Origin of the sequence: Pseudomonas sp. 22515 (assembly GCF_052044625.1) — a bacterium.
Lineage (GTDB): Bacteria > Pseudomonadota > Gammaproteobacteria > Pseudomonadales > Pseudomonadaceae > Aquipseudomonas > Aquipseudomonas alloputida.
The window spans coordinates 139,526-186,047 of sequence record NZ_JBQENN010000008.1 but is presented as its reverse complement, the minus strand read 5'-3'; the positions used below and the strand labels follow the sequence as shown (position 1 = coordinate 186,047).

General features: G+C 55.5%; 44 protein-coding genes and 1 pseudogene (1 of these 45 only partly in view). 28 read left to right on the top strand and 17 right to left on the bottom strand.

Annotation, left to right across the window (positions count from 1 at the left end):
• On the bottom strand, positions 1-257 hold a 257-nt coding region (locus tag ACTJJN_RS10365; protein WP_440781224.1), incomplete at its 3' end, for a hypothetical protein.
• Here ACTJJN_RS10365 and ACTJJN_RS10360 point away from each other — a divergent pair.
• The 7 genes from ACTJJN_RS10360 to ACTJJN_RS10330 all read left to right on the top strand — a co-directional run bounded on the left by ACTJJN_RS10360 (position 153) and on the right by ACTJJN_RS10330 (position 8,694).
• On the top strand, positions 153-1,310 hold the full coding sequence (locus ACTJJN_RS10360) for an ISL3 family transposase (RefSeq protein ID WP_425312121.1): 1,158 nt from the start codon (positions 153-155) through the stop codon (positions 1,308-1,310). The two genes, ACTJJN_RS10365 and ACTJJN_RS10360, sit on opposite strands and share 105 nt — an antisense overlap.
• A 738-nt stretch (positions 1,311-2,048) precedes the next feature.
• A complete protein-coding gene (locus tag ACTJJN_RS10355; protein WP_011953077.1) occupies positions 2,049-2,687 on the top strand; it encodes a TnsA endonuclease N-terminal domain-containing protein in 639 nt (212 codons plus the stop codon).
• Complete coding sequence (locus ACTJJN_RS10350; RefSeq protein ID WP_011953078.1) at positions 2,668-4,626, top strand: DDE-type integrase/transposase/recombinase; 1,959 nt, start codon at positions 2,668-2,670, stop codon at positions 4,624-4,626. The genes ACTJJN_RS10355 and ACTJJN_RS10350 overlap by 20 nt, the downstream gene beginning before the upstream one ends.
• Positions 4,623-5,582: a TniB family NTP-binding protein gene (locus ACTJJN_RS10345; RefSeq protein ID WP_010951429.1), complete on the top strand. Its 960-nt coding sequence runs from the start codon at positions 4,623-4,625 to the stop codon at positions 5,580-5,582. Before ACTJJN_RS10350 ends, ACTJJN_RS10345 begins: the two co-directional genes overlap by 4 nt.
• A gap of 75 nt (positions 5,583-5,657) precedes the next feature.
• Positions 5,658-7,574, top strand: coding sequence for a TniQ family protein (locus ACTJJN_RS10340; RefSeq protein WP_440781223.1), 1,917 nt, complete (start codon positions 5,658-5,660; stop codon positions 7,572-7,574).
• A gap of 56 nt (positions 7,575-7,630) precedes the next feature.
• Complete coding sequence (locus ACTJJN_RS10335; protein ID WP_010951431.1) at positions 7,631-7,990, top strand: histone-like nucleoid-structuring protein, MvaT/MvaU family; 360 nt, start codon at positions 7,631-7,633, stop codon at positions 7,988-7,990.
• A 371-nt stretch (positions 7,991-8,361) separates the two neighbouring features.
• Positions 8,362-8,694, top strand: a complete 333-nt coding sequence (locus ACTJJN_RS10330) for a DUF2790 domain-containing protein (protein ID WP_011953079.1) — start codon at positions 8,362-8,364, stop codon at positions 8,692-8,694.
• A gap of 97 nt (positions 8,695-8,791) precedes the next feature.
• Here the strand turns inward: ACTJJN_RS10330 and ACTJJN_RS10325 are convergent, their stop codons facing one another.
• The 6 genes from ACTJJN_RS10325 to ACTJJN_RS10300 all read right to left on the bottom strand — a co-directional run bounded on the left by ACTJJN_RS10325 (position 8,792) and on the right by ACTJJN_RS10300 (position 13,720).
• Positions 8,792-9,247 (bottom strand): DUF411 domain-containing protein, encoded by a 456-nt coding sequence (locus ACTJJN_RS10325; protein ID WP_011953080.1) that lies wholly within the window; start codon positions 9,245-9,247, stop codon positions 8,792-8,794.
• Positions 9,237-10,016: a c-type cytochrome gene (locus ACTJJN_RS10320; RefSeq protein ID WP_011953081.1), complete on the bottom strand. Its 780-nt coding sequence runs from the start codon at positions 10,014-10,016 to the stop codon at positions 9,237-9,239. Before ACTJJN_RS10320 ends, ACTJJN_RS10325 begins: the two co-directional genes overlap by 11 nt.
• Before the next feature lie 9 nt (positions 10,017-10,025).
• Positions 10,026-11,141 (bottom strand): copper resistance protein B, encoded by a 1,116-nt coding sequence (locus ACTJJN_RS10315; RefSeq protein WP_011953082.1) that lies wholly within the window; start codon positions 11,139-11,141, stop codon positions 10,026-10,028.
• Positions 11,131-11,454 (bottom strand): hypothetical protein, encoded by a 324-nt coding sequence (locus tag ACTJJN_RS10310; protein ID WP_012269845.1) that lies wholly within the window; start codon positions 11,452-11,454, stop codon positions 11,131-11,133. Before ACTJJN_RS10310 ends, ACTJJN_RS10315 begins: the two co-directional genes overlap by 11 nt.
• 14 nt (positions 11,455-11,468) lie before the next feature.
• The gene (locus tag ACTJJN_RS10305; RefSeq protein WP_031314465.1) at positions 11,469-13,331 is read right to left on the bottom strand and encodes a copper resistance system multicopper oxidase; all 1,863 of its coding nucleotides are present in this window, start codon (positions 13,329-13,331) and stop codon (positions 11,469-11,471) included.
• Between the two features lie 182 nt (positions 13,332-13,513).
• Positions 13,514-13,720, bottom strand: a complete 207-nt coding sequence (locus ACTJJN_RS10300) for a co-regulatory protein PtrA N-terminal domain-containing protein (protein ID WP_011953085.1) — start codon at positions 13,718-13,720, stop codon at positions 13,514-13,516.
• Positions 13,721-13,886: 166 nt separating this feature from the next.
• Between ACTJJN_RS10300 and ACTJJN_RS10295 the strand changes: the two genes are divergently transcribed.
• The 6 genes from ACTJJN_RS10295 (at position 13,887) to ACTJJN_RS10270 (ending at position 22,656) form a co-directional block, all read left to right on the top strand.
• Entirely contained in the window at positions 13,887-14,564 is a 678-nt protein-coding gene (locus tag ACTJJN_RS10295; protein WP_011953086.1) for a heavy metal response regulator transcription factor, read from the top strand.
• Positions 14,564-15,970: a heavy metal sensor histidine kinase gene (locus ACTJJN_RS10290; RefSeq protein WP_011953087.1), complete on the top strand. Its 1,407-nt coding sequence runs from the start codon at positions 14,564-14,566 to the stop codon at positions 15,968-15,970. Before ACTJJN_RS10295 ends, ACTJJN_RS10290 begins: the two co-directional genes overlap by 1 nt.
• 470 nt (positions 15,971-16,440) lie before the next feature.
• Entirely contained in the window at positions 16,441-17,694 is a 1,254-nt protein-coding gene (locus tag ACTJJN_RS10285) for a TolC family protein (protein WP_011953089.1), read from the top strand.
• A complete protein-coding gene (locus ACTJJN_RS10280) occupies positions 17,691-19,157 on the top strand; it encodes an efflux RND transporter periplasmic adaptor subunit (protein WP_011953090.1) in 1,467 nt (488 codons plus the stop codon). Before ACTJJN_RS10285 ends, ACTJJN_RS10280 begins: the two co-directional genes overlap by 4 nt.
• Positions 19,154-22,312 (top strand): efflux RND transporter permease subunit, encoded by a 3,159-nt coding sequence (locus ACTJJN_RS10275; protein WP_011953091.1) that lies wholly within the window; start codon positions 19,154-19,156, stop codon positions 22,310-22,312. Before ACTJJN_RS10280 ends, ACTJJN_RS10275 begins: the two co-directional genes overlap by 4 nt.
• Positions 22,309-22,656, top strand: coding sequence for a copper-binding protein (locus ACTJJN_RS10270; protein ID WP_011953092.1), 348 nt, complete (start codon positions 22,309-22,311; stop codon positions 22,654-22,656). Before ACTJJN_RS10275 ends, ACTJJN_RS10270 begins: the two co-directional genes overlap by 4 nt.
• Positions 22,657-23,070: 414 nt before the next feature.
• Here the strand turns inward: ACTJJN_RS10270 and ACTJJN_RS10265 are convergent, their stop codons facing one another.
• From ACTJJN_RS10265 to ACTJJN_RS10240, 6 genes are all read right to left on the bottom strand, one after another.
• Positions 23,071-23,730 carry a methyltransferase family protein gene (locus ACTJJN_RS10265; RefSeq protein ID WP_440781222.1) on the bottom strand — a complete coding sequence of 220 codons (660 nt, stop codon included), beginning with the start codon at positions 23,728-23,730 and terminating at the stop codon, positions 23,071-23,073.
• The gene (locus ACTJJN_RS10260) at positions 23,727-24,002 is read right to left on the bottom strand and encodes a DUF2933 domain-containing protein (RefSeq protein WP_011953094.1); all 276 of its coding nucleotides are present in this window, start codon (positions 24,000-24,002) and stop codon (positions 23,727-23,729) included. Before ACTJJN_RS10260 ends, ACTJJN_RS10265 begins: the two co-directional genes overlap by 4 nt.
• Before the next feature lie 25 nt (positions 24,003-24,027).
• Positions 24,028-24,483, bottom strand: coding sequence for a hypothetical protein (locus ACTJJN_RS10255; protein ID WP_011953095.1), 456 nt, complete (start codon positions 24,481-24,483; stop codon positions 24,028-24,030).
• A 138-nt stretch (positions 24,484-24,621) separates the two neighbouring features.
• Positions 24,622-25,644 carry a YVTN family beta-propeller repeat protein gene (locus ACTJJN_RS10250; RefSeq protein ID WP_011953096.1) on the bottom strand — a complete coding sequence of 341 codons (1,023 nt, stop codon included), beginning with the start codon at positions 25,642-25,644 and terminating at the stop codon, positions 24,622-24,624.
• Between the two features lie 265 nt (positions 25,645-25,909).
• The gene (locus ACTJJN_RS10245; RefSeq protein WP_004575963.1) at positions 25,910-26,110 is read right to left on the bottom strand and encodes a heavy-metal-associated domain-containing protein; all 201 of its coding nucleotides are present in this window, start codon (positions 26,108-26,110) and stop codon (positions 25,910-25,912) included.
• A 337-nt stretch (positions 26,111-26,447) separates the two neighbouring features.
• Complete coding sequence (locus ACTJJN_RS10240; RefSeq protein WP_440781221.1) at positions 26,448-28,964, bottom strand: heavy metal translocating P-type ATPase; 2,517 nt, start codon at positions 28,962-28,964, stop codon at positions 26,448-26,450.
• A gap of 249 nt (positions 28,965-29,213) precedes the next feature.
• On the opposite strand from ACTJJN_RS10240, the pseudogene ACTJJN_RS10235 reads away from it, so the two are divergent.
• The 3 genes and pseudogenes from ACTJJN_RS10235 to ACTJJN_RS10225 form a co-directional block, all read left to right on the top strand.
• Positions 29,214-29,549, top strand: a pseudogene (locus tag ACTJJN_RS10235) (helix-turn-helix transcriptional regulator); the annotation flags it as partial.
• Between the two features lie 423 nt (positions 29,550-29,972).
• Positions 29,973-30,992 carry an ATP-binding protein gene (locus tag ACTJJN_RS10230; RefSeq protein ID WP_015268415.1) on the top strand — a complete coding sequence of 340 codons (1,020 nt, stop codon included), beginning with the start codon at positions 29,973-29,975 and terminating at the stop codon, positions 30,990-30,992.
• A gap of 123 nt (positions 30,993-31,115) precedes the next feature.
• On the top strand, positions 31,116-31,421 hold the full coding sequence (locus ACTJJN_RS10225) for an STAS-like domain-containing protein (protein ID WP_080516231.1): 306 nt from the start codon (positions 31,116-31,118) through the stop codon (positions 31,419-31,421).
• A gap of 317 nt (positions 31,422-31,738) precedes the next feature.
• On the opposite strand, the gene ACTJJN_RS10220 is transcribed toward ACTJJN_RS10225, so the two are convergent.
• Positions 31,739-32,527, bottom strand: a complete 789-nt coding sequence (locus tag ACTJJN_RS10220; RefSeq protein WP_012312013.1) for an SIR2 family NAD-dependent protein deacylase — start codon at positions 32,525-32,527, stop codon at positions 31,739-31,741.
• A gap of 206 nt (positions 32,528-32,733) precedes the next feature.
• Between ACTJJN_RS10220 and ACTJJN_RS10215 the strand changes: the two genes are divergently transcribed.
• Both ACTJJN_RS10215 and ACTJJN_RS10210 read left to right on the top strand, forming a co-directional pair.
• On the top strand, positions 32,734-33,390 hold the full coding sequence (locus ACTJJN_RS10215; RefSeq protein WP_012312014.1) for a hypothetical protein: 657 nt from the start codon (positions 32,734-32,736) through the stop codon (positions 33,388-33,390).
• Positions 33,391-33,801: 411 nt separating this feature from the next.
• On the top strand, positions 33,802-34,110 hold the full coding sequence (locus ACTJJN_RS10210; RefSeq protein ID WP_012312015.1) for a hypothetical protein: 309 nt from the start codon (positions 33,802-33,804) through the stop codon (positions 34,108-34,110).
• A 22-nt stretch (positions 34,111-34,132) separates the two neighbouring features.
• Here the strand turns inward: ACTJJN_RS10210 and ACTJJN_RS10205 are convergent, their stop codons facing one another.
• The gene (locus tag ACTJJN_RS10205; protein WP_135198621.1) at positions 34,133-35,476 is read right to left on the bottom strand and encodes an AAA family ATPase; all 1,344 of its coding nucleotides are present in this window, start codon (positions 35,474-35,476) and stop codon (positions 34,133-34,135) included.
• Between the two features lie 692 nt (positions 35,477-36,168).
• Between ACTJJN_RS10205 and ACTJJN_RS10200 the strand changes: the two genes are divergently transcribed.
• The 6 genes from ACTJJN_RS10200 (at position 36,169) to ACTJJN_RS10175 (ending at position 40,448) form a co-directional block, all read left to right on the top strand.
• Positions 36,169-37,011, top strand: coding sequence for a TIGR04255 family protein (locus ACTJJN_RS10200; RefSeq protein ID WP_010951432.1), 843 nt, complete (start codon positions 36,169-36,171; stop codon positions 37,009-37,011).
• Complete coding sequence (locus ACTJJN_RS10195; RefSeq protein WP_440781220.1) at positions 37,008-37,691, top strand: transcriptional regulator; 684 nt, start codon at positions 37,008-37,010, stop codon at positions 37,689-37,691. Before ACTJJN_RS10200 ends, ACTJJN_RS10195 begins: the two co-directional genes overlap by 4 nt.
• 2 nt (positions 37,692-37,693) lie before the next feature.
• Complete coding sequence (locus tag ACTJJN_RS10190; RefSeq protein WP_023049366.1) at positions 37,694-38,563, top strand: hypothetical protein; 870 nt, start codon at positions 37,694-37,696, stop codon at positions 38,561-38,563.
• Positions 38,564-38,873: 310 nt separating this feature from the next.
• Complete coding sequence (locus ACTJJN_RS10185) at positions 38,874-39,797, top strand: hypothetical protein (protein ID WP_011953102.1); 924 nt, start codon at positions 38,874-38,876, stop codon at positions 39,795-39,797.
• A 205-nt stretch (positions 39,798-40,002) separates the two neighbouring features.
• A complete protein-coding gene (locus ACTJJN_RS10180) occupies positions 40,003-40,227 on the top strand; it encodes a hypothetical protein (protein ID WP_011953103.1) in 225 nt (74 codons plus the stop codon).
• 14 nt (positions 40,228-40,241) lie between these two features.
• Complete coding sequence (locus ACTJJN_RS10175; RefSeq protein WP_011953104.1) at positions 40,242-40,448, top strand: hypothetical protein; 207 nt, start codon at positions 40,242-40,244, stop codon at positions 40,446-40,448.
• Between the two features lie 394 nt (positions 40,449-40,842).
• Here the strand turns inward: ACTJJN_RS10175 and ACTJJN_RS10170 are convergent, their stop codons facing one another.
• The gene (locus ACTJJN_RS10170; protein WP_003298414.1) at positions 40,843-42,540 is read right to left on the bottom strand and encodes a phosphoethanolamine transferase; all 1,698 of its coding nucleotides are present in this window, start codon (positions 42,538-42,540) and stop codon (positions 40,843-40,845) included.
• 490 nt (positions 42,541-43,030) lie between these two features.
• On the opposite strand from ACTJJN_RS10170, the gene ACTJJN_RS10165 reads away from it, so the two are divergent.
• The 3 genes from ACTJJN_RS10165 (at position 43,031) to ACTJJN_RS10155 (ending at position 44,837) form a co-directional block, all read left to right on the top strand.
• Positions 43,031-43,369 carry a zinc ribbon domain-containing protein gene (locus ACTJJN_RS10165; protein ID WP_071890582.1) on the top strand — a complete coding sequence of 113 codons (339 nt, stop codon included), beginning with the start codon at positions 43,031-43,033 and terminating at the stop codon, positions 43,367-43,369.
• A 54-nt stretch (positions 43,370-43,423) separates the two neighbouring features.
• Positions 43,424-44,329: a cation diffusion facilitator family transporter gene (locus ACTJJN_RS10160; protein WP_010951438.1), complete on the top strand. Its 906-nt coding sequence runs from the start codon at positions 43,424-43,426 to the stop codon at positions 44,327-44,329.
• Positions 44,330-44,486: 157 nt separating this feature from the next.
• A complete protein-coding gene (locus ACTJJN_RS10155) occupies positions 44,487-44,837 on the top strand; it encodes a DUF3147 family protein (protein ID WP_011953105.1) in 351 nt (116 codons plus the stop codon).
• Positions 44,838-44,869: 32 nt separating this feature from the next.
• Here ACTJJN_RS10155 and ACTJJN_RS10150 read toward each other — a convergent pair whose 3' ends face one another.
• Positions 44,870-45,196 (bottom strand): DUF2790 domain-containing protein, encoded by a 327-nt coding sequence (locus ACTJJN_RS10150; RefSeq protein WP_011953106.1) that lies wholly within the window; start codon positions 45,194-45,196, stop codon positions 44,870-44,872.
• Between the two features lie 689 nt (positions 45,197-45,885).
• On the opposite strand from ACTJJN_RS10150, the gene ACTJJN_RS10145 reads away from it, so the two are divergent.
• On the top strand, positions 45,886-46,522 hold the 5' portion of the coding sequence (locus tag ACTJJN_RS10145) for a heavy metal response regulator transcription factor (RefSeq protein WP_003253457.1). Its footprint extends 38 nt past the window's final position; only the first 637 of its 675 coding nucleotides appear in the window; the start codon lies at positions 45,886-45,888; the stop codon falls past the right edge of the window.

The window sequence follows — 46,522 nt, the reverse complement described above, 5'->3', positions numbered from 1 at the left end:
CTTTTTTTTGGTTCTTCACGGAATCCCGGGAAAGACAGAAACAAGAACGCCGGTTTGATGGATGATGTTCGTGCGAGCAAACACATCAACAAACCGGCGTTCTTGTGCACGATATTAATACGTTTCTGCCCTTTTGGGAGGGCTTTTCTGTCATTGCCATCAGGCCTGACGGCGACGATCTGCTGATCGACCTGATTCCGCAGCCCACTAGGTTCCCCACCTGCAGCGGCTGCCATCAGCCCAGCACCGCCATCCACGAATACTGCCAGCGCTCGATCCGTGATCTCCCCATTCTTGGCCATGCGGTACGGTTGAATGTGGAACTGCGGCGCGTTGGGTGTCGCGCATGCGGCAAGCGGATGGAGTCAGTCAGCTGGCTTGATCGCTATTCGCGTATGACCCAGCGCTTGGCCGAGGCCGTGATCCAGGCTTGCCAGCGGCTGCCTACCCTGCACGTCGCCGAGCTGTTTGACTTGCATTGGGACAGTGTGCGCTTGCTGGAACGACGAGCTCTACAAGCCGCTCTAGAGAAGCTACCAAAGGCCCAGCCCAGGCGCCTGGTGATGGACGAGTTCGCCCTGTTCAAAGGCCATCGCTACGCCAGCGTGGTGCTGGACGCCGATACCCGCCGGGTGCTGTGGATTGGTGAAGGACGTAGCAGAACGGCTATCAGGCCCTTCTTTGAAGAGCTGGGGCCAGAAGGCTGTGCGCGGATCGAAGCAGTGGCGATGGACATGAACACCGCATTTGACCTAGAGGTACGCCAACACTGCCCTCAGGCACGCGTGGTCTACGACCTGTTTCATGTAGTCGCCAAGTATGGGCGCGAGGTGATTGACCGGGTACGGGTCGACGAAGCCAACCGTCTGCGCCATGACAAACCCGCGCGCAGGGTGATCAAGCAAGCACGCTGGCTACTGCTGCGTAATCCGGAAAATCTCAAGCGAGAAGATCAACAGGTGCACCTGAGGGATCTGCTGTCGGCTAACCAATCGCTGATGACGGTTTATCTGATGAAAGCAGAGTTAAAAGCGCTGTGGTCGCCCACCACCGCCTGGGGTTGGCGATCAGCCTGGAAGCAGTGGCTGCGTCTGGCTGATGAAAGCGCGATACCGGCACTGAAGCAGTTTGCTAAACGCCTGAAGGGATACTGGCGCGGCATCTTGAGCAGGGTGCGATGGCCAATGCATACGGGCCAGCTGGAAGGCATCAACAACCGGATCAAGGTGATCAAGCGGATGGCTTACGGCTACCGGGACAGCGAATTCTTTTTCATGAAGATCAAGAATGACTTTCCCGGCAATCCGTGAAGAACCTTTTTTTTGCCTGGAATTCCTGCCGGGGCGCCCTACTCCGCTCATTGGAAAATGATGCAGATGGGGGGATTTGAGGAAGTGATTTGATGGGGCGCTGGAAGTGCTGAGAGGGTCGGCGGGCGGATCTGAGCAGCAGAGAGATTGAGAGGACTTTAAAACTAATATTTGAACACCTTAATAGTTAATTAAGCGTACGTGTTAAGTATTAATTTGAACAATTTAGTATGGAAATGGAATTTGGTGGAAGTTGCCATTTTGGATTTTTTGTAGATTTCGAAGGGATGTTGGAATAAGATCTATGACCAACTTTTCCGCTTTGCACTGAAGATTTTCAGCCAAATCAGCTGTTTGAAGCGAGAGCTTCAGACCTGATCCAAATTGCTCCAGCGATCACGAAGTGGCCGTTTAGAAATAAAGAGAGCAAGCCGATTGCTTTAGATTCTGATCAGTCATGAGAGTCATGACCAATGAGAGAAAAGGAGACCTGAAAATGTAGAAAAACGCGATCAATCCCGAGAGGACTGACCGCGCTTAGCGAAGCAGACTTGCGTCCTCAGAACCCGCAATGTCTGCTTTTTCGAAGCGACTGTCAATCCTCTCCCATTTTTTCGACCTTAGCGAGGTTACTCGACGGCACAGTGTTGCCTGTCGAAAGGCCTCACTTCGCCCGCCCTGCGCCTTGATTTTTTGGCGCAGCGTCGGCGCTCGTTTCGAGATTTTCGGAGGTGTTTCATGACAGTACGAAAGGTGGTCACGCGGCGGTCCAACCATTACCGCGGCTACTTCCCATCGCTCAAAAATAAAAAGCCTGTGCCCTGGGAGTCCCAGCTCGAAGGCGCTCTTTTTCGGCTTCTTGAGCTGTCTCCTGCGGTCATCGGCTACGTCCCGCAGCCCAGTGAGGAACGTGTTCCATCGCTCCAGGGCTACTTCAAATATTACCCAGACGTACAGGTTTTCCTCGCGGATGGGCGCGAGTGGTGGTTTGAAGTGAAGCCTCACGACCGACTGAAGATTGCCAGCGTCAGGCAGCGACTGGATGCCGCTGAGCGCTACTTCAACGCCACTGCCCGTAACTTTTCGGTGATCACTGAAAAGTTAATTGAAGCTGAACCCCTGGCTACCAATCTTAGAAGGCTGATGTATCACCGGCGCGGTCCAGAGCTTTCGCATCAGGCGTTGGAGGAGGTAATGGCGACCTTCAACGAATGGCCGCCTATGACCGTTGCAGATCTGCTCTACGTGGTTGGTGAGGGGAAAGCCTGGCGCTTGTTAGGCCTTGGGGTGGTGGGCATTGACCTTGATAGGTCAATTGACACTGACTCCCCGGTCTTCCTGCAAGGGGGGCACCGTCATGCAAACCTTTTCCCTTAGGGTGAAATTGGTCGTCATCGTTCGTGGCGTACTGATGGTGCTTGAGAAGAGGCTTATTGACCGGAAGCTGCTCTTTTTCGATGAGCTTGGTGAGCCCACGAAGCTATCCGAGAAGGAGTTCTATGAGGCCTACGAGAAGCGCGAGATCGAGATCTCCGCTGATCAGCCATACCTTGGGAGGGTTCCGTATGTGCGGAACGTCCCTCCAGATATTTCATGCTTCCCCAAAAAACATGGAGATGAGGCATTGCGTCGACGCAAGTATCTGGACGACCTAACTAAGCGCGGTAAATACAAGCTACCGGGTGACGAAGACATGATCAAGAAGCTTAGAGATATCGCCAAAAAGATTGGGGATGCGTGCGCACCCTCGGTTTCCACTATTCGACGTTGGGCAGCCAAATACATTGGCCAGAACGTAGTAAAGCTTATCCCTCAGCATGCCAAAAAGGGTCGGGCTGCCGCGATACAGGGAGAGCTCGAAGTTATTCTTGAAGGGGTGATTAATAAAACCTACCTGCAGGATACGATTCCAGCGGTCAGCGTGGTCGTTTCAGAATTCGAGGATCAGATAAAAGAGAGGAACAAAAGTCGTTTGCCTTCGGATCAGCTCAAGATCCCAAGCGGAATGACTGTCCGAAGGTACATCGCCAAGCTGGATCCGTACCTTGTGGATAAGGAGAGGCTCGGAAAACACGCAGCAGACAAGAAGCACCGTGTTGCGGCGGGTGTCCTACGTGTCCATGAGATTTTGGAACGTTGGGAAATTGATCACACCTTGTTGGACGTCCAGCTTGTGGATGAAACCTCGGGGCTGTGCATTGGGCGCCCCTATCTGACGATCGTCCTCGACCGCTTCTCTCGAATGGTGATGGGATATTTGCTCCACCTGTCGGCGCCAAATACGGAAACCGTGCTTCGTGTGATCGAACGCTCAATCCGTCCAAAAGCCGAATTGCTGAAGCGCTTTCCGAAAGTGAGAAATGAATGGTGGGCACGTGGGCTGCCGGCTCGAATAGTCCCAGACAACGCAGCGGAATTTCACGCGGGCGATCTCATCATGGGATTCAACGAGTTGGGTATCGAGATCATGTATCCCGCTTCAAGGGCCCCTCAAAGGAAAGGTGCCGTCGAACGCTTTTTCAGCACACAGAACCTGGGGCTTATCCACAACCTCCCGGGTACCACCTTCTCGAATATCCAGCAGCGTGGCGATTACGACTCGGAGAAGAATGCATGTTTCACGCTCCCTCAATTGGAGGCGGTGGTAGTGAAATGGATCGTCGATGGTTACCACCAGACTCCTCATCGGGGGCTGGACAACAGAACACCGGCTCAAGTCTGGGGGACTAGCGAGGCGAACCATGTCATCAGCCTTCCCGTCGACCTGGACTCGTTGGAGTGCATTCTGGCCAAGCGGGCCTCGGTGAAGGTTCACCATTACGGCATCGAGGTTGCCAAAGTGGGCTACCACTCTACGGAACTTGCTGAGCTCCGTATGCGTTTGGCAGACGGAGAAAAGGTAAACGTCCGCTATCGAGACGAAGCCGGGCACGTTTGGGTTCACGACCGCTTCAGAAACTTGTTCTTCAAAGTGCCCGCCAAAGATGAGCGAATGGCCGGTAAGAGCAGGGAGGTGTGGAAGGCTGCCGAGAAAGCGCTGCGAGAAAAATATAATGAGCAGCCTAGCTTCGAGGCTACGCACAGGTGCTACCAGGAAATTATGGAAGATGCAGACGAGGCCCGCCGTTCGCAGACGCTCAGAAAACGACGCGCAGCTGCCATAGCGAAAATCGACAAGGAGGGTCGAGTGACCGAAAGCACGCCTCCACCCAAGGTACTCGCTGAAGTGGAATGGACCGGTGACTCTATTCCTAACATTCCGCCAGCAGCCTTCAAGGTCTCGGTTCGTCGCCCTGCTGGGAGTTCTAAGCCATGAACGCCATCAATCTGTACGAATGCTACGAGCATGGTGAATACAGCTTTACGCTCCGCGATCGTTTTATTCACAGCCCTCAAGTCGAGCGAGCGTTGACGCGACTAGGCGATATCCACGGCGATAGTCGGCGTACCAGAGCAAGTAAAGGGTTGCTGATCCAAGGTCCAAGCGGAGTGGGCAAGAGCACATTGGTCAAGGAGTACATTCGGTCATTGGAGGAATTGGAGAGCCATGACCCACAGAAGCGGACAGTTCTGTTCGTCGAGATGCCTTCGTCTCCAACCAAAAAGAACCTGGCAGCAGCCATTTTGGCAGAGCTGAAGGATCCCTTCGCAGAGGCACGAGGACATTCGGCAGAGGTTAAATTTGCGCGAGTAGTCCTGCTGCTGAAGAACCTTGGCGTGGAGATGTTGGTCCTCGATGAGGCGCAGCACCTGGTCGATTATCGTCGTAATGGTGCGTATGAGGCAGCAGACTGGATCAAGAGTCTGATGAATGAAACCAGTATCGCGTTTGTTCTGATTGGGCTGAAGCGCACCGAAAATCTCCTGCTAGCAAACGAGCAACTGCGACGCAGGTTTTCGGCCACGGTGGCATACGATCGCTTCACCTTCTCCGCTAATACGTCTCTTCATTTCGTGATGTTGTTGCAGGCAATCGAGGGCGAACTGCCTGTTCAAACCATCAGTTTTGTAGAGCCAGCGATGATTAAACGCTTCTACCTGGCTTCCTATGGATTGATCGACTACCTCATCAAGATTGTGGACAGGGCTGTTTGGCTGGTTCAAGTCCAGGACCTTGTCGGGATTGAACTTCCTGTGCTGGCCCAGGCTTTTGAAGACGAGGTTTGGAGCTACGCCACCGAGGATCGAAACCCCTTCAGTGCGAGCTTCAATTTCCAGCCTCTGTTCGGGAAGCGGGAGCCGTTTGAGACGTTCGAAGAGAGCAGTACCTGACGGCCAAGGGCCGGGCTTATCGGCCCGGCTCTACTCCCCTGATTTTTATGTCTTCGATTTCATGGATGTGTAGGAATGTTTGGTCTTTTAATCAACCCACGACCACACCAAGACGAAAGTCTTTTGGGGTACCTGCAGCGCCTGGCGAAAGCCAACGGATTACCCAGAAAGGAACTGCTCACCGCCTTTGCACGAGCCGACGAGACCGATGTTGCGGACTGGCTGCAGATGATGGAAGGACCACTGAGCTGGCCTGCGGTATCTGCTGAGTTTCGTGATCCAAGGCCCAAGGGGGTCAAGTTATGGACGACTCATCACGCTCGTTACTGTCCGATCTGTTTGGGCGAAGCCGGTTATTGGAGAGAAAGCTGGGGCTTGACCCTGGTTACGACGTGTTCTGTCCACGGCACTGAACTCCACGGGCGGTGCCCCAACTGTCTGAAGGAAACCGATCCAAGCGCAATGAGTGCGAATAGTTGCCAAGCGTGTGGCACCTCATTGAGTGGGACCAATTTTGAGATCGCGCCGGCGAGTGATACGGCCGCCTGGCTCACCTCTGGCTTTGAAGATAGGTTTTACGCCGACTCGTTGCCAGCTGACGCGGGATTGGCGGCCCTCACCTACGAACAGTTTCACGAGTTGTCATCGCGTCTCGCTGTCAGAAGTTTGCCTACGGAAAGAACCCAGCCGCTGAAGGTTGCTGATTCGCGTTCGCTAGAGATATCGCGGCTTATGGCAAACGCGGCGGGCGTGGTTCTCATGAACTGGCCTCTCGCATTCAGAGAACTGCTGAGTGGCCTCAAGGCAGTCCATTCCGATAACGAACATTGGACGCTCAGCAGATCGTTCGGCCCGATATACCACGACATCCACCGTGATCTGGATGACTCTTGTTTTGACTTTCTTCGTCGAGAGTTCGAATCATTTCTGCAGCATGCGTGGGAAGCACCGTTAGCGAAGCGAAATCGCAATTTGAGTGAGGAGACGATTGAGAGACATCGTTGGGTGTCGTTCGATTCTGCTGCTGAAGCTTGTGGTCTCGGGGTATCAGTCATAAAACGCCTTCATCAGGAGGGACAAATCGCCTATCGGGAGAAGGTCCATGAAGATCGAGTCTTTACGGTCGTGGACCTGGATCATTTGAAGGCAATCTCGCAGCATCTCCAGGGCGTGGCTGATATGAAAGAAACCTCGACTTTGCTAAGCCTCTGTCGCAATCGGGTTAGGCAGCTGCTAGCTGGTGGTACCCTCCAGTTCTTTGGTGGAGAACCGCGCCCAGGCGAAAGGTGGCTGATTGACTGCCGCTCGATCAACGAATTGATTGATGAGAAGCTGCCTACCAGCTCTGACCAGAGCCTGGTGTCGATCAACTACTTGGCCAAGCATTCTCTGCCCAAGGGGGGTGGGTTGGTCGAGTTGGTTCAGGCAATACGTGCAGGTGAACTTCGCGCTTACGGCCCAGCTGAGAATGGCTCGGTTGCGGTAGGGGCGTGGTTACTCAAGCCGCAAGATTTTGCAGCGTGGCAACAAGCCCGAGCTGAGAACAAGAGTCCGGTCTTTCCCGGCCTGTCGGTAGTCAAGGCTGCTGCGCTGTTAGGCGTCAAAGAACAATGCGCATACGCGTTCGTTCGACTGGGTCTGCTATGGAGCACTGCTGTCGAACGAGGCCGGCGTACGCAATTGATGGTTAAGCCTCAAGCCATCGACAGATTCAGGCGTGGCTATATCTTGGGACCGGAGATTGCGGTGTATTTGGGGAAGTCGACCAGGGAGGCGTTCAAGCACCTTTGGGAGGCCAGGTTTCGCCCCGTTGCGGGGCCATCCATTCCAAACGCGGCTTGCCGGCAGTACGTTTGGGTAAGAAGCAAAAAGCTGATCGATTACCTCGCAAGTGAAGCCGCCCAGATCGACGATCCTGAAGCCATCACGTTTTTATCCACACCGATCGCTCAGCCTCGTGATTGCCGATTCAGGCATGTGGGATCAAGATAGTTAGCACGCTTTCTTTCTTGATTGCTAAAATCATCGAACCCATTTTGGAGAATCTTATGTCCCGTCTCGCTGAATTCCGCCTGCTCGAACAACAGCTCGCAGCCCAACTGGCGGAGCTGGAAGCGCTGAAAAATGACTCTGCCCTGAAGCAGGAAATGGAATTTGAAACGAAGCTGCGCAGTTTGCTCAACGAGTATGGCTACGGCCTGCGCCAAGTGGTGCTGATCCTCGATCCGCAAGCGGTGGCTTCCACTGATATGGCCCCAAAAACCTCTCGGAAACCACGCGAAGTGAAGGTCTACAAGAATCCACACAGCGGAGAGGTTGTTGAGACCAAGGGTGGTAATCAGCGTACGCTTAAGGCCTGGAAAAACGAGTATGGCGCTGAGGTAGTCGAGTCTTGGCTCGCCAATTGATTGCACTGCAGGCGGCTTCTGGCACGAGATGAATCGTGGTGCGCCCCGAATGCAAATTCCCATTCTGGGGCGTGACGAAATTTTCTGCGGGTGGTGGATTTAGAGAATTAAAACTGTCGCTAGAGGGTCCCGTCTTTCGCGGCCTGCAGCCATTTGGAGAGGAAACGCAAAACTGTCGCAATCACCCAAAACGCCGGTTCAGACTGATTCGCTAGAGAATTAAAACTGTCGCAGCCTGAAACGACGCGGCTTTCACGTGTATTCAGAGCCATCATTATCGATAGCCTGCTTACAAACATGTAATTCCTGGATCACGTGGATGACAGCTCCCAGTCGGTAAGCTTCACTCATGTCTTCATGGAGTAACAGAAATGAACACCGCTAAAAGCATTGCCGCCCTCATGCTCGTAATCGCCTCCTCATCCGCTTTAGCTGAAGGAGGATCTGATCGCTTACACGGAAAGATGATTCAGGCAAATGAGCAAGCAATGCGTGCCTACGCCGCTGCCAATGGAAAAAAACCACCTGAAGTGATCCATTATCGCTACGGAATGAAACTGGATGTGGCGAGAGTTATCAGTATGACTTCGCTCAAAGGTAGCTGCGACGTGATGCCGACACAGATGAATTACGAGGACTCAACAGGTGAGTTGAAAATCCTCGAATATCGCTCTGCTGGAATTAACTGTAGAGGTCAAAACTGACCGAAGGGACAGGGTAAGTCTTGGAGTAAGCTGACCACGACCAGCGCTGCAGCTGGTCGGCTGGCCGGCAGAAGCCCTTCCCCCGGGGCATCTTGCATTACGTGTCAGGATAACTGGCAACTACTTGATCGTCCCCACTCTTGGTGAGGCCGATGACTTGATAGGCGTGTTTCATGCCATCAACCTCCATACCTGGTGAGCCAGCGGGCATGCCAGGTACCGCGACGCCTGCCAGGTCGTTGCGCTTTATGAGCTCCTGCACCTGGGCTGCGGGGACGTGACCTTCCACAAACTTGCCATCGATAACCGCGGTGTGACACGAAGCCAGCCTCGGAGCTACTCCTAGCTCTTGCTTCACCGCCCTCATGTCCGTTTCAACGTGGTCGACGACCTTGAAGCCGTTTGCCTCCAAGTGCGCTATCCATTTCTTACAGCAACCGCAATTAGCGTCCCGGTGCACATCGATAGTCAGGGGCTCCGCAGCAAAGGCGGCTGAGGCGATTAGAAGTGACGCTGCGGTACTTAAACCGAGGAAGCGGCGCTTACTTGTCATGAGTGTGCTCCTTCCCGTCTTTGTGCACATGGGTTTTGGGAGTAGAACCTGTGTGGTGGTCCGAGTGCGCCTCGCCGGACTCGTGTTCACCGTGGTGCTCCGCTACTGATGAAGACTCCGAATGCGAACTGCCATGATCATGACTTTCCTCAGCCACGCCGTTTGCTGCGGAATCATCATGATTTCCATGACCTGATTTCGCACCACCGTGTTGGCCTTCATGGTTATGCATATCGCTTTCGCCACCGCCATGTTGGTGACCACCACTGGAAGCGACCATCATCTGGTACTGCTCAGCATTGAGTTGCGGTAGCTGGTCCAGGAACGCGACGATTCCCCAGATGTACTGGTCGTCCATGCTCTTACCCCAGGCTGGCATGCCTGTCGCTTTGATACCGTGCTTGATGGTCCAAAACGCAGCAGCAGGGTCACCGCTTACACCTATCTCGGTGAGGTTTGGTGGGGATGGGTATAGGGCTTGGCTGAGTTCAGTTTTCTCCACCCCTGGCGCGAGGTGGCAACCGATACACATGGCGTTGTAGTTGCCTGCCCCTGCTTGGATGAGAGCAGGATCTTTAAGGTTTGGCACCTCAATGTCGCTTGCTCGGACTTCAATCGAGCGATCCCGCGCCATGGCCAAAAACGCATGCACAGCGGGGAAGTGTGGGTCGTCCGCACCAACGTTCACGAGACCGAAGTAAGCAGCACCTAGCACTGCTGCGCTAGTAACAGCACCTGCCGCCACCAGCGTTGTAATTGTTTTTTTCATGTTGAGTTCTCAAAACCACATCCGAATACCGGCCACAAAACGAGCTTCGTCCACGTCCCCGCCTTCATCCCGAATGAAATCGGCGGTTTTGCCGTAGGAACGGCTCCAGGTGACACCTATGTATGGCGCGAACTGGCGAACAATCTCGTACCGTAACCGCAGCCCGACTTCGGTGTTTGCCAGGCCAGAGCCGACGCCGCGTTCCGGGTCGTTCTTGCCATAAAAGTTGGCCTCAGCGGTTGGCTGAAGAATTAAACGATTGGTTAGCAAGATGTCGTACTCGCCCTCCAGACGGGCAGCGGTTTGACCGTTCTCGCCGATAAAGGCGGTGGCTTCAGCTTCGAAGTCATACAGGGCCAGGCCCTGAATACCGAACGCAGCCCAGGTCTGCGGATCCTCCGGTTTGAAATCCTGCCGGACGCCGGCGACAACATCCCACCACGGGCTTACCGAGCGGCCATAGAGGAGCTGCAGCTCAGCATCTTCAGTCACACCATTGGTTCGTTCACCTTCCGAGCGAATCCAGAGCCTATTGATATCGCCGCCCACCCAGCCGGATGCATCCCAAGCAAGCGTGCTACCTTCATCGGCATCTTGGTATTCCAGTTGGTCTAGCAAGAAAAAGCTGTTGAACCCGCTGTCATCCATTTTGTGCCCGTCAAGCGGGGGGAAGGCAGCCTGCCGGTCGGCATCAGTCAGCACCGGGATTGGCGTACGGCTGGTCGGGGTCGGCGAATCAGCGTTCCCGTTTCCCATCGTGGAATGACCCATCGCGCCATGATCCATGCCTTCCATGGACCCGTGATCCATGCCTTTCATGCTTCCATGGTCCATCTTGCTGTGGTCCATCGAGGCGGGTTTCGCTTTGGGCTGGCCATGGCCCATTTTGCTGTGATCAACGGGTGCAGGTTGCGTGGGTTGCTTGCTCGCGCCCATCTGGCTGTGGTCCATGCCCGGCATCGCAGCCTGTGATGAGGCGTGGTCCATCTGCATGGCACCGTGGCCCATTGCCGAGTGGTCCATTCCGGAATGATCCATTTCAGCGGCGAAGCTGGGCGAAACGCCCAGCACACCTAAAGAAACGGCGAATGCCAGCAGCGATGGTCGTGCAACGCTATTGGCCATTTTTCCCTGCCTTAGCTTTGTCGCTGCCATGCGATTCCATCATTTTGCTGTGATCCATTCCTTCCATGGAACCATGATCCATGCCCTCCATAGAGCCATGATCCATGCCTTTCATGGAGCCGTGATCCATGCCTTCATGGTTCATGCCCTGGGCTTGCTTGCTCTTCGAGCCGTTCGATTGCGCCGCGTTGGACGACTTTTGAGAGTGCTGATCATGGTTGTCACTGGACCAGGAAGACGGGGCGTACACCGCGAGCAGGCCAACCATCGCGGCAGAGAGGAAAAAGGCGCTTCGTTTCATTGGTTTGCTCATCTCGTATCTCCAGTTCATTCGTCCACGCGGACTTCTCGGAACATGCCCATCTCCATGTGGTACATGAGGTGACAGTGATAGGCCCAGCGCCCGAGTGCATCTGCGGTTACGCGATAGCTTCGTTTCGAGCCAGGCGGCATATCGATCGTGTGTTTTCGCACCATGAAATTGCCGTCCTCATCCTCCAGGTCACTCCACATGCCGTGCAGATGGATGGGGTGAGTCATCATGGTGTCGTTGACCAAGGTAATACGCAGGCGCTCGCCGTACTTGAGCCGCAGCGGCTCTGCGTCAGAAAACTTGATCCCATCGAAGGACCAAGCGAACTTTTCCATATGCCCGGTAAGGTGCAGTTCGATTGTCCGGCCAGGTTCCCGGCCGTCAGGGTCGATGAAGGTGCTACGCAAATCCGAATACGTGAGAACCCGACGCCCGTTATCGCGAAGCCCGATCCCCGGATCGCTCAGCTTTGGCGTAGGGGTCATGGTCTGCATATCGACCAGAGGGTTGTTTGTTTCGGAGGCGGGATGGTTCTGCATGGCACCGCTGGCGGCCATATTGCTTTGGTCCATACCGGTCATGTTGCCGTGGTCCATGCCAGCCATCTTGCTATGGTCCATACCGGCCATGCTGCCGTGGTCCATGCCAGCCATCTTGCTATGGTCCATACCGGCCATGCTGCCGTGGTCCATGCCAGCCATCTTGCTGTGGTCCATACCGGCCATGCTGCCGTGATCCATGCCACCCATGCTGCCGTGGTCCATCCCCATATCACTCATGGAGATGAGAGGCCTTGGATCTACAGCCGGCACCGGTGCCTGCAGGCCCTCACGGACAGCCAAGGTACCCCTTGAATAGCCGGTGCGATCCATGGATTGAGCAAAGATGGTGTAAGCCTGCTCGTTTTCAGGCTCGACAATGACATCGTAGGTTTCAGCAACGGCAATCCGGAATTCATCGATCGACACTGGCTTAACGTACTGACCGTCGGCTGCGACAACCGTCATTTTCAAGCCGGGGATCCGCACGTCGAAATAGGTCATCGCCGAGCCATTGATAAAGCGAAGCCGGATTTTCTCCCCTGGCTTGAAGATTCCCGTCCAGTTCCCATTTGGCGCCTGGCCGTTCATGAGGTAGGTGTAGGTGTGCCCGCTCACGTCAGCGAGATCGGTTGGGCTCATCTTCATCTCGGCCCACATCTTTCGATCGGCCACAGCAGCAGACCAACCTTTCTCGCTCACGTCGTCGACGAAGTCGCCAACGGTGCGCTTGTGGAAGTTGTAATAGTCCGACTGTTTTTTGAGCTTGGACATAACCCGCGCCGGGTCTTCGTCGGTCCAATCACTCAGCATGACGACATAGTCACGATCGTAGGTGAAAGGCTCTGGATCCTTGGCATCAATCACCAGCGCACCGTAAACACCGACCTGCTCCTGGAAGCCCGAATGGCTGTGGTACCAGTAGGTGCCGTTCTGGTGGACCTTGAACTTGTACTCGTACATGCCGTCGGGAGCGATGCCATGGAAGCTTAGACCCGGCACGCCGTCCATATTCGCCGGCAGGATGATGCCGTGCCAGTGGATGGACGTGTCCTGCTTCAAGCGGTTGCGAACCCGTAGCGTGACCGTGTCGCCTTCGCGCCAACGGAGTATTGGTCCTGGCAGCGAACCGTTGATGGCCATCGCCGTTCGAGCTGCCCCGGTAATGTTCACCGGGAGCTCCCCGATGTACAGGTCAAAATCGGTGCCGGTCAGTACGTTAGGCTGGCCAGGGCTGGTTACGGCCCAGACCGGCGCGCGCCACATGCCCAGCCCACCCAGTAGTCCGGTAGCAGCCAGGCCTTTGACGAATGAACGTCTCGTGGTTTTGCTTTGCATGCCGTTGCGTCCAATCAGGTAGATCGCTGATATCCAGACTGCGGGATCCGCAGCCATCTGGTTTCAATTGAGCTCCCCCAAGCCTCGTAGACTTTCGCCAAAGCACAAGGATTGCGGGAGGCAATACCCCGAAAGCTGACATAGTTCAGATTCCGGGGTGATTACATTTCTGTAAGCTAAGCTCAGCAGCTCTCGTGGCCGGGGTGCTTTTGGCTTTGGGCGGTAACAGGAGCCTCTGCTTTTTTCTCCTGAGCAACCTGGTAAGCCTGCATGGAAGATGCACGTGCAGCTTCCATCCTGGCGAAGGTGCGATCCGCGCCGCCTTCAGCCAGGGCGAGGCTCGCCATGCCGAAGGTGACTACCATCACAATCGCTTTGATCATGTTCATTTGCGTTTCCTCTAAGGGTCAGTTTCGCCTGATTGGCGCCGTTCACAGTGCTCAAGCTAGCTACCCGGCACTGTCAGCAAGCTGAGCCCGACATTACTTTTCCGTCAGCTTCTGGTTGGGTGCCTTTTTTGCTGCACACTGAAGGGCATCCAAGGGGGCGCAGCAGATGAAATTACTCGTAGCCGAAGATGAGCCAAAAATCGGGGCCTACCTGCAGCAAGGGCTGACGGAGGCAGGCTTTACCGTCGATCGTGTGGTCACAGGGACCGACGCGCTGCAATACGCTTTGAGCGAGGCGTATGACCTGCTGATTCTTGATGTAATGATGCCGGGGCTAGACGGCTGGGAGGTGCTGCGGATGGTACGTGCGGCAGGGAAAGAGGTCCCAGTCTTGTTTTTGACGGCCCGTGATGGCGTGGACGATCGCGTGAAAGGGTTAGAACTCGGGGCTGACGATTACCTGGTCAAACCCTTTGCATTCTCGGAACTGCTAGCGCGTGTGCGCACTTTGCTGCGAAGAGGCAGCAGTGGCTATGCTCAGACCACTATGAAGATGGCTGACCTGGAGGTAGACCTGCTTAAGCGCCGGGCCACCCGAAATGGCAAGCGGATCGACCTCACAGCCAAGGAGTTCTCCTTACTGGAACTACTCATGCGCCGACGCGGCGAGGTACTGCCGAAGTCCCTGATCGCATCGCAGGTGTGGGATATGAACTTCGACAGCGACACTAACGTGATCGAGGTTGCTGTTCGTAGGTTGCGGGCCAAGATTGATGACGATTTCGCCCCCAAGCTCATACATACAGTTCGTGGCATGGGCTATCTGATGGATGTTCCCGAGTAATGCGCGCCCAATCGTCGCTCGTTAAACGCCTTACCCTCATGTTCATGTTCGCGGTCATCGCCGTATTGGTCGTTGCCGGCGTGAGCTTCTACATGCTCAGTCAGCACCATTTCCAGATGCTGGATGAGCAAGCCCTGGCCGAGAAACTCGAATCCACCCGGCACATCCTTTCACTTTCAGCAGCACGTGATGAACTTGAGGATCAGGAGCCTCAACTGCGTGCTTTGTTGGGGGCTCATCAGGACCTTTCTGCGGAGATTCTTGATGCTGACGGTACTGTCCTGTTCTCGGACTCCAAGGCATCCCGCATCCCTGAGCGCTTTAAGCAGGCCTCTTCTGGCGCCGTTTGGGACTGGCAAATCGACTCGCGGAACTTCCGGGGGATTACCTCTCAACTGGCTATAGCGCAGGCGCAGGCGCCGGTAACAGTCATGTTGATGCTGGATGTCACCAGCCATGCCCACTTTTTCAAGACGCTGCAATGGTGGTTCGGCATTGGCTTGGTCATCAGCGCTCTGGTTAGTGCAGGATTGGGGTGGATCGTGGCCAAGAGCGGTCTTCGGCCGGTTGGGCAGATCACCAAGGTGGCGACATCCATGTCTGCCCGGTCCCTTCGCGAGCGAATTCCATTGGAGCCCGTGCCGCTTGAATTGCAGGAGCTGATCCTCTCCTTCAACGGAATGCTTGCACGCCTGGAAGACGCGTTCGTCCGGCTATCAAACTTCTCAGCCGACATCGCACATGAGCTGCGGACTCCGGTAAGTAATCTTCTGACGCATACCGAAGTCGTTCTGACCAAAAAACGCGACCTCGATGCCTACGAAGACAACCTCTACTCCAATCTTGAAGACCTCAAGCGCATGTCGCGCATGATCGATGACATGCTGTTCCTGGCAAAAGCTGATAACGGCTTGATCATCCCCGAGCAGGTTGATATCGATCTGGTCGGGCTAGTGTCCAGACTGATTGAGTACTACCAGCTTGCAGCCGAAGACCGAAGCATTCGGCTTGCCCTTCAAGGCGAAGGTACGATCCGTGGTGACCGGCTAATGATTGACCGGGCGGTTTCCAACATTCTATCCAACGCTTTGCGCTATACCCCCGAAGGCCACGATATCGCCGTCCGGATTGTCGAGGCGGCTGATCAAGTGAACCTGTCCGTCCAGAACAATGGGGCCACGATTGATCCGGAACATATCAACAAAATCTTCGACCGGTTCTATCGCGCTGACCCTGCAAGGCGGGAAGGAAGCCCAAGCAACGCCGGCTTGGGTCTGGCCATAACGCGTTCGATCATCGAGGCTCATGGTGGGCGAATTTGGTGTACCTCCGCTGACGGCGTGACGAGTTTTCACATCGCTCTGCCGCACGCCAAACAATCCACTTCCAAGCCTCAAACGGCTTAATGCTCATTTCATGCGTGTAACCTATACTCGGCCATCATGAACCGGCTCCTACGACTGTTCACCATCCTGCTTCTAATCGCATCGCTTCCTCTCAACGGCATGGCGGGAGTCGACTCAGCCATTGAACCATGCCCCATGCAAACCATGGGGATGGAGATGATGGCGGGGATGGATCACGATTGTTGCCAGGATACTGATCCAGGATCAGCTGCCGACCACTCCAAAGCCTGCAAAGTGGGCCAGGAGTGTAGAACCGCGAGCACAGTTCAGGTCGAAATAATTAACCCCACGCTCACCTATTCTGCGCCTAGGCCAGTAGATACCTATGCGGTGAGCCTCGTAAACAGGGCGCCTCCTGACCCTTGGCGGCCACCCCGCGCCTGATTACCTCTTAAATTCACCCCATCGTCCTGTTTTGCAGCCGGATGATGGCATGCGCTTGCGCGCTGATTTTTTGAGGAATCATTTCCATGACTCCCCCACGTTACCGATTAGGGATGGCATGTCTGGCCGCTCTGATCAGCCTGTTGTCGACGTTACCGGCTCAGGCTACACCGTTGTCTCTGGAGGAAGCGCTTCAACTTGCCGAACGCAATGCCCCCATCCTCCAGGCCAGGCAAGAGCAAATGACGGCCGCTCGACACGCTGTGATCCCAGCAGGCGAGCTGCCTGATCCACGTCTCAACCTAGGAGTGCAGAACCTTCCTGTTGACGGCAGTGATCGTTGGAGCATGAACCGCGATTTCATGACGATGCAGGTTGTCGGCCTCTCCCAGGAAGTACCAAACCGGGACAAGCGGGAGGCACGAGTTGAGACGGCACGAGCGAGCGTTGAGCGAGCCGATGCAGAGGCGGTGTTCGAGCGCTTAAAAGTGCGTGCTGCCACAGCCCAAGCTTGGGTCGCGGCGTACACCGTTCAACGGAAACTGCAGCAGTTTGAGGACTTCTACAAAGAAAACCGTCTGTTGGCCGCAGCAATCCGCGCACGCCTGGCCGGCGGTACCGGCGCGACGGCCGACGCACTTGCTCCTGACCAGGAAGCTGCGCAACTCGATGAGCAAAAAGATGTTCTGCTCACACAGGCCGCTCAGGCACGGGCTGCACTCAAGCGATGGATTGGAGAGGATGCTGATCCGCAAGCTCAAGCATTTCCGCGCTGGCCAGTGAGCGCGCCGGACTATCTACACGCTATACATGCACATCCAGAATTGGCGACCTACAACGCCCTTACGCGGGAAGCACAAGCTCAAGTGCACCAAGCCTTGGCAGAAAAGAAGTCGGACTGGGGGTGGCAGGTGGATTACCAGCGGCGCGGGCCTGAATTCAGCAATATGGTGAGCCTGCAGGTAAGTTTCCAACTGCCCTTGTTCGCTGGCTCACGGCAGGACCCGATGATCGCGGCACGTCGCGCACAAGTCCGGCAACTGGAGGACGAACAGGAAGCGGCATTGCGTGAGCATAAAGCGCAGCTGGAGACAGATCTTGCGGATTACCAGCGATTGCAGCGAGCAGTGCAGCGCAGCCGTGAAACATTGTTACCGCTAGCGGAGGATCGAGTCCGCCTCGCCCTTGCTGACTATCGAGCCGGTAAATCACCCTTAAGTGAGGTTCTCACCGCTCGACGTCAGCGGGTTGAAACACGACTGCAAGACATCGATCTGCAAGGACAGTTGGCCGCGACAGCTGCACGGCTGCACTTCGCGTATGGAGAGGTGCGCGCATGAGAAATTCAACTATCAGCCTTGTGGTATTGGCCGCGTTGGCTATCGGCGGTGGCGTTGGCTATCAGCTAGCAAAGCGTGGGCAGGTGTCCACTGCCTCCCCTGAAACGCTACAGAAGGTGCTGTATTGGTATGACCCGATGTACCCCCAGCAGCACTTTCCAGCACCGGGCAAGTCGCCCTTCATGGACATGCCACTGGTGCCGAAGTACCAGGAAAGCACCGCTGCTGAGGTGAGCCCCGCAGTTCAAGTTTCACAGGGGCTCCAACAAAACCTGGGGGTCCGTCTGGCTACCGTAGCGAAAGGGCAGCTTGCTCGAACCCTCCAGGTGAGCGGCGTGCTTACCTTCGATGAGCGGGATTTTAGCGTTCTGCAGGCTCGTACCGGTGGCTACGTCGAACGCACCTATGGCCGCGCTACAGGCGACGTGGTTGCCAAGGGCGCCCCATTGGCAGATGTGTTGACGCCTGAATGGGCGGGCTTGCAGGAAGAGTACCTGGCGCTTCAGCGATCTGGGGACAATGAATTGCGCGCTGCAGCTCGGCAACGACTACTGCTGGCGGGTATGCCTGCCGATCTTATCAACCGGATTGACCGTACGGGAAGGGTCCAGAATTCGGTAACGCTCTTGGCCCCAACAGCAGGCGTCCTTCAGGCTCTGGAATTGCGGCCAGGCATGACAATGACACCGGGTGCAACGTTGGCGAAGATCAATGGTATCGCGAACGTCTGGCTTGAGGCCGCAGTACCTGAAGCGCAAGCCCAAGGCCTACAGGAAGGACAGGCAGTGCAGGCGAATCTGGCAGCGTTCCCAGGCGAACCTGTTCCCGGCAAGCTGACCGCATTGCTGGCTGATGCGGATCTGCAAAGCCGCACCTTGCGGCTTCGTATAGAACTGCCCAACCCCGGCGGCCGGTTGCGCCCAGGCATGACCGCGCAGGTTTCCCTCCATCCGTCCGGGCAACAGGATGACAGCCTACTGGTGCCAGCCGAGGCGATCATTCGGACGGGGAAACGCGATCTCGTAATGGTGTCAGAAGACGGAGGTCGATTCCGGCCGGTGGAAGTAGTGCTCGGCCAGGAAAGTGCTGGCCAGGTGGTCGTGCTGCGAGGCCTTCAGGCGGGCCAGCGCGTTGTGGCGTCCGGGCAGTTTCTGCTGGACTCCGAAGCGAGCTTGAAAGGTATCGAGGCCGTTACTGCTGGCGATGCTCCACTTGCGCAACCTGTACAGCCGGCTCTACATCAGGCCAATGGGCGCATCGTTCAAATAGAAGGTAATCAGCTGACCATCGCTCATGGACCGTTCGTGACGCTGGGCATGCCTGGTATGACGATGACTTTCCCTGTGGCAGATCCCCGCTTGATTGCCGGACTCAAGGTTGGCGAACGCATCCGGTTTGGAGTGCGCGAGCGCGATGAAGGCATGGTCATCGAGCAAATAACCCAGCAGGAGAACCAGCCATGATCGCGAACCTGATTCGTTGGTCGGTTGGCAACCGCGTCCTGGTCCTGCTGGCAACACTGTTTGCCGTAGCTTGGGGCGTTTTCTCTCTGCGCAGTTTGCCGATCGACGCGTTGCCTGACCTGTCAGATGTGCAGGTGATTATCCGCACCTCCTACCCAGGGCAGGCACCGCAGATCGTGGAAAATCAGGTGACATATCCCCTGACCACCACAATGCTTTCCGTACCCGGAGCCAAGACAGTGCGGGGCTTTTCAGCATTTGGAGACAGCTTCGTATATGTGTTGTTTGAGGACGGCACAGATCTCTATTGGGCGCGGTCCAGGGTGCTCGAATACCTAAGCCAGGTTCAGTCTCGATTACCGGCGTCCGCTAAGCCAGTGCTCGGACCCGATGCCACTGGTGTAGGCTGGATCTACCAGTATGCGCTGGTGGACCGCAGTGGTACCCATGACCTGGCACAGCTGCGCAGCCTTCAGGACTGGTTCCTGCGCTTCGAGTTGAAAACTCTTCCGGACGTTGCCGAAGTGGCGACGATAGGCGGGATGGTCAAGCAGTACCAGGTAGTGCTCGATCCGCTGCGCATGGCCAGCTTGGGAATCACTCAAGTTGAGGTTTCGGACGCCATCGCCAAGGCCAATCAGGAAACCGGTGGCGGCGTGCTCGAACAAGGCGAAGCTGAGTTCATGGTAAGGGCTTCCGGCTATCTGAAGTCACTCGATGATTTCCGAGCCATTCCCCTGCGCCTGGCTGCGAAGGGTATACCCGTAACACTGGGCGATGTAGCCACTGTACAGCTGGGCCCTGAGGCACGTCGCGGCATCGGCGAGCTTGATGGACAGGGCGAAGCGGTGGGCGGCGTAGTAATTCTGCGCAGTGGCAAGAATGCGAAAGATGCCATCGCTCACGTCAAATCCAAGCTTGAATCGCTGGAAAAAAGCCTGCCTGCCGGGGTCGAGCTGGTCACTACCTACGACCGTAGCCAGTTGATCGATCGTGCTGTGGAAAATCTGAGCCAGAAGCTGATTGAAGAGTTCATCGTGGTCGCACTGGTGTGCGCTGCATTTCTTTGGCATCTGCGCTCATCGTTGGTCGCCATCGTCTCGCTTCCGGTTGGTGTCCTCATTGCCCTGATCGTCATGCGCCACCAGGGCATCAACGCCAACATCATGTCGCTTGGGGGCATAGCCATTGCAATCGGTGCGATGGTGGACGCCGCTGTGGTGATGATTGAGAACGCGCACAAACGGGTTGAGGCTTGGCATACGTGGCACCCTGGAAAGTCGTTGCGTGGCGAAGATCATTGGAAAGTGATGACTGAGGCAGCAGTCGAGGTCGGGCCTGCGCTGTTCTTCAGCCTCATGATCATTACGCTGTCCTTCATACCGGTATTCACCTTGCAGGCTCAGGAGGGAAGGCTGTTTGCGCCCCTCGCATTCACCAAGACTTATGCAATGGCAGCAGCAGCGGGCCTTTCGGTTACCCTGGTACCCGTGCTGATGGGGTACTGGATTCGGGGTCGTTTACCGGCAGAAGAGCGCAACCCACTCAATCGAACCCTGATACGGCTCTATCGCCCAGCATTGGAGATCGTTCTACGCCGGCCAAAGCTCACGTTGGCGGGTGCACTGTTGATTTTGCTCAGCAGTGTCTGGCCCCTGAGCCAGCTCGGCGGCGAATTCTTGCCGCCACTGGATGAAGGCGATTTGCTGTACATGCCGACTGCCCTGCCAGGTCTTTCGGCGCAGAAAGCCTCTGAGCTTTTGCAACGTACGGACCGGCTGATCCGAACGGTACCGGAGGTCGCCAGTGTCTTCGGTAAAGCGGGCCGGGCTGAATCAGCGACCGACCCGGCCCCGCTGGAGATGTTCGAGACGACTGTCCGACTTAAACCGAAGGATCAGTGGCGAGCAGGGATGACCACTGAGAAGCTGATCGAAGAGCTGGACCGTACCGTGCAGGTACCTGGGCTAACCAATATCTGGATCCCACCGATTCGAAACCGTATCGACATGCTCGCAACCGGTATCAAAAGCCCGATCGGCGTAAAGGTTGCCGGCAGCAATTTGAATGAGATCGACCGGGTGACTCTGGCTATCGAGAAGGTGGCCAAAACGGTTCCAGGGGTGACTTCCGCCCTCGCCGAGCGATTAACCGGTGGACGCTACATCGATCTGGATATCGACCGCCAATTCGCAGCGCGTTACGGCCTGAACATTGCTGATGTCCAAGCGATTGTTGCCGGCGCCGTTGGGGGCGAAAACATCGGCGAAACCGTAGAAGGCCTGGCGCGATATCCCATCAGTGTTCGGTACCCACGGGAGTGGCGTGACTCTGTTGATGCCCTGCGGCAGCTACCGATTTACACCAGCCAAGGGGGGCGAATCACACTGGGAACCGTGGCACGGGTGCGTATTGCGGACGGTCCACCCATGCTCAAGAGTGAAAACGCGCGCCCCTCGGGCTGGGTGTATATCGACGTGCGGAGACGGGACCTGTCCTCCGTCGTTGCCGACCTGCGCCGGCTAGTCGATCAGCAGGTGAAGCTCGATCCTGGCATAAGCTTGAGCTATTCCGGGCAGTTCGAATACCTGGAGCGCGCCAATGCGCGCTTAGCATGGGTAGTACCGGCGACGCTGGCCATTATTTTCGTCCTTCTCTACCTCACGTTTGGCCGCCTCGGTGAAGCGCTGCTGATCATGGCTACCTTGCCATTTGCGCTAACCGGCGGCGTATGGCTGCTGTACATGATGGGCTACAACCTGTCGGTGGCCACGGGTGTCGGTTTTATCGCCTTGGCTGGGGTCGCAGCAGAGTTTGGAGTCATCATGCTGATCTACCTCAACAATGCCTGGACTGAACGAAACGGCAACGGTACGCAGGGGCAACCTGCGCTTCTGGATGCTATCCGCGAAGGGGCCGTGCAGCGCATCCGCCCCAAAGCCATGACCGTAGCAGTGATCGTCGCAGGCTTGATGCCAATCCTCTGGAGTAGCGGTACCGGCAGCGAAGTCATGAGCCGGATCGCTGTACCCATGGTCGGCGGCATGCTCACCGCGCCTTTGCTCTCACTATTTGTAATCCCTGCGGCTTACTGGCTCGTCAGGCGCCGCGGACTCGCTGTACACGATAACCCCCAAACAGGAGTAACCCGATGAAGAAGCTACTGATCAGCGCTGGCCTGGTGTTCGCCGTTGCGGCGGCGGTGCAGGCCCAAGACATGTATGGCACGGATATGAAGAATATGCCCATGGAAGGCAACGAGACCCAAGGCAGCCAGGCGGCTCCGACTGCATCGGCTGAGGGAACCATCAAAGCTTTGGAACCAGGTAAAGTTACCTTGGCGCATGGACCAGTATCAGCCCTGAAATGGCCGGCAATGACCATGGGCTTCAGCGCTACCGAGCAGCAACTCAAGGGACTCAAGGTAGGCGACAAGGTCAGCTTCGATTTCCGAATGAATGGGGGCACAGCGACGATCGTAGGCATTCGCAAGCAGTGACGGATTGACTTCTAACCCTGCCTATTAGAGCTGATAGGCAGGGTCATTTAGCCAAACTTTGGAAAAAGTGCTGCCGCAATTCCTGACCGCGCCGCCTTCAGCTCTGTGCCTCGGGACGCTAGTTGGTCTTTGCGCTCTGTAGCCGGGATGCATTCAGATCAGAGTAGTAGCTGACGTTTGAGCAGAGATCTTCGTGCATCACGATCTATATGGGTCGAAAGCGGACAGGGCATCGCAAAGTCATCCAACTGCCTGAGTTATCCGAACGCCAACAAGGATTCCACCGAGCTTGTCGACAAGAAAACCCGCGACAACTCAGAGTGTTATCCGAGCAAACAGACTTTGGATACCCTATTCCCGCTAGAAACACTGCCGCTGAAACCCTCCTGGCATGTAGCTCCTTCGTCCTACGCTTCAGCCTCTATGACCCCCACCCAACCTTTCGCGCAGGTGCGGAGCGAACCTAGGCGTAACGCGGGTATAAGCTTCGTAGGCAGCGCCAAACTGCTTGTGCATTTCCCGCTCTTCGGAAACCGCCAAACGCCCGTACATCACCAGCAACACCGGGAACATTGCCAGCGTCAGCAGCGTCGGCCACTGAAGGAGAAAGCCCAGAAGAATCAGCACAAATGCCACGTACTGCGGATGTCTGATCCAGCCATAGGGCCCGACCGTTGCAAGTGAACGGCGGCGTTGCGCGTGATATAGCACGTTCCAGGCGGCAGAAAGCAAATAGAAGCCGAAACCCAGGAATAGGTAACTGGCAATGTGCAAAACACTGAAGTGTGGGTTGCCCTGGTCACCGAGCAACGTCGACCACAGATGGCCGGATTCGTGGGAAAGCAGATCGAGGTTGGGGAACCTGGCCTGCAACCAGCCTGACAACAGATAGATCGTCAGGGGGAAGCCATACATTTCCACAAACAGGGCAACGATGAAGGCCGAGAATGCACCGAAGCTCCTCCAGTCTCTCGCCGTTGCCGGCTTGAAGAAACTGAAGGCAAACATGATGAAGATCGCGGAGTTGATGAAAACCAGCGACCAGAGGCCATACGCGCTTTCACCATGATTCATGATGGATCTCCCGGCTTATGGATATCAGCCTTATCGGAGGGGGCCGGTTTGCTCTGGCCCTGGTGATGGTGTCCCCCATGTCCTCGATGCATGAAGACATGCATCAGCGGACAGGCGAGCAACAACAGATAAGGCAGGGCTCCAACGACATGGGCAAGGTGCTCGGTGAGCAGGAAGTAGACGGCGATCCCACCGATTACCACCAGGCCGATTGCATAGCGTGAACGCCAGAAACTGTGTGGTGAGCCGTTTTCATCGAAGTGAGGGTTCATAGCGACTCCTGGGAAAGGAGATGGGTTACTTCGATGCAGCAGATGGCATGCGGTCCATCATCATCTGCATCATCGACTCCATCATGTCCATGCGCTTTTCCATCATCTGGTGGCGGGCGGCCATATCCCCGCCCATGCCGCCATGCATGCCCCCCATTTCAGGCATGCCACCCTCCATGGACTTCATCATGGCCATGCCATTTTTCATCAGCGCCATATGCTCGGCCATCAACGCCTGACGGGCTTCCGGCGTTTTGGCTGCAGCCATCTTTTCGTGCATGGCTTGCATGGCCTTCATTTGCTGGTCCATCGCCGCCATTTGCCCTTTGTCCATTGGCTGAGAAGGCGTCTTCTCGGTAGCCGCCGCGCTTGGCGCATCGGCCGGGTGATGTGTCGAGTGTTCATCGGTGTTTTGCGCCATGGCGCCCACGGACGCTGCGGCCAAACAAAGTCCGATCAGTAAATTTCGAACGTTGTTCATCATCATCTCCTTAGCACTGTTTTAAAGCCGGATGCCTTGGTCTGGGCGCTAGGCCTCACCTGGCACGACAAGCAAATTACTGCGCCGGCGTGAATGCTCATTTTTCGCGTCGTGCTCGGGTTGTACACCGACGGGCTATTATTGGGCACTCGGCGGCTCGAAGCTGATCCCGTTTGGCCCGGCGCCAACCTTATGGGTAGCAACGACCTTTCGGCTGCTCGTATCGATGACAGATACGGTGCCCGCTTCAATATTGCTGACAAACACATAAGCGCCGTCGCTGCTGATGGCCACACCATGGGCACCCTTGCCGGTGGTCACGGTGCCCAGGCTGCTACGCGTCTGGAGATCTACGATGGAGACTCGGTCGTCCGGATTCTGGCCACTGCCCTGATTCGCGACATAGACCTGGCGACCGTCAACGGTGGCCATCATCTGGATTGGCGTGCGGCCGACATCAACCTTGCTGATCACCTTGCGTCTGGCCGTGTCGATGATGCCAAGCTGATTTGTCGCACTGAGCGAGACGAATGCCAGGCGACCGTCAGGGGCAAAGCCGACCTGGACAGGGCCTTTGCCCACGGGAATCTGCGCGGTTTCTTTGAGTGTGACGACATCGATAAGCGATACGCTGTCGCTCTTCATGTTCGCGATATAGAGTGTCCGGCCATCAGGGCTCAAGCGCAGCCCATGGGGATAACGCCCAGTTGGAATACCGGGCAACTCGATTCGCTGCTCAAGGTCAAATACTCGCACCTGGTTGGCAGCGGAATCGGTCACAAAAGCTCGCAGCCCGGTGACGTCGGTGACCACATGAGCCGGGTGATCGCCTGCCGGGAAGCTGAACGGTGGCCTGTCCAGCGCGCTGGTACTGAACACCAGCAACTGCCCACCGGGCTTTTCACCGCTCGAATGCCCCGCATGTCCAGCCACTCCAACAACCAGAAGCAAGCTGCCGTCGGGCGAAACCTGTAGGTTGTGGGGTGCGATCGGCAAGGCGACCGTGCTCACATCACCTGTCGCAAGATTTACCTGGCTAATGGAAGCGGACCGTTCATTGGCCGTGTAGACGTTACCCGTAGGGTTTGCCATGACCAGCCCCAGAGGGATGAGCAGGGATATCCCCAAGGCCATAGAACTAAACCGCTTGGCAGTCATCATTGTGAATGAGCTCCAACGAGGGGCCGGGGTATGTGAGCCAGGCTGGCCTATACATTTACTCAAGATAAACACCAATCGCGAAGCATTTTCTTGATCAGCGTCAACGTCCACAGCTTGACTCGGCACTGGGTGATCGAAGGCCGTCCATTTCTTGGGGAGTATTGCTGGCTATCCCGACCCGGAGTCAGTCGACATCAGGCTGTATATGAAGAAACCGCGCCATGAAACATGGCACGGCGGCTTGCCATCTGAGCGGTAACGAGACTTAGCGACTGACTTTGGTTGGGTAACCAAGCGCCTGGACCAGTGCACCGACGCGTTCCGCCTCGATGTTGCTCTGGACACTCACTGTACCGGCAGCACGATCAACGATCACCTTCGCGTCGCCATCGGCAGCCTGGATGGCCTTGGTGATCTTGTTGACACAACTGCCACATCCCATACCGGAAACTTCCAAAACGAACATAGCGGGCCTCTCATGCTGGTACGGCTTTTCTCGCCGCATTTACAGCTTCAACCTTGACACGATGACAAGGTCAAGGCCCGGTCAAAGGATTTATCTTCGCCCTGAAATCTTGTCCAACTCCTCTGGCGGCGGCCCCTGCTGCATCACAATTGTCCCTTACGATCTTGGCAGAAGATGGCGGACGTCGCAGTTGCCCGATGTCCTCCATCAGGACCAGATTGGCGCCGAACTCGCGGACATACCCGCTAAGGCCAAAGCCCTAGACAGTCAGTCATATGGATCAGGCGTTGAAACGCTGATGGCGGAACTTCCTCTCATAGGTTGCGGTGTGCCCATTTCAGTCTGTGACTACGCGCTTCAGCCGCAGTGCGTTGAATACCACGGAAGCCGAACTTACGCTCATGGCCAATGCCGCAATCATCGGTGACAATAGATGGCCGGTAAGCGGGTAGAACAAACCTGCCGCCAGCGGTATGCCCATAGCGTTGTAGAAGAATGCGAAGCCCAAGTTTTGACGCATGTTCTTCACCGTGGCCACGGATAGTGTTCTGGCCCGCAGGATGCCCATCAGGTCGCCCTTGACCAGCGTCAACTGGGAGCTGTTCATGGCAACATCGGTGCCAGTTCCCATGGCGATCCCGACATCAGCCCGGGCCAGCGCAGGGGCATCGTTGATCCCATCTCCTGCCATGGCAACCCGGCGCTTATCGCCCTGCAGGAGCGCCACCAGTTGCTCCTTGTCCTCGGGTTTCACTTCTCCGTGGACTTCCTCGATGCCGAGTTGTTTCGCGACCGCACGTGCCGTAGTCAGGCCGTCGCCGGTGGCCATGATGACCTTCACATCTTCTGCCTGTAGCCGGGTTACCGCCTCCTTGGAGGTGGGTTTGACCGGATCGGACACCGCTAGCAGGCCAGCGAGCACGCCATCGACGGCCAAGTACATGATACTCATGCCTTCCAGACGCAGCTGCTCGGCGCGGTCTCGCAACGGACTGGTGTCGAGGCCAGCCTCTTCCATCAAGGTCGTGTTGCCAAGCTGCAGCCGTTTGCCGTTCACCTGGCCACGTACACCGATCCCAGAGCCCGACTCAAACGCCTCTGGCTTGGACAAGCTGTGTCCATGCGCTCGCGCATGATCGACAATCGCATGTGCCAGCGGATGCTCGCTGCCTTGGTCCAGGCTGGCGGCAAGGCGCAAGACTTCGGGTGGCATGAACTGCCCGGTACCGACCACGCTATGAAACACTGGCCGGCCCTCGGTGAGGGTCCCGGTCTTGTCGACGATCAGCGTGTCGATCTTGCAGAGGTTCTCGATAGCACTGGCGTCTCGGAAGAGCACGCCACTGCTGGCAGCCTTCCCGGTAGCGACCATGATCGACATGGGAGTGGCTAGGCCGAGCGCGCAGGGGCAGGCAATGATCAGGACCGCGACCGCATTGATCAGGCCGAAGACCCAGCCAGGCTCCGGTCCGAAAAGCCCCCAGCCGAAGAGCGTGACCAGCGCGACCAGAATCACCCCCATGACGAAATAGCCGGCCACGGTGTCCGCCATCCGCTGCATCGGGGCTTTCGAGCGCTGAGCCCGCGCGACCATCTGCACGATTTGCGAGAGCACTGTCTCGGCGCCGACCTTCTGCGCCGCCATCACAAGGCTGCCGTGGGTATTCAGCGTGGCACCGATGAGTGCATCCCCAGCTTTCTTCATCACTGGCACGGGCTCGCCTGTCAGCATGGATTCATCGATAGCACTTTCGCCTTCCAGGACCACCCCGTCGACCGGCACCTTCTCGCCAGGGCGAACGCGCAGGTGGTCGCCCGTATGCACGTGGGTGAGCGGAATATCTTCCTCCTGACCATCGGCCCCGATGCGACGGGCCGTCTTGGGGGCAAGACCCAGGAGCGACTTGATGGCGGCGGAGGTTTGTGAGCGCGCCTTGAGCTCGAGCATTTGGCCGAGCAACGTTAATGAGATGATGACTGCAGCCGCTTCGAAGTAGACACCGATGCGGCCATCCTGCATGAAAGTCGTCGGGAAAACCTGCGGGAACACTGTGGCCGCAACGCTGTATAGGTACGCCGCAGCCGTTCCCAAACCTATCAGGGTCCACATATTCGGGCTGCGATTACGAATCGATGCGACCCCACGCACGAAAAACGGCCAGCCAGCCCATAGTGTCACGGGAGTGGCCAGAATCAACTCCACCCAATTCTGTGTGGCACCATGCAGCAATTGGAGTTGGTGGGCAGTCATGGCCAACACGGTCACGATGACCGTCAGGGGCAAGGTCCACCAGAAGCGGCGGGAGAAGTCCTTGAGTTCCGGGTTCTCGTCTTCCTCAAGCTCCGGTATTACCGGCTCTAGGGCCATGCCACAGATTGGGCAACTGCCCGGCCCACGCTGGCGGATTTGGGGATGCATCGGGCAAGTGTATTCGGCGTCCGCCGCGTTGCTTGGCTGCGGGGCAGCCGAGTGGAGATGGCCCGCGTGTTCTTGGTCCTGGGGAGGGCTAAGATAATGCACAGGCGCTGCGCGGAATTTCGTCAGGCACTTTTCACTGCAGAAGCGGTATGTCCTTCCCTCGTATAGCTCGAAGTAGCGACTATCCGGTGGCACCGTCATACCGCATACCAAATCGCGCTGACTACCATCCGGTTGCTCATGCGGGTGCGAGTGGTCATGGTCATGGTCATGCTGGCACGATTCGGTGTGCATGAAGTAGTTCCCTTTGTTGTCCGGTTTGGACGAGTTTTCACCCTTCTGGTGAGAATACCCGCCATGGTTGTGCCCGAAGAGTTGCGTCAGCGGACAGAGCAACAAAATTAAATAACTGTAGTGCCTGTGACAGGTGGCCATAGTGCACGAGCCACATAAAACAGGCCAAATATGGCCAGCATGATCAGTGCAATACCGCCTTTAGTCCGCCAAAAAGGTATTGCCAGATCTGTACCACGGCGATGGGCTCCGTCATGATCAACTCCCAAGCTGGGTGGGAAATATCGGCCGCTGCCGTATTGTCCAGCCTAGACAACATCTCCTTGAACAGCTGTGACGCCAATCAATGCTCCTGTAAGCGTGTCGATTATTGTTGTGGTGTAGCGTCATGGCATAGATCATTTCTGGAGGTTGCTGATCCTGCTGCTGCACCAGTGGTTGCCCTTCGACAATGCGCTGGCTGCCTTGTACCCCGGCGAGGGAGTGCCCAAGCCGCTGGAGGAGTACGACGCCGGCTCCCGGTGGGGAACGCCGTCCATGCTTTCCTGCCTGGACGGCCTATACTTGCTCGACCCCTTCTACCAGGCCTGTCAGGAAGGCCTGCCCAGTGGGCTGTAACGCCTGGAGGAGATCGCTTCTGACCAGTTCCGTCAAAGCGAGTACTTCCTCAGTTACTTCCACGCCAACGCATTGGAAGACGAGGTGCAGTTCGTTCTCCAGTTGCCGGCCAAGGTAGCCTTATGCGATCTAACAGCTCAAGCCCCAGACCTGATACATGCGGTGCGGTACAGCGCTGATCGGGTCACTCTTCGCTGTTCCCCTTCCAGCTTTGCCTTTGCCCACAGCAGACGTCGGAGATGAAACTGCTCGGCGGACTCACAAACCTGCTCCAGTGCTCTCGCACAAGGCTTTGATCTGGCCATCTTTGCTTGAATGGCTGACCCGTGGCAGGGCGTTGGCCGTGTTTTCTTCGTGCGTGTTGAGCCCAAGGCGAGCGCGATCCACCATCCACAGGCCGCTACTGCCGCGCGCCAATTCTATGCCGGCACTACTCGTCAAAAAATAGGTGAGTGCTTACCCGGCAGGCAATGGGCTACTATCGAGCCCTATATCTATCCGAAAGGGTTAGCTCCGTTGCCAGGGAATTGCATGCAGGCCATCGATATTGAAAACGCGATCGTTCTTCCTTGGGGGCTTGGCTCAAGATCGCCCCATGACCTGTTTTCTGTGTGCGCAGAAATCATTAACTGCCCTGGTGACATCGTTTTAGACGCTAGCAACCTCTCGTATATCGATCCGTTAGGGATGGCCACGCTGCGAGCGTTGTTTGAAAACCAGTTGGTCCAGAAGCGAGTTTCGATGCAGTTTTTGAGCAGAGACCTGACCTCCTACCTGGCCAGGATGGATTTTTTCAAGGACATTGATGTAGAGGGTGTAGATCTATCGGGGGTAGGACGTCGAAACGACCGAAGCACCTCGTTGGTGGAAATCACCAAAATCAGCGAACACCATCAAGCAGAGGCTGCAGCCTCTCGCCTCGCTAGAGCTATTACGGGAAGGTTGACTCAATCGGACCCGGATGCCCCAGTCGACGAGCACACGGGACGGAATGAGTTTGACTCCTACCGGGGCCCTCTGGAGTATTCGCTCAAGGAGCTATTGGAAAACTCGCTTACTCACGCCCGCAGAGAGGGACGTGGTGACGCCGCCGTTTGGCTGACCTGTCAGTTTTATCCAAAATTGAACCTTGTACGCATGGCCATCGTCGATAATGGGTGTGGGTTTCTCGCGACACTGAGGAATCACCCTGAGCTTCATGACCGCACGCATTTGCACGCGATCGAGGCGGCACTCAAACCGCGAGTGAGCTGCAACCGGGGTGCGATGGCCCAGATCCTGGGTAGCGAGAACCAAGGTATCGGGTTAACAACTACCGCAAAAATTGCAGACGCGGCGGGCGGTGGTTTGATCATCGTGAGCGGCAATGGCATACATGACACAAAGCGTCGGCAGTCTCAGGAGCTGCATGATGCGCTGTGGAATGGTGTATCGATCGCGTTTAGCTGTACCCGTGAGCTGCTGCCCACCATTTCGATCAGTGACTTGCTGCCGAAGGACGATGCAGGACAGGTTGACGACGATCTCGACCTAGATCTGAATTTCCGCTAGCTCTGGCTTTTTGATAGCTCGAGGGCTAGAGTCGATCATGCAAGGAGCGGTAAATGGGAGATTCAGCGTCAACTGAAACTCTCGGGCTGCAAAAAAGGATTATGCAATACAAGGGGTTACGACATGCAAACTCAAATTCGATTAAGTAGGGATAGTTCTATCCGAACGTACGGAATGCGAGCTTCAGCGATCCCCTACCGTACCGAAATCGAACGCTCGCTCAGCAGTGGTGAGAGCGTTGTCATAGATTTCGCTGGGAACGATGTCACTCAGTCCTTCGTCGACGAGTTGATCGGGGCGCTGATTCTGAAGGAGGGTCGCCAGGTGGTATCGCGCCTTGCCTTTGAAAACTGCACCAACGATGTCAAAGGAATCATTAAATTTGTGGTCCATGATCGAGTTCGACAGCTGCAAAAAATGCCCGCGTGACGGATCCGCATTGAATTTAAGGCCCTCAATATTGAGGGCCTTTTCATTGGTGCCAGGCAAAAGATAGCCGTCTTGAGTGGCCCCCATAGCTCGCCCTGAAAAGCGAATGTCAGGGGACACACCGCAGAAAAGCGTTCTGTAGCGGAGGAATACGTGGAAAACGGAGCTTAGGTTTCCTCATTGAGATGTGTAGAAATCCATCGCGACTCACCTATGCAAAGGCTGCGAAAAGCCTGAATCTACTGGGGTATCGTGGCGTGAGATATGTGCAAAAAAATGTGCACAGCATCTGCGGATTGGAGAGCTGGCTTGGCTCCTTAAGTAAAACCATCAAGCTGCAACGGACCTGCAACTCCTGCGGCTTGAAGCAAAGCGGGTAATACCACCCCTGCAGGCCCAACGAGCATTATCTCTTCCGCCCCGTCCATCCCCACGTCGTCAAGGTTCACATGGATCACGGTTGCCCCGGCCGCCAGAGCCATATCTGGAATACCGGCTGCCGGCATGACTACGCCAGATGTACCCACCGAAATCAGCAAGTCACAGGCTTCCACAAGCCTTACTGCTGAACGCCACGCATCCTCTGGAAGATTCTCTCTGAACCAGACCACCCCAGGGCGCAACCTCCCGTTGCATCGAGTGCACCGCGGAGGCTCGATCATCTGTCCCGCCGGGGGAACCGCCAGTTGATCTGGTGATAACTCTGCTGGCCGGTGGCATCCGAAGCATTTCACGTCCATCAAGCGGCCATGAAGGTGTATCACCGAACTGGAGCCGGCTCGTTCATGCAGATCATCAATATTCTGGGTAACGACAGATACGTTCCAGCCAGCATCAGCTATCCGTGGAATAGATAGATGAGCCAAGTTAGGTTTGGCCTGGCCAACCTGCTGCCGGCGCCAAAGATACCAGCTCCAGACGAGAGCTGGATTTTTGCGAAAGGCGTCCGCTGTTTCGAGACGCTGAGGGTCATGCTTCGCCCAGAGGCCTGTCAGCTTGTCGCGGAAGGTCGGAATTCCGCTGTCAGCAGAGATGCCAGCACCCGTGAAAAAAACGACCCTCTTGGACCTGCGCAAAGCCTCAGCAGCTCTTTGCAAATTGCTCATTGGACACACCTCAGCCCCGCAGCGGGGACTCCCTTGCAGTAAACACGGTAACGGCCGCACATCCCAGCTAAAGCACTCGCGTTTGATCGGAAAACCAAGCGTAGAGCGCAGGGTGCCGCATACTGCTGCTACCGCTCTAGTAAACCTCCAATGGATTTCAGCTACCCGACCTACAGCTATCTCTAGCCCCATCGCGGGAGGTGCATATGACCACTCCCTTTGCTCACATCCAGACCCGACATGAGCCTTCAACCGCCCTGAATAAAAGCAAGGTCGCTTTGGTTGCTACCCTGTCGATTGAAGCCAATTCAGACCGGACGATCGATGCTTACCTTGGTGGCCTGCAGATGTACAACGATCTATTCGAGTGGCGGCTGGATGAATACCCCCAGGAAGCGCTAGATCTCATCATCGACTGCTTTCTCCCCGCAGAGTCGGTGCCTCAATCCATCCTGAAGAGTGGCGTTTCAGCCGGGCTCATCCGCTCCAGGGTCTTCCAAAGCGGAGACTGGATATCAGGCAAGCAATGGCTTCAGCTCGCATCTACCTCCACCCCAGGGGGTGGAGTTGACCCCGACCAGCTACTGGCTGATGGTCAGATCTTCTCGCTTCGACCTGGGAAGGTCGACTTCTTCCCCGCTTATGCTTTGGACGGTAGCAACGGCTATCAACCGATCAGCAGCCTTTGCGACGTATTGTCCGTTCTCTCGACTCGCATGGACGAGTGGTCTATGGCGGCTTGGTTCCAATCAGAAAATTCGTCTCTGGGCGGTATCGCCCCCAAAGCCTTGCTGTCATCCGCCCCAGAATGGGTGCTAGCTGCGGCAAAGAAAAAGCCAAGAGGAAGACGTGTGATTAGATGAACGGCTTCAGATTGCATACCGTGACGCGCCCGATGGATAGTGTCTCAGGGGATCAAAGATGAGCAGTCAACCAGCTCCCCGCAACGATCGTAACTGGCGACCCGTCTTCCATGATTGCTATTCGACGGTGATCAAGGCGGTTGATGCTCGATATGACGTTCGCGGTTATTTGTTATCAGAGTTGGTGAAGCTGTGCCTGAAAAATCGGGCCCAGTTCCGCTAGCCCGGCGAGCCTACTACGAGGGATGCGTTCAGAAGGAAGCCATAGCTTTTCTGGAGCGTTATACCTCCCACTTGCTATTCGGCCCAGGCGGCCGACTCTCGCCGCAGGAATACCGATACGGCGCATATTGATGCTCTCCAAGGCCCAACTCTGGCGTAATCATTTGTCCCAACGTTGGCAGAGGCTTCATGATGAAAATCACTGGTCGTGTAGAAACAGAAGCGGTGGTCGACGTGAGCTGCGACGTATGCGGCTCCTCCACACGTTTGGAAAACGGCAGCCTGCAGTATGGGGTGCTCCAGGCGCACTGGGGCTTTGGTGCACTGCATGACGGAGAGCGCTATGAGGTACACCTATGTGAACCTTGCTTCTTCCAAACCATCGCTTACCTCAAGCAAGAGCGGCGCACAGCCAACATGTTTGAAGGTGATCCGCAGCAGCCCGAGGATGACTTCGGCCTCGCTTCCAGGGATGACTTCTTCCGTGATGGTCATTGATTTGAAAGCCAAACCAGCCATGCTACTTCGGCTTTTTAGGTGAGGACGGGGACTGTGAGTCCACGTATCGATGGAAGGCTAGTGCTAGGTCTTCGTCGGTCGCCTTTGGAAGCGGTTTACGACGAGGCGCTTTGACCGGAGCGTTCTCATCCGGTTGGGTGATCTGCCTCAGTAGGGTGCGCTCAGTCTCGGTAGCCGACGAATCGAAGACCCTTGTCTGTACACGCTGATCACGGTCTGTCCTGTTAAAACTCACCACGTTCGACTTGTATTCAACAGGTAAGTCAAATGGACAGCGCAGGTCCAAATGCCCGCCTTGATTGCCTTTGCTAATGGCCAACAACTGCAGTTCTTCGACCTCTTTCGAGCTGGTGGTATACGCGCTCGATCGGTAAGCCTTGTGGAGGTCGTCGATTTCAATCCGGTTTCTGCCAGCGACTCGGCATTCGATGTAGGCAAGCTTTAGCAGTTGCACGACAAGCCGTTTGAGACCAAAAGTGGAACGGTAAAGCTCAGCCGCAAATTCATCCTTACCTGAACGGATACGGCCGCCACTGACCCTCATACACTCGCCTACGTATTCTGCCCAATCCTGGCTCCTTGGATCCTCGGGCAGCATTATCCTGGGTTGGGAAAGCAGCCTCTGCTTGTCCTCACTGTTGCGACGAAACAGCTTGTGCCCGAGGCTATAGTTGGACACAAAAATCGTCGGCACTCCGATGGCTACCATCGTCAACAGTATGTCGGTCACTTTGGACGCGCCCATGCCGGTGTTGATGTGCTGCGTCTCATCCAGGACAACTGTTAAAACCCCGTCCCGGTTGGCGCGACGGCGACACTCCACAAGCAGTTTTGCCAGGTTACCACCCCGCCCCTCATGACCACTTCCATGAACGAAGTCTAGTAGGAGTTGTTTACCACTCGCTTTGCCGCGGGCGCTCGCATACCACATCGATGCAAGCTCTATGCTGCCCTCGAACAAGTCACAAGTCAGTTCTACCGGTGGGGGCATCGCTCTTCGAAGAGCAGCAATCGTCTGGCTTTTTCCGACCCCAGCTAGGCCGGTAAGGCAAATCGGTGAAGCTTCCACGTCGGGCGGGTTAAAGATCCTTCCTGCGTACTCTGCTTCACTCCTGAAATTTTTGAGGTTGTGCAGATATGCCAAACCGATCATTTCTTGAATAAAGGTAAGCGAGAACTGGTTGGGGAGGTACATCTCTTTGAGCCGCTCAGCGAGTAGCTCAGCACCGAGCAAGGGAGGAAACGCCTCCAAATCCTTTATCGGATCTGGTCGAACAGTCACTCGACTACGGATGGATTCAATGTCCATATAACCGTCGAACCGAGCTTCAATGATTCTGTTCATTTTTTAGCGCCCCTGAATCGATTGAAATCGTCCGTGTCGCGCTGGGCAGCACCACCTTTCGAGGGCCGCCCAAATTTCCTCTCGCCAGCATCCCATTCCTCGCCTGTATTCTGTTTGAATCTGTCTTCGAAATGCTGCTCATGCGCAGGCCGCTCGTCTCTGAGATCAGCAGCAGCTCCTCGACGTACCTGATCAATAGCTTGAAGATCACGCAAGGAAATATCGACGGTGCTTTTCGGACTACGCGATGGCCGCATGAAGTCTAACTGGTATAAAACCCCTCCTCTTTCCGACCTCTCCATTCAGCCAATCACGGCCTCAAACTCTGGATCCAAGAGCTCTTCGTGCTCTTCGTAGATGAGAAATCTGGACCAGACAGCACGTTTCTGAACCACCCCATCAGAGCAAGCGTTCCCCTGGATTGAGCTATCTGGTGACGATTCGTTGAGTTTCTTCTCACTGCTAGGAAGAGCTCTGATTAAAAATTCGTGCTTCCTCAGAGGCTTAGCGATGGTGTCTGTAGAGGCTTTTCTGGAATGACGAGTAAGCTCCTGATGGAGGCGTTTTCTGCACTCCATCCCTCACGGGGACCGCTTGTCAAATCGAAAGGCCCTGCTATACAGTTCTTGTCAAAGGATTTGTCAAATGATGTAGAATCCGGTCCCTCGTTGGGGAGCGGTGGAGGAGTTAACATGTCAGAACGCGAAGGGGTCTTAGCAAGGGCGCCGCTTATCTATGCGTTGAGCGTAATCAGATTTGCCCCGATTCTTAAGCTGCCAAAGCTGATCCCAGACATTCAGCACACGATCCGTCAGAGCCTCCCGGGCTTCTTCCAGATGGTCAAGGGCGTGCCGCCTGGAGTGATGCACAGCGGAGAACCGAATTCTTGGGCGTTCCTTAATCGGGATGCTGACTACGCGTGCGTGCTGGCCATGGATCACATGATCCTGCAAAGCACAAATTATCTTCATTTTGATAACCACTTAGCGCTTTTCCGTGAGTGCATTGAGGCGCTGGTAGGGCAAGCAGGTGCATTGGATATCACCGCTATCGGGATGCGGTACGTCGATAAAATTGAACCAGCTGAAGGTGAGACCCTAGCCGACTACCTTCCGGAAGCCATGCTCCCGCTTAAATGCGATGAGCTAGCGGCGCATGGGAAAGTCCCCAAGGAGCAGCTTGGAATCTCTACTACCACTTACCATCTAGATCCGGAGTATCTGCACATCAGATGCTGGCGGCAGACTGGTATGTGGATACCGGAAGATTTGGTCGAGCCGGCCATGGTTTTCGAAATTGCTAAGCAATCGAGGAATTCATCCAAGCATGGTGCTCCTCTGCAAGGTGCATTTGTGCCTGTTAGCGAAAATGGTGCTCTTCTCGATACGGATGCGCATTGGCCGCTGCAGTTAGCCGAACGACTGGGAACCGAGGAGATCTGCACGAGACTCGACGGTTTGCATAAGACTGCTAACTTTGCTTTTAGGACAGTCGCGAAAGATCATGCCTTTGAGGTTTGGGGGAAGGCGAAATGACTACAGCAATGAATGGGCAATGGATTGATCCTACCGGGGCTGCTGTAAGCAGATCTTCTACTTGGGAAAACCCTGAAATTGCTCCGCGTGTAGGTAGCACGACAGCAAACCCTGTATTGGCGATTGCTTTCACAGCGATGCTGGCCGTTTCGGTAGTAGTCGCTCCTGGGACTGGCTCCCTGCCCTATCCACAACTTATCGGCTCAGCAGGCATGAGCTTTCATGGCGTGCATGCTGGTGCCTGGACCGAGGTGGACACCAGCCAGGATGCCAATGTTACCGAAGACGTAGCGCCGGCCTTAATCGAGGAGCTTAGGAGCGACTTCAAGTTGTCAGATAGCTCCATCGCGCAGATCTTCAACGTGTCTCGTCAGACCGTGTACAATTGGCGGACTGGAAAAACCGCCACGGGTTTTCCCGAGAGGCTTGCGGCTTTAACTGAGGCGTTGCGCCAAGTTAACGCCGAAGAAGCGCAGTATCTGCATCGGGTGCTTTTCTATCCAACCGCCGATGGCCGCCTGATTCAGGATGCGCTTTCGGATGAAGCGTGGAATCGAAATGGCGCTAAAGGTGTGTACGGAATGATTGCGGAGTTGGCTGGCAAGGCGCAGCAGCTACGTGATAGGGACCTCAAAACCATCGCCAGGTTAGAAAAATCGGGCGGTTCGAATTTGGTTTGATTATGGCTGATACACCTGAGCAAGAGATCGTAAGTGCCATTAGCGCTGCTGGTTGGCTGCAAGGAGATACCGTCTCAGGTGACGCCTTGATTGAACACATATCCGAGGAGGTCCTGAAAGCCCAATTCGAGGGGGCGGCTCCAGCTTATTGGATGTTGGCCTCCCATTCCTGCACGGTGCATGCACGCAACCTTTGTGATGCGCCGTGGATAGAGTGGATTGCCGTTAAGGTAAAGAAAAAGGCCTTCGATAAGCAGCTGCACGCCCTCAATCCACGTACGCTGCACCTGCAGCACGCGGAAAAGCAGGTTATGGAGCTCAAGATTCACAAGCGTGTGTGGACCAAGAGAGCCGTGCTTCCGACGCTCCACCGAAATCCGGTAATCACGCTGAGCGAAGAAAACGGTCAGTATTTCTCATACTGGATGTCCCACCATTACAACCGTATTGCGATGCCGGACGAGTTGGTCAACCGCCTGAAGGCAGACCAAGGTGACGACGGCATGAAGGGCATCGCCGTGCTTGTCGACGATTTCCTCCATCAGAACAACCAATTTTTCGCTAGTGCTTGGGTTTCCTTCAACCCCAAGGGCGAGATTCGCGACCCGGCTGAGCCCTACGAGGTGGTGTTCCGGTTTTTGACCAAACGAGAGCACGCCAGGCGCGCAAATGAGCTGCACGACCAGCTGAATGAAGTGCTCGGGGTGGCCAGAAATCTCAACGATGGGCTGTACTTCGGTGGAGCAGACGTCACGGTGCTACAAGACTTTACCATGCTCGATGCGGAAGACTTCGTGCGGTACAACCTTCACGACTGGCTCAGTGTTGGGGATACCGATGAAGATGAAGAAGGTGCCGATGATGCTGACTGAGCTGCTATCGGCCTCCCCTTTAGGATCTGGGTTTGACCTTAGCTGACCGGCTGCTCTACAAACCAATTGATTTTCTCCGGAGCCGGTGTCACTGTCGCTCCAAGAATAGCCCCCACGCCTCGGGCAGGTCCCAGACCTGTACTGCGCATCAGGGGGTTAGTTGTTTCTAGGGCCCGCCCAGGTCGATCAGGCATGCTTTGGGCTGGCCTCAAACCAGTGGGTGACCACCAAAAGGGTCAGTTAGGCCTACTGCTGCCTATCCTCGCTCGTTACCATCCAGAAACCCTCTATTGATACGGTTTCAGCAAAGATGGATGTCTATAAGCTCCGCATCGAAGACACAGAAAGCAAGATCATCGACAAGGAAGGTTTCGAGGCCGAGACCTTCCGCAGAGATCCGTGGTACCAGCCTGGAAGTGCGGGCAAGCTAGCTCAGTTTGCTGTATGCCCGGCATGCGACAACCCTGTCCAGCTGGTTGGGCTGTATGAGCTACCGCCTAACGTGAAGAACCCATTCGGGAAACATGCTACTAAGAGCATTCGCGGCATCGCTCCATTTGATAGTGAGGCCCGTAACGATTGCCCGTACTTCAAGCCTCGCCAGCATAAGAAAACAGAACGAAAAACCAGGTTTGACGGCGTCCCGCGGAAGATTCTCAAGCTATTGATCGAACAGTTCGATCGCGTGGTTTACATCCTGGAGAAAGAGACCCAACTGGTCCTTTCCGAGAACGCGTTGAGAGGCATGCTGCAGCGTTACAAGGGAGAGCGTGGCTACCTCTATACCGGCGCGACGCTTCGCAATGTGCCATGGATCTTTGCTTACATGTCGGACGCCACCCGCCTGTTTGGCCAGAAGGTCAGTGGAAATGCTGAGCTGGTGAAAGCTATTGCCGCTGAGGTGCCGGGGGCGGAAATCAGCAGCACTGGTCGGCTGGAATCGAAGAAGGTGCCTGGTTCGAAGGCGGCATATTTTGATCTCAAAATGAGTTTCATCCGCCATCGAATCGTCAAAGACAGTGAAGCGTCTGGCTTGGTTGAAAGCATGGAGTTTGTAGTGTCACAGCCTCGCGGAGGTGAGCTTGAGCACATTCACAAGGAAGTCATCAAATTCGATTCGGCTTGGTTCGAATCTCTTATCCGGATGCCGGTTGATCATCCTTATCGCAGAATGGATAGAGTGAAGATGGCCCGGGAGGAACTGGGCGATCTGCTGGAGCTGACTCAGGCCTGAGGAGGCCTGCTGTAAACCACTTTTTTTCACTGTAAACCACAGTGGTTTACAGTGAAAAAAGTGGTTTACAACGTAGCTATGACACGCGCCCTGGCCACTCCCCAGGCCAGCGCGCTCCTCATTGGTTCGTTCAGCCGGACGTCGAACACCTGTGCTGCTCGGGGCCTTGCCACGCCGCGGTGTCCTATAATTCATCTTCAGCTGAATGGAGCAAAATGTTGTGAAGCGCACATTCATTGGAATGGTCGAGGCTGGTGAGCCACTGATGAGGCAAGCGCTTGAAGCTATCCGACAGGCCCACGAAGCGGAGGCTGCTGGATTGCCAGACCTTGAGGTACAGCGTCTTCACCTATTGGCAGATTCGCTCTATCAGGCGGTCATTGATTTTCAGCTCCTCAAAGCAGGTAAACCACCGTCGACTATCCAGTGAGGACCTGCCGCTACATGACGAAAAAGATACCAGCTCTTCTCCCCGACCACCCCATGTATACCGACGCAGTGGATGCGATGAAGCAATACCACGAGGCGCAGGCTTCTGGCTCATCTGCCGAAGAGGTTGAGCGCCTGCGTCAAATCGCAGAATCACAATTTCGGGCTGTCAGCGAGTATCAGCTCAACGCTCTGGGATATCAGTCTCGTCGTCCGCACTGAAGGGATAACCGATCCGGAGGTAGCTTCAGAATCCATCAAGCCAAGCGGAAGACTCACGACGCGGTCCGATTGATCAGCGAGACGGTCGGGAGGGTTTGCACACAGCCCCAAAAAAAAAGCAGCTCCCGAGAGCTGCTTTTTTCTTACTCCCCCTTTTTGTGCTTGTGGGGTTTCAGGTCCGGATGGTCCTTCTGCTTTTCAGGGGTGACTCGCTGCCTTTTGTCCGGAGTGCTATCTTCATTGGTGCGCTTTGGGCCTGGCTTGATGCTCATGCAAAACTTCCTTTTCCGCTTGGGTTGTTGAATGCAGCTATGTAATTAGTCCAGCTTCTCTCAGCTGTCAAAGCAGGCTGGTGCAGAACCGCCTGGCCGATGATCCGGTCCACATCGAACATTCAGAGGCCAGAATAAGAGCCTCCGACAAAGGGCTTACAAGGGGCAGTGAAATCCAGCGCTGAGCGATACGAAGACGTCTGGACGTTCATCATGCCGAGCACGGTGTGGAACAGGTTGTCGTGGCTCAGCGGTGACGTGGTTTGAGCTTTCAAACAACCCACGTTGACCTTTTCGCTCTTCGCGAGCGAGTCAGACATCCAAAGTACCAACGGCACCTTTGTTTGCTCGTCAGGAGCCATCGCGTAAGGCAGCCCGTGTAGATAGAGCCCACCCTCCCCCAGCGATTCGCCGTGGTCCGAAACGTACATCAGCGCAGTGTCGAACTTGGTGTTGGCCGCCAGGATATCGATGAGATTTGCAGTCACATAATCGGTGTAGAGGATTGAGTTGTCGTAGGCATTGACCACCTCCTCCTGCTTACATTTGTCGAGCTCGTTGGTCTCGCACACCGGTGCGAATTTCTTGAATTGCGAGGGGTAGCGCTTGTAGTAGGCCGGGCCGTGACTGCCTTTGTAGTGGAGCACCAGGACAGCATCGCCTTCCTGGCGCTTGATGAAGTCTTGCATCTCCGTGAGCAGCACCCCGTCCTTACACTCCTCGCTGGTGCACAGTTGGGAATCCGCGTGAGAGGCAGCCTTGTGGTTGGGAACCCTGTCGCAGACCCCTTTGCACCCCGAGTTGTTGTCAGTCCACATGACACTGATGCCAGCGCGTTGAAGCACGTCGAGCAGCCCTTCTCGGCTCTTGGCCAAGCCATCTTTGTACTGGGCCTTACCCACGTCCAGGAACATGCATGGCAGCGAGACCGCGGTAGCGGTACCGCAGGAGCTCACGTTCGTGAAGCTAATGACATTTCGCTTTTCTAGTTCCGGATTCGTTTCACGGGAGTAGCCGTTGAGGGAGAAGTTGGCGGAGCGAGCGGTCTCTCCTACTGCCAGTACCAGCAGCCTGGGTTTACGAGCCGCACCCTGTCGATTAACTACCGCATCAGTACCAATGGCCGTCAGCGTTTTAGGTGAGGCCAGCTGACGCTTCAGGTACCCATGGCCAGCCGCAAACAAGTTGGTAGGTACCAGAATCAGCCGGATCTCCCGATTGTTGCGCAGCAAGGAGGCATACGACTGGTACTGACTCAACGCGATGCCAGATAAGGTCAACAGAGCGAGCGACAGAGCAATGAACCTGCTGACCAAAGCTTTGGCCCAAGGCTTGCGCCGGAGGGGAACCCGGGCAATCAGGTAGACGGGCAACACCCCAACCATTGCGACCCAAAGACCGAGCTTCCAATTCAGCAGCTCGGTTGCCTCAGCGACGTCGGTCTCCACAACGTTGGTGAACATTGTGTAATCGATCACGATGCCGTAGGCATTCATGAAGTAACTCGCAAAAGACGCGCTGATCAGTACCAGGCACAGTATGGGTTTGGCCAGCCGCCCCCATGACAGCAAGCTCAGAACGGTAAACACCCATGCGAATACTATGACTGGGAGGCTAGCCGCTAGCTGCCAGTTCACTTCATCGGTTTTGAATACCAGCTTCCAGAGCACGTTCCAGAGCTCAGCGTTCGCGAATAGCAGTAACCAAAAAGTCACCAGGCCGATTAGCAAATTAGTACTGATGCCTTTCTGCCGCGCATTGCGAATAGCAAAGATCCATTTGCTTAACAGGGTGTGAACAATGGATTTGGAAGGTGTCATTATCAAACTCTGGAAGCTGCTTATCCATGGCGGTAGCTATGGAGTTAGCGGGAGCTACAAGGCAAACCGTCGACAGATGCTGAGCGATTGCGCAATGTGCGGAGCGTCAGAGGCCTTAGGCCCCTAGGCGTTGGGGACGCTTAGTATGTGTGAGGCATAGGGATAAAAAGAGAAATGAATCTCGCTGAGCGCATTATTTCCGGGACCTGATAACGACACGATGACCTCGGGATTACAATGCTGACAGAAATCCAATTACTGCTGTTTTGATTGTCATTGATCACGCTATGATCAAAATTAGGGGGATACTACCCACCAAAAGCAATGCTCCGCTCAGCTAGATAAATTTAATTTCACAAACAAAACGGTTTCGTTTTGTCGTAGGCTAATTTTGAACTTTCAATTCAACTTACAAGTCTTTCTCGCGAGCAGAATATTATTTTCAACTTTTGCTCGTTAATATGTCACCCATCAATGAGGGGCGAATACCATGAGCTTTTTCAAAAACATCCTGGGCGGGCACCATGGCCGTGGAAACCACGGTGGAGGCAAGCACCACAGCGGGGGACATGGGGCCGAGCAATATGATCGCCATGGCCGGCAGCAGGGCTGCGACGGCGGTAATCAGGTGTATGACGGCGGGCGCCCTCCCACTCCTGCCCCCATCAAAGATCTGCAGGGCTGCAGGCAGTGCCGGACGGCCAACGATCCGTCAGCACGCTTTTGTCTAAACTGCGGAACACCGCTATCGAGTGGTTGCACCGCCTGCGGCTCGCTGCTGAGTGCAGGAGCAAGATTTTGCAGTCACTGTGGCCAAGCGACGCTCTAAGGCTAGGTAGACAGGAAGGCCAACGAGACCACAACCCTGCGCAAGGAGAAATACGTGGGTTCAAATCATGACCATGGCAGCGCTGCAGTACGCGAGGGGCATCAGAAGAAGCTAATCATGGCGCTCGGCTTGACTGGCAGCTTCATGATTGCAGAAGTGATCGGTGCGTGGATTACCGGCAGCCTGGCGCTGCTGTCGGACGCATCTCACATGTTCACAGATACTGCCGCCTTGGCGATCTCACTGATTGCACTTCAGATAGCCAAGCGGCCGGCGGATCAGAAAAGAACCTTCGGCTATGCGCGCCTGGAAATTCTGGCTTCGACGTTCAACGCCGTGCTGCTCTTCCTGGTGGCGATGTACATCTTGTATGAGGCCTACCAGCGCTTCTTCATGCCGGCGGAGATCGCTACCGGAGCGATGATGTGGATCGCAATCGCCGGCCTGATCATCAACCTAATTTCGATGCGCCTTCTGGCATCTGCGAGCAACGAAAGCCTCAACGTCAAAGGAGCCTACCTCGAAGTTTGGAGCGACATGCTCGGCTCGCTTGGCGTAATCATCGCGGCACTTATCATCCGCTTCACCGGCTGGACCTGGGTCGACACGATTGTCGCTGTGGCGATCGGCCTTTGGGTTCTGCCGCGGACGTGGCAGTTGCTTCGCGAAAGCCTGGGGATCCTCATGGAGGGTGTCCCGAGGGGGCTCGACGTTACGGCAATCGAGGCCACCATCCTCGGAGTAGATGGCGTGACGGACGTTCATGACTTGCACGTGTGGGCTGTCAGCAGTGGCAGTAACGTGATGACGTCGCACGTAGTGGTTCGGGATTCTGCAGATGGGGATGCTGTGTTGGCGGCCGTCGTGGATGCTGTCAGCGATGCATTCGAAATCCATCACTGCACCATCCAGATCGAGCGGGCAGCTTTCCACGAGAGCGTTCCCTCACCCTCGCACTGACCGATCGGTAAACACCATGCAAACACATCACCCTCCTGGCTGAGGGTGATGTTGCAAAAAAAATGCGGTGAGGGATGCCGTAAACGGCAGGAGCGCTTCAAGGGGGTTGGTGAATGGCTTCGCCTGCCCTCGTCAACAACCTCCAGAAGGCTCAGCGATGGCCTGGATCATCACGAAGTACCTACTCACTGCCGGTATAGTGATTCTCGTGTCAGAGCTGGCGAAACGCAGCGACAAGCTGGGCGGCTTGGTCGCCGCCCTACCCTTGGTCACGGTCGTGACGTTGGTCTGGCTCTATTTAGAGAACCAGAGCATGGAGAAGATCTCCAACCATGCTTGGTACACGTTCTGGTACGTGCTTCCGACCCTACCGATGTTTATTGCTTTTCCATTGCTGCTACCTAAGCTCGGCTTTTGGCCGACACTGATCAGCAGCATCCTCATCACAATGGCCAGCTTCGGAGGCTTCGCCATACTGCTGCGCCGGTTCGGCATTGAGCTTCTATGATCCGGTGGCCGCAGGGATCATCTTGATGAGTCTTAACGGCTATTAACACACTCGCCCTTCACCAGGTAGCGAACCATGTGCAGTTCGCCTTTCGAGTCTTCGTAGGTCATCATGCTTCTTACATTACCGCAGTACCGCACACTGGGTGATACATACACCAACTTACCAACGTCCAGGTCCATGCCATAGGCGTAGTCTTCTAGTTGAGGCATGGGCTTTTTTACGCGTTGAGCATAATCCGCTGTAGCCTCTCTAGCAGTACGCTCGATGCGTTTATTGATCTCCATACCGCTTTGGGCATTGGCTGTTAGTGATGTAAAGAGCAAAAACACGGCGATCGCTGATACAGTAGTGTTCATAAGAAGTCCCTTAATAAAAAAGCGCCCGTAGGGGGGCGCTAAAATTCACCTACCAAAGGAGCGTATGGTTTACAGGTGAATGCACTGGCGCGAACAACTGCTCGGTGCTCTTGCCAAGCTGCTTTGAAATGAGACAATTTCCAAAGCAGCGATGCCTCTTCCGCTGCCCTTAAACTAGCAAAGGAGGCTAACACCAAGATGATCGGGCAATTACAATTTGGACATGTAATAGATTGTAAGATAATTATTCGAGAGAATATCGAGCCGCCACGTGAACTAATTTGCAGAAAGGCGCTGCGGTTTGCGGCCGTGCATGGGGTCTGCCTGCGTGGCGCCCTCGATCCAAGGCCAGTACCAGTCCTTGCAAGCTAACGACCGAAATGCTGCCTGTCCTGGCCGATTCCACCTGCCAGGCGAATCTGTCATACACCGCCGCAGGCCCCAGAATCCGCTATGCTTAGGGGTGGAGCCTGCATGACTGTCAGAAATCTTGCGGCTACATTACAAATTTGTAGGATTTCGCCGCGGCCAGCTTCTTCGCGTTAAGATTCAAGCGTCCTCAGGTGACCCGGCGTATGGACAGAGGTAGCGACTACCACATGCCATACCCTCAGCCAAACTTTCGAACAGCCTGCAACCATAATCTTGGCGGATTAGGCCAACTCCTTCCTCACACCTTGAGATAAGTTATGCGCGTTCTAGTTGTGGAAGACGAAATTAAAACTGCCGAATATCTTCAGCAGGGCCTATCCGAAAGCGGGTATGTCGTAGATATCGTGCACAACGGTGTAGATGCTCTGCACTTGTTCAACACTAATGTCTATTCGTTGGTCCTCCTGGACGTGAACCTCCCGGGTATCGACGGCTGGGACCTGCTGGAAACCATCCGTAAGACCAGCCGGGTCCGCATCATCATGCTGACCGCCCGCGGACGCATCAATGACAAGCTCAAGGGCTTGGACGGCGGCGCGGATGACTACCTTGTGAAGCCATTCGAATTCCCTGAGCTGCTTGCTCGCATCCGTTCGCTGCAACGCCGTGGTGATGAGTTAGTCGAGAAGAGCTCGCTGAAAATTGCCGATCTGGAACTCGACTCCGTCCGCCATCGCGTCTTCCGCGGTGGCACACGCATCGATCTCACCACCAAGGAATTTGCGCTTCTGCACCTGCTCATGAGCCGAACGGGCGAAGCGCTGACTCGCTCTCAGATCATCTCGTTGGTCTGGGATATGAATTTCGATTGCGACACCAATGTCATCGATGTAGCCATCCGGCGCTTGCGCTCGAAGATCGATGACCCGTTTGAAACCAAGCTCATTCACACGC

What these genes read in the sequence shown, in the direction of transcription:
- ACTJJN_RS10355 (WP_011953077.1), top strand. Translation starts at nt 2,049, where the DNA reads ATGACAGTACGAAAGGTGGTCACGCGGCGGTCCAACCATTACCGCGGC.
- ACTJJN_RS10350 (WP_011953078.1), top strand. Translation starts at nt 2,668, where the DNA reads ATGCAAACCTTTTCCCTTAGGGTGAAATTGGTCGTCATCGTTCGTGGC.
- ACTJJN_RS10345 (WP_010951429.1), top strand. Translation starts at nt 4,623, where the DNA reads ATGAACGCCATCAATCTGTACGAATGCTACGAGCATGGTGAATACAGC.
- ACTJJN_RS10340 (WP_440781223.1), top strand. Translation starts at nt 5,658, where the DNA reads ATGTTTGGTCTTTTAATCAACCCACGACCACACCAAGACGAAAGTCTT.
- ACTJJN_RS10335 (WP_010951431.1), top strand. Translation starts at nt 7,631, where the DNA reads ATGTCCCGTCTCGCTGAATTCCGCCTGCTCGAACAACAGCTCGCAGCC.
- ACTJJN_RS10330 (WP_011953079.1), top strand. Translation starts at nt 8,362, where the DNA reads ATGAACACCGCTAAAAGCATTGCCGCCCTCATGCTCGTAATCGCCTCC.
- ACTJJN_RS10325 (WP_011953080.1), bottom strand. Translation starts at nt 9,247, where the DNA reads ATGACAAGTAAGCGCCGCTTCCTCGGTTTAAGTACCGCAGCGTCACTT.
- ACTJJN_RS10320 (WP_011953081.1), bottom strand. Translation starts at nt 10,016, where the DNA reads ATGAAAAAAACAATTACAACGCTGGTGGCGGCAGGTGCTGTTACTAGC.
- ACTJJN_RS10315 (WP_011953082.1), bottom strand. Translation starts at nt 11,141, where the DNA reads ATGGCCAATAGCGTTGCACGACCATCGCTGCTGGCATTCGCCGTTTCT.
- ACTJJN_RS10310 (WP_012269845.1), bottom strand. Translation starts at nt 11,454, where the DNA reads ATGAGCAAACCAATGAAACGAAGCGCCTTTTTCCTCTCTGCCGCGATG.
- ACTJJN_RS10305 (WP_031314465.1), bottom strand. Translation starts at nt 13,331, where the DNA reads ATGCAAAGCAAAACCACGAGACGTTCATTCGTCAAAGGCCTGGCTGCT.
- ACTJJN_RS10300 (WP_011953085.1), bottom strand. Translation starts at nt 13,720, where the DNA reads ATGAACATGATCAAAGCGATTGTGATGGTAGTCACCTTCGGCATGGCG.
- ACTJJN_RS10295 (WP_011953086.1), top strand. Translation starts at nt 13,887, where the DNA reads ATGAAATTACTCGTAGCCGAAGATGAGCCAAAAATCGGGGCCTACCTG.
- ACTJJN_RS10290 (WP_011953087.1), top strand. Translation starts at nt 14,564, where the DNA reads ATGCGCGCCCAATCGTCGCTCGTTAAACGCCTTACCCTCATGTTCATG.
- ACTJJN_RS10285 (WP_011953089.1), top strand. Translation starts at nt 16,441, where the DNA reads ATGACTCCCCCACGTTACCGATTAGGGATGGCATGTCTGGCCGCTCTG.
- ACTJJN_RS10280 (WP_011953090.1), top strand. Translation starts at nt 17,691, where the DNA reads ATGAGAAATTCAACTATCAGCCTTGTGGTATTGGCCGCGTTGGCTATC.
- ACTJJN_RS10275 (WP_011953091.1), top strand. Translation starts at nt 19,154, where the DNA reads ATGATCGCGAACCTGATTCGTTGGTCGGTTGGCAACCGCGTCCTGGTC.
- ACTJJN_RS10270 (WP_011953092.1), top strand. Translation starts at nt 22,309, where the DNA reads ATGAAGAAGCTACTGATCAGCGCTGGCCTGGTGTTCGCCGTTGCGGCG.
- ACTJJN_RS10265 (WP_440781222.1), bottom strand. Translation starts at nt 23,730, where the DNA reads ATGAATCATGGTGAAAGCGCGTATGGCCTCTGGTCGCTGGTTTTCATC.
- ACTJJN_RS10260 (WP_011953094.1), bottom strand. Translation starts at nt 24,002, where the DNA reads ATGAACCCTCACTTCGATGAAAACGGCTCACCACACAGTTTCTGGCGT.
- ACTJJN_RS10255 (WP_011953095.1), bottom strand. Translation starts at nt 24,483, where the DNA reads ATGAACAACGTTCGAAATTTACTGATCGGACTTTGTTTGGCCGCAGCG.
- ACTJJN_RS10250 (WP_011953096.1), bottom strand. Translation starts at nt 25,644, where the DNA reads ATGATGACTGCCAAGCGGTTTAGTTCTATGGCCTTGGGGATATCCCTG.
- ACTJJN_RS10245 (WP_004575963.1), bottom strand. Translation starts at nt 26,110, where the DNA reads ATGTTCGTTTTGGAAGTTTCCGGTATGGGATGTGGCAGTTGTGTCAAC.
- ACTJJN_RS10240 (WP_440781221.1), bottom strand. Translation starts at nt 28,964, where the DNA reads ATGGCCACCTGTCACAGGCACTACAGTTATTTAATTTTGTTGCTCTGT.
- ACTJJN_RS10230 (WP_015268415.1), top strand. Translation starts at nt 29,973, where the DNA reads ATGCAGGCCATCGATATTGAAAACGCGATCGTTCTTCCTTGGGGGCTT.
- ACTJJN_RS10225 (WP_080516231.1), top strand. Translation starts at nt 31,116, where the DNA reads ATGCAAACTCAAATTCGATTAAGTAGGGATAGTTCTATCCGAACGTAC.
- ACTJJN_RS10220 (WP_012312013.1), bottom strand. Translation starts at nt 32,527, where the DNA reads ATGAGCAATTTGCAAAGAGCTGCTGAGGCTTTGCGCAGGTCCAAGAGG.
- ACTJJN_RS10215 (WP_012312014.1), top strand. Translation starts at nt 32,734, where the DNA reads ATGACCACTCCCTTTGCTCACATCCAGACCCGACATGAGCCTTCAACC.
- ACTJJN_RS10210 (WP_012312015.1), top strand. Translation starts at nt 33,802, where the DNA reads ATGATGAAAATCACTGGTCGTGTAGAAACAGAAGCGGTGGTCGACGTG.
- ACTJJN_RS10205 (WP_135198621.1), bottom strand. Translation starts at nt 35,476, where the DNA reads ATGAACAGAATCATTGAAGCTCGGTTCGACGGTTATATGGACATTGAA.
- ACTJJN_RS10200 (WP_010951432.1), top strand. Translation starts at nt 36,169, where the DNA reads ATGTCAGAACGCGAAGGGGTCTTAGCAAGGGCGCCGCTTATCTATGCG.
- ACTJJN_RS10195 (WP_440781220.1), top strand. Translation starts at nt 37,008, where the DNA reads ATGACTACAGCAATGAATGGGCAATGGATTGATCCTACCGGGGCTGCT.
- ACTJJN_RS10190 (WP_023049366.1), top strand. Translation starts at nt 37,694, where the DNA reads ATGGCTGATACACCTGAGCAAGAGATCGTAAGTGCCATTAGCGCTGCT.
- ACTJJN_RS10185 (WP_011953102.1), top strand. Translation starts at nt 38,874, where the DNA reads ATGGATGTCTATAAGCTCCGCATCGAAGACACAGAAAGCAAGATCATC.
- ACTJJN_RS10180 (WP_011953103.1), top strand. Translation starts at nt 40,003, where the DNA reads ATGGAGCAAAATGTTGTGAAGCGCACATTCATTGGAATGGTCGAGGCT.
- ACTJJN_RS10175 (WP_011953104.1), top strand. Translation starts at nt 40,242, where the DNA reads ATGACGAAAAAGATACCAGCTCTTCTCCCCGACCACCCCATGTATACC.
- ACTJJN_RS10170 (WP_003298414.1), bottom strand. Translation starts at nt 42,540, where the DNA reads ATGACACCTTCCAAATCCATTGTTCACACCCTGTTAAGCAAATGGATC.
- ACTJJN_RS10165 (WP_071890582.1), top strand. Translation starts at nt 43,031, where the DNA reads ATGAGCTTTTTCAAAAACATCCTGGGCGGGCACCATGGCCGTGGAAAC.
- ACTJJN_RS10155 (WP_011953105.1), top strand. Translation starts at nt 44,487, where the DNA reads ATGGCCTGGATCATCACGAAGTACCTACTCACTGCCGGTATAGTGATT.
- ACTJJN_RS10150 (WP_011953106.1), bottom strand. Translation starts at nt 45,196, where the DNA reads ATGAACACTACTGTATCAGCGATCGCCGTGTTTTTGCTCTTTACATCA.